The organism is Mesobacillus subterraneus, assembly GCF_020524355.2.
Classification (GTDB): domain Bacteria; phylum Bacillota; class Bacilli; order Bacillales; family Cytobacillaceae; genus Mesobacillus; species Mesobacillus subterraneus_C.
The window spans coordinates 4,321,034-4,378,704 of sequence record NZ_CP129019.1 but is presented as its reverse complement, the minus strand read 5'-3'; the positions used below and the strand labels follow the sequence as shown (position 1 = coordinate 4,378,704).

The 57,671-nt window shown below is 44.0% G+C and carries 50 protein-coding genes, 4 tRNA genes, 3 rRNA genes and 5 pseudogenes (2 of these 62 running past the window's edge); 56 read left to right on the top strand and 6 right to left on the bottom strand.

Annotation, left to right across the window (positions count from 1 at the left end):
• The 9 genes from recR to LC048_RS22845 form a co-directional block, all read left to right on the top strand.
• A protein-coding gene (gene recR / locus LC048_RS22885; RefSeq protein ID WP_215036270.1) for a recombination mediator RecR crosses the window boundary here: on the top strand, positions 1-180 show its 3' end. It extends 417 nt beyond the left edge of the window; only the last 180 of its 597 coding nucleotides appear in the window; its start codon lies beyond the left edge, outside the window; it ends in the stop codon at positions 178-180.
• A 38-nt stretch (positions 181-218) separates the two neighbouring features.
• Positions 219-440, top strand: a complete 222-nt coding sequence (locus LC048_RS22880; protein ID WP_306048868.1) for a YaaL family protein — start codon at positions 219-221, stop codon at positions 438-440.
• 80 nt (positions 441-520) lie between these two features.
• Positions 521-784 (top strand): pro-sigmaK processing inhibitor BofA family protein, encoded by a 264-nt coding sequence (locus tag LC048_RS22875; RefSeq protein WP_226607875.1) that lies wholly within the window; start codon positions 521-523, stop codon positions 782-784.
• A gap of 310 nt (positions 785-1,094) precedes the next feature.
• Positions 1,095-2,642 (top strand): 16S ribosomal RNA (locus LC048_RS22870).
• A 125-nt stretch (positions 2,643-2,767) separates the two neighbouring features.
• Positions 2,768-2,844, top strand: a tRNA-Ile gene (locus LC048_RS22865).
• A gap of 15 nt (positions 2,845-2,859) precedes the next feature.
• Positions 2,860-2,935, top strand: a tRNA-Ala gene (locus tag LC048_RS22860).
• Positions 2,936-3,044: 109 nt separating this feature from the next.
• Positions 3,045-5,974 (top strand): 23S ribosomal RNA (locus LC048_RS22855).
• A gap of 76 nt (positions 5,975-6,050) precedes the next feature.
• A 5S ribosomal RNA gene (gene rrf / locus LC048_RS22850) occupies positions 6,051-6,166 on the top strand.
• The 16S, 23S and 5S rRNA genes sit together here with 2 tRNA genes alongside, the layout of an rRNA operon.
• Positions 6,167-6,694: 528 nt before the next feature.
• Positions 6,695-6,907 carry a sigma factor G inhibitor Gin gene (locus tag LC048_RS22845; RefSeq protein WP_371931955.1) on the top strand — a complete coding sequence of 71 codons (213 nt, stop codon included), beginning with the start codon at positions 6,695-6,697 and terminating at the stop codon, positions 6,905-6,907.
• Positions 6,908-7,072: 165 nt separating this feature from the next.
• On the opposite strand, the gene LC048_RS22840 is transcribed toward LC048_RS22845, so the two are convergent.
• Positions 7,073-7,210 carry a hypothetical protein gene (locus tag LC048_RS22840; protein WP_226607350.1) on the bottom strand — a complete coding sequence of 46 codons (138 nt, stop codon included), beginning with the start codon at positions 7,208-7,210 and terminating at the stop codon, positions 7,073-7,075.
• A gap of 109 nt (positions 7,211-7,319) precedes the next feature.
• On the opposite strand from LC048_RS22840, the gene LC048_RS25210 reads away from it, so the two are divergent.
• The 10 genes from LC048_RS25210 (at position 7,320) to rsmI (ending at position 14,468) form a co-directional block, all read left to right on the top strand.
• On the top strand, positions 7,320-7,628 hold the full coding sequence (locus LC048_RS25210; RefSeq protein ID WP_371931954.1) for a hypothetical protein: 309 nt from the start codon (positions 7,320-7,322) through the stop codon (positions 7,626-7,628).
• Positions 7,606-8,751 carry an aminotransferase class I/II-fold pyridoxal phosphate-dependent enzyme gene (locus LC048_RS22835; protein ID WP_371931953.1) on the top strand — a complete coding sequence of 382 codons (1,146 nt, stop codon included), beginning with the start codon at positions 7,606-7,608 and terminating at the stop codon, positions 8,749-8,751. The genes LC048_RS25210 and LC048_RS22835 overlap by 23 nt, the downstream gene beginning before the upstream one ends.
• 2 nt (positions 8,752-8,753) lie before the next feature.
• Positions 8,754-9,386 carry a dTMP kinase gene (gene tmk / locus LC048_RS22830; RefSeq protein WP_226607346.1) on the top strand — a complete coding sequence of 211 codons (633 nt, stop codon included), beginning with the start codon at positions 8,754-8,756 and terminating at the stop codon, positions 9,384-9,386.
• 335 nt (positions 9,387-9,721) lie between these two features.
• Complete coding sequence (locus LC048_RS22825) at positions 9,722-10,051, top strand: cyclic-di-AMP receptor (RefSeq protein WP_226607344.1); 330 nt, start codon at positions 9,722-9,724, stop codon at positions 10,049-10,051.
• Positions 10,052-10,079: 28 nt separating this feature from the next.
• Positions 10,080-10,520 carry a YaaR family protein gene (locus tag LC048_RS22820; RefSeq protein WP_226607342.1) on the top strand — a complete coding sequence of 147 codons (441 nt, stop codon included), beginning with the start codon at positions 10,080-10,082 and terminating at the stop codon, positions 10,518-10,520.
• 13 nt (positions 10,521-10,533) lie between these two features.
• Positions 10,534-11,541, top strand: coding sequence for a DNA polymerase III subunit delta' (gene holB, locus LC048_RS22815; protein ID WP_226607339.1), 1,008 nt, complete (start codon positions 10,534-10,536; stop codon positions 11,539-11,541).
• Entirely contained in the window at positions 11,534-12,367 is an 834-nt protein-coding gene (locus LC048_RS22810; protein ID WP_306048866.1) for a PSP1 domain-containing protein, read from the top strand. The genes holB and LC048_RS22810 overlap by 8 nt, the downstream gene beginning before the upstream one ends.
• 13 nt (positions 12,368-12,380) lie before the next feature.
• Complete coding sequence (gene yabA, locus LC048_RS22805; protein ID WP_226607334.1) at positions 12,381-12,752, top strand: DNA replication initiation control protein YabA; 372 nt, start codon at positions 12,381-12,383, stop codon at positions 12,750-12,752.
• 67 nt (positions 12,753-12,819) lie between these two features.
• Positions 12,820-13,563, top strand: coding sequence for a tRNA1(Val) (adenine(37)-N6)-methyltransferase (locus LC048_RS22800; RefSeq protein WP_306048864.1), 744 nt, complete (start codon positions 12,820-12,822; stop codon positions 13,561-13,563).
• A gap of 23 nt (positions 13,564-13,586) precedes the next feature.
• On the top strand, positions 13,587-14,468 hold the full coding sequence (gene rsmI / locus LC048_RS22795; protein ID WP_226607313.1) for a 16S rRNA (cytidine(1402)-2'-O)-methyltransferase: 882 nt from the start codon (positions 13,587-13,589) through the stop codon (positions 14,466-14,468).
• A 59-nt stretch (positions 14,469-14,527) separates the two neighbouring features.
• Here the strand turns inward: rsmI and LC048_RS22790 are convergent.
• Positions 14,528-14,816: pseudogene (locus LC048_RS22790) on the bottom strand (AbrB/MazE/SpoVT family DNA-binding domain-containing protein).
• A gap of 728 nt (positions 14,817-15,544) precedes the next feature.
• On the opposite strand from LC048_RS22790, the gene metG reads away from it, so the two are divergent.
• The 8 genes and pseudogenes from metG to LC048_RS22750 all read left to right on the top strand — a co-directional run bounded on the left by metG (position 15,545) and on the right by LC048_RS22750 (position 23,969).
• Positions 15,545-17,497, top strand: coding sequence for a methionine--tRNA ligase (gene metG / locus LC048_RS22785; protein ID WP_306048862.1), 1,953 nt, complete (start codon positions 15,545-15,547; stop codon positions 17,495-17,497).
• A gap of 299 nt (positions 17,498-17,796) precedes the next feature.
• Entirely contained in the window at positions 17,797-18,564 is a 768-nt protein-coding gene (locus LC048_RS22780; RefSeq protein ID WP_226607307.1) for a TatD family hydrolase, read from the top strand.
• A gap of 237 nt (positions 18,565-18,801) precedes the next feature.
• Positions 18,802-19,986 carry a resuscitation-promoting factor gene (locus tag LC048_RS22775; protein WP_306050587.1) on the top strand — a complete coding sequence of 395 codons (1,185 nt, stop codon included), beginning with the start codon at positions 18,802-18,804 and terminating at the stop codon, positions 19,984-19,986.
• A gap of 359 nt (positions 19,987-20,345) precedes the next feature.
• A pseudogene (rnmV, locus tag LC048_RS22770) lies at positions 20,346-20,907 on the top strand (ribonuclease M5).
• Positions 20,900-21,778 carry a 16S rRNA (adenine(1518)-N(6)/adenine(1519)-N(6))-dimethyltransferase RsmA gene (rsmA, locus tag LC048_RS22765; protein ID WP_226607302.1) on the top strand — a complete coding sequence of 293 codons (879 nt, stop codon included), beginning with the start codon at positions 20,900-20,902 and terminating at the stop codon, positions 21,776-21,778. Before rnmV ends, rsmA begins: the two are co-directional and overlap by 8 nt.
• Before the next feature lie 334 nt (positions 21,779-22,112).
• Positions 22,113-22,991 (top strand): sporulation peptidase YabG, encoded by an 879-nt coding sequence (gene yabG, locus LC048_RS22760; RefSeq protein ID WP_226607299.1) that lies wholly within the window; start codon positions 22,113-22,115, stop codon positions 22,989-22,991.
• A gap of 197 nt (positions 22,992-23,188) precedes the next feature.
• The gene (gene veg, locus LC048_RS22755) at positions 23,189-23,452 is read left to right on the top strand and encodes a biofilm formation stimulator Veg (RefSeq protein ID WP_023613322.1); all 264 of its coding nucleotides are present in this window, start codon (positions 23,189-23,191) and stop codon (positions 23,450-23,452) included.
• 337 nt (positions 23,453-23,789) lie between these two features.
• Positions 23,790-23,969, top strand: coding sequence for a small, acid-soluble spore protein, alpha/beta type (locus LC048_RS22750; protein ID WP_023613321.1), 180 nt, complete (start codon positions 23,790-23,792; stop codon positions 23,967-23,969).
• A 319-nt stretch (positions 23,970-24,288) separates the two neighbouring features.
• On the opposite strand, the gene LC048_RS22745 is transcribed toward LC048_RS22750, so the two are convergent.
• Positions 24,289-24,462, bottom strand: coding sequence for a hypothetical protein (locus tag LC048_RS22745; RefSeq protein ID WP_226607296.1), 174 nt, complete (start codon positions 24,460-24,462; stop codon positions 24,289-24,291).
• Between the two features lie 123 nt (positions 24,463-24,585).
• Between LC048_RS22745 and ispE the strand changes: the two genes are divergently transcribed.
• The 6 genes from ispE to LC048_RS22715 all read left to right on the top strand — a co-directional run bounded on the left by ispE (position 24,586) and on the right by LC048_RS22715 (position 30,177).
• The gene (gene ispE, locus LC048_RS22740) at positions 24,586-25,455 is read left to right on the top strand and encodes a 4-(cytidine 5'-diphospho)-2-C-methyl-D-erythritol kinase (RefSeq protein WP_443137077.1); all 870 of its coding nucleotides are present in this window, start codon (positions 24,586-24,588) and stop codon (positions 25,453-25,455) included.
• Between the two features lie 55 nt (positions 25,456-25,510).
• Positions 25,511-26,335, top strand: coding sequence for a pur operon repressor (purR, locus tag LC048_RS22735; RefSeq protein ID WP_226607291.1), 825 nt, complete (start codon positions 25,511-25,513; stop codon positions 26,333-26,335).
• A gap of 32 nt (positions 26,336-26,367) precedes the next feature.
• Positions 26,368-26,742, top strand: coding sequence for a RidA family protein (locus tag LC048_RS22730; RefSeq protein ID WP_226607288.1), 375 nt, complete (start codon positions 26,368-26,370; stop codon positions 26,740-26,742).
• A gap of 508 nt (positions 26,743-27,250) precedes the next feature.
• Positions 27,251-27,541, top strand: coding sequence for a septation regulator SpoVG (gene spoVG, locus LC048_RS22725; RefSeq protein ID WP_023613316.1), 291 nt, complete (start codon positions 27,251-27,253; stop codon positions 27,539-27,541).
• A gap of 287 nt (positions 27,542-27,828) precedes the next feature.
• A complete protein-coding gene (glmU, locus tag LC048_RS22720) occupies positions 27,829-29,202 on the top strand; it encodes a bifunctional UDP-N-acetylglucosamine diphosphorylase/glucosamine-1-phosphate N-acetyltransferase GlmU (protein ID WP_226607287.1) in 1,374 nt (457 codons plus the stop codon).
• A gap of 18 nt (positions 29,203-29,220) precedes the next feature.
• On the top strand, positions 29,221-30,177 hold the full coding sequence (locus LC048_RS22715; protein WP_226607284.1) for a ribose-phosphate diphosphokinase: 957 nt from the start codon (positions 29,221-29,223) through the stop codon (positions 30,175-30,177).
• A 38-nt stretch (positions 30,178-30,215) separates the two neighbouring features.
• Here LC048_RS22715 and LC048_RS22710 read toward each other — a convergent pair whose 3' ends face one another.
• The gene (locus LC048_RS22710; RefSeq protein WP_226607282.1) at positions 30,216-30,353 is read right to left on the bottom strand and encodes a hypothetical protein; all 138 of its coding nucleotides are present in this window, start codon (positions 30,351-30,353) and stop codon (positions 30,216-30,218) included.
• Between the two features lie 711 nt (positions 30,354-31,064).
• Between LC048_RS22710 and LC048_RS22705 the strand changes: the two genes are divergently transcribed.
• From LC048_RS22705 to LC048_RS22650, 12 genes and pseudogenes are all read left to right on the top strand, one after another.
• Positions 31,065-31,694: a 50S ribosomal protein L25/general stress protein Ctc gene (locus LC048_RS22705; RefSeq protein WP_226607280.1), complete on the top strand. Its 630-nt coding sequence runs from the start codon at positions 31,065-31,067 to the stop codon at positions 31,692-31,694.
• Between the two features lie 148 nt (positions 31,695-31,842).
• Positions 31,843-32,407: pseudogene (gene pth, locus LC048_RS22700) on the top strand (aminoacyl-tRNA hydrolase).
• 148 nt (positions 32,408-32,555) lie between these two features.
• The gene (locus tag LC048_RS22695; protein ID WP_226607274.1) at positions 32,556-32,786 is read left to right on the top strand and encodes an anti-sigma-F factor Fin; all 231 of its coding nucleotides are present in this window, start codon (positions 32,556-32,558) and stop codon (positions 32,784-32,786) included.
• A gap of 293 nt (positions 32,787-33,079) precedes the next feature.
• Positions 33,080-36,617: pseudogene (gene mfd / locus LC048_RS22690) on the top strand (transcription-repair coupling factor).
• Positions 36,618-36,942: 325 nt separating this feature from the next.
• Positions 36,943-37,479 (top strand): stage V sporulation protein T, encoded by a 537-nt coding sequence (spoVT, locus tag LC048_RS22685; RefSeq protein ID WP_023613309.1) that lies wholly within the window; start codon positions 36,943-36,945, stop codon positions 37,477-37,479.
• A gap of 242 nt (positions 37,480-37,721) precedes the next feature.
• Complete coding sequence (locus tag LC048_RS22680; RefSeq protein ID WP_226607268.1) at positions 37,722-39,326, top strand: putative polysaccharide biosynthesis protein; 1,605 nt, start codon at positions 37,722-37,724, stop codon at positions 39,324-39,326.
• 24 nt (positions 39,327-39,350) lie between these two features.
• Positions 39,351-40,814: a bifunctional methyltransferase/pyrophosphohydrolase YabN gene (gene mazG / locus LC048_RS22675; RefSeq protein ID WP_306048853.1), complete on the top strand. Its 1,464-nt coding sequence runs from the start codon at positions 39,351-39,353 to the stop codon at positions 40,812-40,814.
• 194 nt (positions 40,815-41,008) lie between these two features.
• Complete coding sequence (locus LC048_RS22670; protein WP_226607263.1) at positions 41,009-41,281, top strand: RNA-binding S4 domain-containing protein; 273 nt, start codon at positions 41,009-41,011, stop codon at positions 41,279-41,281.
• A gap of 87 nt (positions 41,282-41,368) precedes the next feature.
• Positions 41,369-41,671 (top strand): sporulation protein YabP, encoded by a 303-nt coding sequence (gene yabP / locus LC048_RS22665; protein WP_214710346.1) that lies wholly within the window; start codon positions 41,369-41,371, stop codon positions 41,669-41,671.
• Positions 41,668-42,096: a spore cortex biosynthesis protein YabQ gene (gene yabQ, locus LC048_RS22660; protein ID WP_371931952.1), complete on the top strand. Its 429-nt coding sequence runs from the start codon at positions 41,668-41,670 to the stop codon at positions 42,094-42,096. The genes yabP and yabQ overlap by 4 nt, the downstream gene beginning before the upstream one ends.
• 231 nt (positions 42,097-42,327) lie before the next feature.
• Positions 42,328-42,726 (top strand): FtsB family cell division protein, encoded by a 399-nt coding sequence (locus LC048_RS22655; protein WP_226607259.1) that lies wholly within the window; start codon positions 42,328-42,330, stop codon positions 42,724-42,726.
• Positions 42,727-42,800: 74 nt separating this feature from the next.
• Positions 42,801-43,253: a S1 domain-containing RNA-binding protein gene (locus LC048_RS22650; RefSeq protein ID WP_082904662.1), complete on the top strand. Its 453-nt coding sequence runs from the start codon at positions 42,801-42,803 to the stop codon at positions 43,251-43,253.
• A gap of 606 nt (positions 43,254-43,859) precedes the next feature.
• On the opposite strand, the gene LC048_RS22645 is transcribed toward LC048_RS22650, so the two are convergent.
• Together LC048_RS22645 and LC048_RS22640 are read right to left on the bottom strand one after the other, a co-directional pair.
• Positions 43,860-43,931, bottom strand: a tRNA-Glu gene (locus LC048_RS22645).
• A 188-nt stretch (positions 43,932-44,119) separates the two neighbouring features.
• Positions 44,120-44,194, bottom strand: a tRNA-Met gene (locus tag LC048_RS22640).
• 276 nt (positions 44,195-44,470) lie between these two features.
• On the opposite strand from LC048_RS22640, the gene spoIIE reads away from it, so the two are divergent.
• The 11 genes and pseudogenes from spoIIE to LC048_RS22585 form a co-directional block, all read left to right on the top strand.
• Positions 44,471-46,945 carry a stage II sporulation protein E gene (gene spoIIE, locus LC048_RS22635; protein ID WP_226607256.1) on the top strand — a complete coding sequence of 825 codons (2,475 nt, stop codon included), beginning with the start codon at positions 44,471-44,473 and terminating at the stop codon, positions 46,943-46,945.
• 263 nt (positions 46,946-47,208) lie between these two features.
• A complete protein-coding gene (locus tag LC048_RS22630) occupies positions 47,209-47,946 on the top strand; it encodes a vWA domain-containing protein (protein WP_226607253.1) in 738 nt (245 codons plus the stop codon).
• Positions 47,915-48,943, top strand: coding sequence for a protein kinase domain-containing protein (locus LC048_RS22625; RefSeq protein WP_226607356.1), 1,029 nt, complete (start codon positions 47,915-47,917; stop codon positions 48,941-48,943). Before LC048_RS22630 ends, LC048_RS22625 begins: the two co-directional genes overlap by 32 nt.
• A gap of 174 nt (positions 48,944-49,117) precedes the next feature.
• Positions 49,118-50,500: a tRNA lysidine(34) synthetase TilS gene (gene tilS / locus LC048_RS22620; RefSeq protein WP_306048849.1), complete on the top strand. Its 1,383-nt coding sequence runs from the start codon at positions 49,118-49,120 to the stop codon at positions 50,498-50,500.
• A 28-nt stretch (positions 50,501-50,528) separates the two neighbouring features.
• A complete protein-coding gene (gene hpt / locus LC048_RS22615) occupies positions 50,529-51,068 on the top strand; it encodes a hypoxanthine phosphoribosyltransferase (protein ID WP_443137082.1) in 540 nt (179 codons plus the stop codon).
• A 135-nt stretch (positions 51,069-51,203) separates the two neighbouring features.
• Positions 51,204-53,178, top strand: a pseudogene (ftsH, locus tag LC048_RS22610) (ATP-dependent zinc metalloprotease FtsH).
• Between the two features lie 214 nt (positions 53,179-53,392).
• Positions 53,393-54,169, top strand: coding sequence for a type III pantothenate kinase (locus tag LC048_RS22605; RefSeq protein ID WP_226607246.1), 777 nt, complete (start codon positions 53,393-53,395; stop codon positions 54,167-54,169).
• A 53-nt stretch (positions 54,170-54,222) separates the two neighbouring features.
• Positions 54,223-55,101, top strand: a complete 879-nt coding sequence (gene hslO / locus LC048_RS22600) for an Hsp33 family molecular chaperone HslO (protein ID WP_226607244.1) — start codon at positions 54,223-54,225, stop codon at positions 55,099-55,101.
• 21 nt (positions 55,102-55,122) lie between these two features.
• Entirely contained in the window at positions 55,123-56,007 is an 885-nt protein-coding gene (locus LC048_RS22595; protein WP_226607242.1) for a peptidyl-prolyl cis-trans isomerase, read from the top strand.
• Positions 56,008-56,293: 286 nt separating this feature from the next.
• On the top strand, positions 56,294-57,220 hold the full coding sequence (gene cysK, locus LC048_RS22590; RefSeq protein ID WP_226607239.1) for a cysteine synthase A: 927 nt from the start codon (positions 56,294-56,296) through the stop codon (positions 57,218-57,220).
• A gap of 308 nt (positions 57,221-57,528) precedes the next feature.
• Positions 57,529-57,671: the beginning of an anthranilate synthase component I family protein gene (locus tag LC048_RS22585; protein ID WP_226607236.1), read on the top strand. Its footprint extends 1,255 nt past the window's final position; only the first 143 of its 1,398 coding nucleotides appear in the window; the start codon lies at positions 57,529-57,531; its stop codon lies beyond the right edge, outside the window.

The window sequence follows — 57,671 nt, the reverse complement described above, 5'->3', positions numbered from 1 at the left end:
ATACTAGCAACGAACCCGAATATCGAAGGGGAAGCAACTGCTATGTATATCTCAAGGCTGTTGAAGCCATCAGGAATTAAGGTTACAAGAATCGCCCACGGACTGCCGGTCGGCGGGGATCTTGAATATGCGGATGAAGTCACCCTTTCTAAAGCATTAGAAGGGCGCCGGGAAGTGTAACTCCATCTATTAAGAACAAACTCTACTGGAGGAGAGTCATGTTATTTCGTAAAAAGAAATGGCTTAGAAAAGAATTCGACCATAAACTATTGGGACAGCTGGACAGCATGAAGAGAAACTGGAACAATCAAAAGCTACTGGTTGAAAGAAGTTTCGATCCATCAGAAGAGTTTATCACTGAAGCGAAAATTGCTGAGTCCAAGTACTTCTTTCTTTTCAAAGAAGCAAAGCACAGAAAAATCACCATTAAGACGAAGTGAGGTTTTTTCCATACGACAAGGTCTTATTTTGATAACTTGTACATAAAAATGTACAAGACATTGAAGTAAGGGGGGAGAGTATGGATCCTGTAGTTGTCATATCGGTCCTAGGTGGATTGATCTTTTTGCTGCTCATTATAGGTGCACCGACAAAACCGCTCCGCTTTATTGGTCAGAATGCAGTGAAGATCTTAATTGGAGCCATCTTTTTATTTTTTCTTAATGCTTTTGGTACTAGCTTTGGTATTTATGTACCCATCAATATTGCGACCGCAGCAGTCTCGGGTCTGCTAGGAATACCTGGTGTGTTTGCGTTGGTAGCTATTCAGACTTGGATTATCTAAAGAAGGAACGCCGCTTTTTTAAGCGGCGTTTTATTATTTTAGGGATTTCTTGCGAAAGCTATTGACCAGGCAAGCAGAAGTTGTTATTATATTAAACGTTGCTGTTGAACAGCTGTTAACAACTTTTTTAAAAAGGTGTTGACGAAATATCGACAGCATGATATATTATTTAAGTCGCCTACGGGTGACGCCGAAAAATTGCTCTTTGAAAACTAAACAAACAAGCGTCAACAAACAATATTTATAGTGACTTCTATTATATAGTTGATCACTAGCCAACGTTTTAAATTATGAGCTAAACTCATACTCTTTCTTGGAGAGTTTGATCCTGGCTCAGGACGAACGCTGGCGGCGTGCCTAATACATGCAAGTCGAGCGGATCTTCATTAGCTTGCTTTTGAAGATCAGCGGCGGACGGGTGAGTAACACGTGGGCAACCTGCCTGTAAGACTGGGATAACTTCGGGAAACCGGAGCTAATACCGGATAATCCTTTCCCTCTCATGAGGGAAAGCTGAAAGACTACCGGCTGTCACTTACAGATGGTTTCGCGGCGCATTAGCTAGTTGGTGAGGTAACGGCTCACCAAGGCAACGATGCGTAGCCGACCTGAGAGGGTGATCGGCCACACTGGGACTGAGACACGGCCCAGACTCCTACGGGAGGCAGCAGTAGGGAATCTTCCGCAATGGACGAAAGTCTGACGGAGCAACGCCGCGTGAACGATGAAGGCTTTCGGGTCGTAAAGTTCTGTTGTCAGGGAAGAACAAGTATCGGAGTAACTGCCGGTACCTTGACGGTACCTGACCAGAAAGCCACGGCTAACTACGTGCCAGCAGCCGCGGTAATACGTAGGTGGCAAGCGTTGTCCGGAATTATTGGGCGTAAAGCGCGCGCAGGCGGTTCCTTAAGTCTGATGTGAAAGCCCCCGGCTCAACCGGGGAGGGTCATTGGAAACTGGGGAACTTGAGTGCAGAAGAGGAGAGCGGAATTCCACGTGTAGCGGTGAAATGCGTAGAGATGTGGAGGAACACCAGTGGCGAAGGCGGCTCTCTGGTCTGTAACTGACGCTGAGGCGCGAAAGCGTGGGGAGCGAACAGGATTAGATACCCTGGTAGTCCACGCCGTAAACGATGAGTGCTAAGTGTTAGAGGGTTTCCGCCCTTTAGTGCTGCAGCAAACGCATTAAGCACTCCGCCTGGGGAGTACGGTATGCAAGGCTGAAACTCAAAGGAATTGACGGGGTACACAAGCGGTGGAGCATGTGGTTTAATTCGAAGCAACGCGAAGAACCTTACCAGGTCTTGACATCCTCTTGATTTCCCTAGAGATAGGGCGTTCCCCTTCGGGGGACAGAGTGACAGGTGGTGCATGGTTGTCGTCAGCTCGTGTCGTGAGATGTTGGGTTAAGTCCCGCAACGAGCGCAACCCTTGATCTTAGTTGCCAGCATTCAGTTGGGCACTCTAAGGTGACTGCCGGTGACAAACCGGAGGAAGGTGGGGATGACGTCAAATCATCATGCCCCTTATGACCTGGGCTACACACGTGCTACAATGGATGGAACAAAGGGTCGCGAAGCCGCGAGGTCGAGCCAATCCCATAAATCCATTCTCAGTTCGGATTGCAGGCTGCAACTCGCCTGCATGAAGCCGGAATCGCTAGTAATCGCGGATCAGCATGCCGCGGTGAATACGTTCCCGGGCCTTGTACACACCGCCCGTCACACCACGAGAGTTTGTAACACCCGAAGTCGGTGGGGTAACCTTTATGGAGCCAGCCGCCTAAGGTGGGACAGATGATTGGGGTGAAGTCGTAACAAGGTAGCCGTATCGGAAGGTGCGGCTGGATCACCTCCTTTCTAAGGATATTGCCATAATGGCAATCGGAATGCGAACCTTCTGGTTCGTACTGTGGATGTAATCCACATAGTTGACCGCTTGTTTGTTTAGTTTTGAGGGAGTAATTCCTCTCTATATGATATATGGGACTATAGCTCAGCTGGTTAGAGCGCACGCCTGATAAGCGTGAGGTCGGTGGTTCGAGTCCACTTAGGCCCACCATATATCTTTCATAATGGGGCCTTAGCTCAGCTGGGAGAGCGCCTGCCTTGCACGCAGGAGGTCAGCGGTTCGATCCCGCTAGGCTCCACCAAGTATTTGTTCCTTGAAAACTAGATAATCGTAAGTAAGAAGAACCAAGAAAAAACCGAGTGATCGCCATTTTAGTTTTTCTCTCTATATAATAGAGAAATGACCTTTTAGGTTAAGTTAGAAAGGGCGCACGGTGGATGCCTTGGCACTAGGAGCCGATGAAGGACGGGACTAACACCGATATGCTTCGGGGAGCTGTAAGTAAGCTTTGATCCGGAGATTTCCGAATGGGGAAACCCACTGTTCGTAATGGAACAGTATCTTTACCTGAATACATAGGGTATTGAAGGCAGACCCGGGGAACTGAAACATCTAAGTACCCGGAGGAAGAGAAAGCAAACGCGATTCCCTGAGTAGCGGCGAGCGAAACGGGACATAGCCCAAACCAAGAGGCTTGCCTCTTGGGGTTGTAGGACACTCAACATGGAGTTACAAAGGAACGGGGTAGATGAAGTGGTCTGGAAAGGCCCGTCAGAGAAGGTAAAAACCCTGTAGTTGAAACTTCGTTCCCTCCTGAGTGGATCCTGAGTACGGCGGGACACGAGAAATCCCGTCGGAAGCTGGGAGGACCATCTCCCAAGGCTAAATACTCCCTAGTGACCGATAGTGAACCAGTACCGTGAGGGAAAGGTGAAAAGCACCCCGGAAGGGGAGTGAAATAGATCCTGAAACCGTGTGCCTACAAGTAGTCAGAGCCCGTTCATGGGTGATGGCGTGCCTTTTGTAGAATGAACCGGCGAGTTACGATCCCATGCAAGGTTAAGTTGAGAAGACGGAGCCGCAGCGAAAGCGAGTCTGAATAGGGCGAATTTAGTATGTGGTCGTAGACCCGAAACCAGGTGATCTACCCATGTCCAGGGTGAAGGTTGGGTAACACCAACTGGAGGCCCGAACCCACGCACGTTGAAAAGTGCGGGGATGAGGTGTGGGTAGCGGAGAAATTCCAATCGAACTTGGAGATAGCTGGTTCTCTCCGAAATAGCTTTAGGGCTAGCCTCACGTTGTAAGAGTCTTGGAGGTAGAGCACTGTTTGGACTAGGTACCTCATCGGGTTACCGAATTCAGACAAACTCCGAATGCCAAAGACTTATCCGTGGGAGTCAGACTGCGAGTGATAAGATCCGTAGTCAAAAGAAACAGCCCAGACCACCAGCTAAGGTCCCAAAGTATACGTTAAGTGGAAAAGGATGTGGAGTTGCTTAGACAACCAGGATGTTGGCTTAGAAGCAGCCACCATTTAAAGAGTGCGTAATAGCTCACTGGTCGAGTGACTCTGCGCCGAAAATGTACCGGGGCTAAACGTATCACCGAAGCTGTGGATTGACATCTTAGATGTCAGTGGTAGGAGAGCGTTCTAAGGGCGTTGAAGTCAGACCGTAAGGACTGGTGGAGCGCTTAGAAGTGAGAATGCCGGTATGAGTAGCGAAAGATGGGTGAGAATCCCATCCACCGAATGCCCAAGGTTTCCTGAGGAAGGCTCGTCCTCTCAGGGTTAGTCGGGACCTAAGCCGAGTACCGAAAGGCGTAGGCGATGGACAACAGGTTGATATTCCTGTACCACCTCTTTATCGTTTGAGCAATGGGGGGACGCAGTAGGATAGGGTAAGCGCGCTGTTGGATATGCGCGTCTAAGCAGTAAGGCTGCAAGTGAGGCAAATCCCGCTTGCGTGAAGGCTGAGCTGTGACAGCGAGGGAAATATAGTACCGAAGTTCCTGATTTCACACTGCCAAGAAAAGCCTCTAGCGAGATAAAAGGTGCCCGTACCGCAAACCGACACAGGTAGGCGAGGAGAGAATCCTAAGGTGAGCGAGAGAACTCTCGTTAAGGAACTCGGCAAAATGACCCCGTAACTTCGGGAGAAGGGGTGCTCATTTGGGTGAATAGCCTAGATGAGCCGCAGTGAATAGGCCCAGGCGACTGTTTAGCAAAAACACAGGTCTCTGCGAAGCCGTAAGGCGAAGTATAGGGGCTGACGCCTGCCCGGTGCTGGAAGGTTAAGAGGGGGTTAGCTCACGCGAAGCTCTGAATCGAAGCCCCAGTAAACGGCGGTAAACTATAACGGTCCTAAGGTAGCGAAATTCCTTGTCGGGTAAGTTCCGACCCGCACGAAAGGCGTAACGATCTGGGCACTGTCTCAACGAGAGACTCGGTGAAATTATAGTACCTGTGAAGATGCAGGTTACCCGCGACAGGACGGAAAGACCCCGTGGAGCTTTACTGTAGCCTGATATTGAATTTTGGTACAGCTTGTACAGGATAGGTAGGAGCCTGAGAAACCGGAGCGCCAGCTTCGGTGGAGGCGCTGGTGGGATACTACCCTGGCTGTATTGAAATTCTAACCCACGCCCCTGATCGGGGCGGGAGACAGTGTCAGGTGGGCAGTTTGACTGGGGCGGTCGCCTCCTAAAGAGTAACGGAGGCGCCCAAAGGTTCCCTCAGAATGGTTGGAAATCATTCGCAGAGTGTAAAGGCACAAGGGAGCTTGACTGCGAGAGACCTACAAGTCGAGCAGGGACGAAAGTCGGGCTTAGTGATCCGGTGGTTCCGCATGGAAGAGTATCGCTCAACGGATAAAAGCTACCCCGGGGATAACAGGCTTATCTCCCCCAAGAGTCCACATCGACGGGGAGGTTTGGCACCTCGATGTCGGCTCATCGCATCCTGGGGCTGTAGTCGGTCCCAAGGGTTGGGCTGTTCGCCCATTAAAGCGGTACGCGAGCTGGGTTCAGAACGTCGTGAGACAGTTCGGTCCCTATCCGTCGTGGGCGCAGGAAATTTGAGAGGAGCTGTCCTTAGTACGAGAGGACCGGGATGGACGCACCGCTGGTGTACCAGTTGTCTTGCCAAAGGCATCGCTGGGTAGCTATGTGCGGACGGGATAAGTGCTGAAAGCATCTAAGCATGAAGCCCCCTCAAGATGAGATTTCCCATAGCGCAAGCTAGTAAGAACCCTGAAAGATGATCAGGTTGATAGGTCAGAGGTGGAAGCGCGGTGACGTGTGGAGCTGACTGATACTAATCGTTCGAGGACTTAACCAAATTAGATGACTCGTTTTTCTTGAATTCTTCTTACACATTATCTAGTTTTGAGGGAATAAAACCTCAAACCAAATAGTCTGGTGGCGATAGCGAGAAGGTCACACCCGTTCCCATACCGAACACGGAAGTTAAGCTTCTCAGCGCCGATGGTAGTTGGGGGTTTCCCCCTGTGAGAGTAGGACGCCGCCGGGCACCAAAAAGAACAGCTGTAATGGCTGTTCTTTTTTTGTGTGCGGATTTATTAATGGGGCTGAATATATAGCAGCAATTGATAATATACGAATAGCTTCAGACAGGTTTGGAGGAATAGCAGGAAAAGCTGTCAGAAGAAGAGGCAACTTAAGATAGGCTTGACGGAAAAGCAGGAAAAGCTGTCAGAAGAAGAGGAAACTTAAGACAGGTTTGACGGGAAAGCAGGAAAAGCTGTCAAAAGAAGAGGCAACTTAAGACAGATTTAAGAGAAAACAAGGAAAAGCTGTCATAAGTAGGAGCAACTTTATAGGACCTTCAGAATGCCTTTATCATCCTATCCAACATGCTTAATGATCAATATTCGCTTCTTTTCAAAAGTATTTTATATAATAAACCAACCTAAATTGTTATAAGACATACAAGGAAACCGGATGTCAATCATAAAATATAAAACAACTAAACTTCCAAAAAAATTATTCGGAAAATTGTATACAAAAAAATACTCCTGGCAACAATAGGTGTACGGAGGTGGAGAATTTGGGTTCGCTTTTAGCTAAGAATCAAATCGGGGAAAACTGTGTGATTTGCGAACAGACGAAAAAGGCTGGCATACACCTGTATACTTCTTTTATATGCACAGACTGTGAGAGCATCATGATCAAGACAGATACGAGTGATCCTCAATATAAATATTACGTAGAAAAGCTAAGGAAGGTAACGAAGCCTGGCATTTACAGTTAAAAGCTCATTTTGGGCTTTTATTTTTTTTGTTTTGTAGGAATTTTTAAAATGGTTAGTGTGGGTAACTAATTGTAGTTTTCTTAATCCAGCTCCCGCGCCTATCCCTCGAGTCGCTTGTGTGGCTGCGGCTCCTAACTCCTCGAGACGCTTGTCTAGCTACGCCTCCTAGAAACTCCGAAACTTCAACTCCGCCGGCAGAAGCAAAACCGCTTCTTTGTCGGAGTCTCCAGTTTCTGCGTTTCTGGACAGTCTGCTATACATTTCGATTTCGGTCCTGCCAATGAAGTCAAAGAACGACTTCACTGGCAGGCCCTCCAGCGCTTATCGGGCCTGAACGAGTCGCTTGCGCTTTTTGTTCCAAAAAAACAGTGTTAGAATAGATAGGTGTGAATTTATATATACAGGTGAGATTATGAATCAATTCAAAACACCCTTGTACACTCAATTGGTTGAGCATATAAACGGAAGCCCTCTATCGTTTCATGTACCAGGGCACAAAAATGGGGCTATTTTCCCTAAAAATGGACAGGCCTACTTTAAGCAAATTTTAAAATTGGATGCAACAGAAATAACAGGATTGGATGACCTTCATTCACCAGAGGGAGTTATTTTTGAAGCTGAAGAATTACTTATGGATTTATATAAAACAGATAAAAGCTTTTTTTTTAATAAATGGATCAACTGTCGGGAATCTTGCGATGATCCTTTCTGCGATAAATGAGGATGATGTGGTGCTGGTCCAGCGCAATTCGCATAAATCGATCATGAATTCTTTAAGACTTGCAAAAGCAAAACCTGTATTCATAAGTCCGGAATACAACGAAGAATACGGTGTAGCTGCCGGGTTGAGTATTGATGGGGTCAGATCAGCACTCAGCCAGTATCCGAATGCAAAGGCACTTATCGTAACGTACCCCAATTATTATGGACTGACATATGACCTTAAAACGATTATAGATTTGGCTCATGACCACGGCATTCCTGTATTGGTTGATGAGGCACATGGAGTTCATTTTATTGCTGGGGATTATTTTCCGGCTTCTGCTGTTGTACTTGGAGCCGATATTGTCGTGCAGTCTGCGCATAAGACCTTGCCAGCCATGACAATGGGAGCCTTCCTTCATTATCAGACGAAACGTGTCTCTCTCAGCAAGCTGAGATTCTATTTGCAAGCTCTGCAGTCAAGCAGCCCTTCGTATCCATTGATGGCTTCCCTTGATTTGGCACGCCTGTATCTGGGTACTTATAGCAAGGACGATCTCTCATACCTCCAAGCTGAAATCGAGGAGTTCAAAAAAAGGCTGCAGAAGATAACCGGGATTTATGTATTGCAACCTGATGATCCGCTTAAATTAACTATACAATCAATGGGTTCCTGGTCTGGCTTTGAGCTGCAGTCAAGACTCGAATCGGAAGGGATCTTTACGGAACTGGCAGACCCATATAATGTTCTGCTCGTTCTTCCTTTATTGAAGAATGGCATGAAGCACTCCTTGGAAGAAGCGGCACAAAAGATTGCCAAGGTTGTAAGTGCTATGCCTGATGGAAAAAATAAACCTGAATCAAAGGTTGTTCATAAAACTATTTCATCTTTAAAAGTCAGTTATAAAGAGATGGAGCTGCAACTGACAGAGTATGTTCTGCTGAAGGACGCTGCAGGAAGGATTAGTGCTGAGCAGATCATTCCCTATCCGCCGGGAATTCCAATTTGTCTCCGTGGTGAAGTCCTGACAGAAGATGATATTAATACAATCTTATTTTTAAAAGAAAAAGAAGCGAAAATCCAGGGCGGAGACTATTTGAAGGCTGGTAAAATTAAAGTGTTTAAGAGTTGGGGGATATAAAATTGGAAAAAGGAATCTTTATTACAATAGAAGGTCCGGATGGTTCTGGCAAGACAACGATCCTTCAGATGCTGGCTGAAAATCTTCAAAAGGAAGGCCGCGAAGTGGTGGCCACACGTGAGCCTGGAGGGATTGAGATTGCTGAACAAATCAGGAAAGTCATCCTGGATCCGGAAAATACAGCGATGGACCCGCGTACAGAGGCACTTTTATATGCTGCGGCGAGGAGGCAGCATCTTATTGAAAAGGTGAAGCCTGCTCTAAACGCAGGGAAAATCGTCTTATGTGACCGTTTTGTTGATAGCTCTCTTGCCTACCAGGGACATGCTCGTGGTCTAGGCATTGATCAAGTGTACTCAATCAACGAGTTTGCGATTGAAAATATGATGCCGGCAATGACCCTGTACTTTGATGTTGCGCCTGAGATTGGGCTTGATAGGATTAATAAAAACAAGGGTCGCGAAGTCAATCGACTGGATATGGAGAAGCTGGAATTTCACCAAAAGGTTCGAGAAGGTTATATGATGATTGCCGATAGATTCCCTGACAGGATTGCCAGAATCGATGCTTCAAAGGAATTAGAGGCAGTTTATCAACAAGCCGAAGCGAAAATTAAAGAGCTATTGAATAGTTAATATCCAGCACAACAAGCCTTGGTTTCGACTAGGCTTGTTTTTTACATACTAATTATTCGAGTTTGTGAGATGTTTTGAAAATAAGAGGTTATTTCACGAAAAACGCACTCGAATACTCCAATGGAATCAATCGATAAACAGATAAGGGAATTTAGCTGGAAGGCAATGGTATTTTACGTTTATATCATGTCTTGTCACATGAATCCTGTTATAATAAATATACAAATGAAACGGAATGAAAAAACACTTTTTCGTCTGGATTGTTGCTTTCTACAACCAAATTGGATTTTGGTCTCGAAAGCGGCACGCCGCGAATTAACCTAGGGGGATAAGGAATGAAGTTAATTTTAGCTGTGGTCCAGGACCAGGATAGCAACCGACTATCCAATGCATTAGTAGATCATAATTTCCGTGCAACAAAGATGGCTAGTACCGGGGGATTCCTGAAGTCAGGAAACACTACTTTTATCATAGGAACTGAAGATATCAGGATAGAAAAGGCACTCGAGGTCATCAGGGATAACTGTAAGTCGCGTGACCAGCTTGTAGCACCTGTTTCGCCAATGGGAGGGAATGCGGATTCATATGTTCCTTATCCTGTGGAGGTCGAAGTTGGCGGAGCGACTGTATTCGTATTACCTGTTGAGCAGTTTCATCAATTTTAGCGGGGAGTACCCGGAGGTTTAGTAAGAGATGAAGATTAATCAGGATATGCGCCTTAATATAGATAAAGTTCGCCAGGATCAAAAACAACAGCCTGGGGGCGGAATCAAGTTCAATGAACTTGTGCAGAAGCAGGACCATAAATTGCAGCTTGGACAGCTTCAGCAACTAATGAAGGAAGTCGAGTCCGCGGGTGAGAGGCTTGCCCGGTCAAGAACGTTCAAGGACCTGGCCAAGTTCAAGACACTGGTTAAGCAATTCGTAAAAGAAACAGTCAACTTTGGAATGGAGATAAAGCACTCGCATAGCTGGAATCAGTATGGCGAAGGCAGATCATTGAAGCTTGTTGAAACGATCGACGAAAAGCTCGTGGAGTTGACAGAAGAGTTAATGGATAATAAGGATGAACAGATTGATATTCTCGGTAAGGTTGGGGAAATCAAGGGCCTGTTGATCAATTTATATACGTAAGTGAGTGATACCATTGGCAAAGACGTGGGACGAGCTGGAGAAACTACAGCCGAATGTTTTGAAAATGATTAAAAACAGCATCCTGAAAAATCGAATAGCCCATGCGTATTTATTTGAAGGAATGAGGGGAACTGGAAAAAAGGAGATTAGTATTCTCCTTGCTAAGAGCATCAATTGCCAGGGGCCGGTTGATGGCTATAAACCTTGTGAAAGCTGCTTGAACTGCAAAAGGATCAATCATGGCAACCACCCTGATATTCATCTTGTCGAGCCGGATGGCCTATCGATCAAGAAGGGACAAATTCAGCAGCTGCAGGAGGAGTTTTCGAAAACTGGTGTAGAGTCAAAGAATAAGCTTTACACGATTGTGCATGCCGATCGGATGACGACAAATGCGGCGAACAGTCTCCTCAAATTCCTAGAGGAGCCGCATGCCGGAACTGTTGCCGTATTGATCACTGAGCAGTCACAGCAAATGCTGCCGACAATTTTATCAAGATGCCAATTGATTAATTTTACACCATTATCTCCTAAAAATATGGCAGAACAACTGATAGCCATTGGGGTACAGCCGCAAACGGCACCGCTATTGGCACAGCTGACCAATAATTTGGAAGAAGCTTTAGAGATAAGTAATGATGATTGGTTTGCACAAGCACAAAAAATAGTGTTAAAATTATATGAAGTGCTGAAAAAGAATTCACTTGAAGCTATGGTCGCACTTCAAGAGAACTGGTTTATGCACTTTAAAGAGAAAGAACAAATCGATCGTGGTTTGGATTTATTACTTCTTATTTTTAAGGATTTATTATACATTCAGCTTGGCAAGAAAGACCAGGTTGTTTATCTAAACGAAAGCTCACGTTTAGAACAGTTTGCACTACAGACATCCGGACGGCGTCTTACCGAACAAATGGCAGCCATTCTGGAGGCGAAGAGGAAGCTGCATGCCAATATGAATCCCCAGCTGCTCATGGAAGAGCTGGTGTTAAAATTGCAGGAGGGATCTACACTTGTATGATGTAGTAGGTGTCCGCTTCAAGAAAGCGGGGAAGATTTATTATTTTGATCCCGGCGATCTCTCAATTCAAAAGGACGAATTCGTCATTGTCGAAACTGTAAGGGGTGTTGAGTACGGAAGAGTAGTAACTCCCCGTAAGCAGGTTGGCGAGAAGGATGTTGTCCTGCCTCTGAAAAAGGTAGTCAGAATTGCAGATCAGAAGGATCGTCTTATTGTCGAGGAGAATAAAACAGCTGCAAAGGAAGCGTACGATGTTTGCAGTGAAAAAGTGAATGAACATCAGCTTGATATGAAGCTTGTTGATGTTGAATATACATTTGACCGCAATAAAGTCATTTTCTACTTCACGGCTGATGGCCGCCGCGTCGATTTCCGGGAATTGGTCAAGGACTTGGCCTCGATTTTCCGGACAAGGATTGAACTGCGCCAAATTGGTGTCAGAGATGAAGCGAAAATGCTTGGCGGAATAGGACCATGCGGCAGAATGCTTTGCTGTTCAACGTTCCTAGGGGACTTTGATCCAGTTTCAATCAAGATGGCTAAGGATCAAAATCTTTCGCTTAACCCAACGAAAATTTCCGGCCTTTGCGGCAGGCTCATGTGCTGTTTGAAATATGAGAACGACGAATATGAATCAGCGAAAGAGCAGCTGCCTGACCTGGGTGAAATGATTGTTACACCCGATGGTACTGGTAAGGTTGTCGGGTTGAACATCCTGGAACGAGTCATGCAAGTCAATATACCTGGCCAGGAACGTGTGCTGGAATATACACTTGAGGAAATACAGGAAGCAGGAGCTGTATCGTTGCAATCATCCACAGATTAATGAGGTGGAACAGGTGGATAAAAAAGATATCTTTGACTCAGTAAGTAATATGGAATCGCAGATTGGTGATTTATACCGTCAGCTTGGTGAGTTAAAACAGCATTTGGCAGAAGTTCTGGAAGAGAATAATGCATTAAAACTGGAAAATGAGCATATAAGACGCCGTCTGGATCAAACCATAGGTAAAAAAGATCCAACCATTAAGAAAAACGATAAGGAAAACAGCAATCAGGCCCAGGGTGATAAAAACCTGGTCGACATCGGTGAAGGCTACGATAACCTTGCCCGTCTGTACCAGGAAGGCTTCCATATTTGCAACCTGCATTTCGGAAGCCCGCGCAAAGAAGATTGTCTGTTCTGTCTATCTTTTCTTAATAAAAAATAATTGGCAGCCTTCCTTAATTAGGGAAGGCTATTTTTATAAGCTTTTGTTTATGGAGGAATTAGCTATAATGGTAAACTTACGAGAAGATGAACGATTGGATTATTTATTGGCAGAGGATTTAAGGATTATCCAGAGTCCGAATGTTTTTTCATTTTCGCTTGATGCTGTGCTGCTAGCGAGATTCGTCTGGGTCCCCATCCAAAAGGGCAGAATTGTTGACCTTTGCAGCGGAAATGGAGTAATTCCGCTATTTTTAAGCGCAAGGACAAAGGGGACCATCACCGGGGTGGAGATTCAAGAGCGGTTATATGATATGGCTGTCCGAAGTATTGAATATAATAATCTTGAAGGACGATTAGATATGATTCATGGTGATCTTAAGGAAGCACCGAAAGAACTCGGCTACGAGAAGTATGATGTCGTAACATGCAATCCTCCATATTTCCTTACACCCTCAAAAGAAGAAATAAATTTGAATGAACATCTGGCGATTGCTCGCCATGAGATACTCTGCACACTTGAGGATGCGATTAAATCTTCGAGCCAGCTTGTAAAACAAGGCGGCAAGGTTGCCTTTGTCCACCGTCCAGGCAGGTTGATTGATATCATCGAACTTATGAGGCAATACCGGCTTGAGCCTAAGCGGATCCAGTTTGTTTATCCAAAGGACGGAAAGGAAGCGAATACGCTGTTGATAGAGGCAATCAAGGATGGAAGCCCTGACCTTAAAATCCTTGAGCCATTGACGGTTTATGATGAAAATAATGAGTATACCCCGGTTATTAAAGAAATGTTATATGGAAGTAAATAAGCATAGAGAAACGGGTGATTGACATGCAACAGCAGAAAAGCTTTGAACGGGAACATGAAAAGGGGATTCTTTACCTTGTGCCGACTCCTATCGGCAACCTTGAGGACATGACATTCAGGGCGATCAGGATCATGAAGGAAGCCGATTTGATTGCAGCGGAGGATACGAGGAACACGAAAAAGCTATGTAATTATTTTGAGATTGAAACGCCCGTTACCAGCTATCATGAACATAATAAGGAAAGCAGCGGACATAAATTGATTGAAAAAATCAAGGATGGAGCAAGAGTCGCGCTTGTCAGCGATGCGGGAATGCCAACGATTTCGGATCCAGGTACAGAACTTGTGGCAGAAGCAATCGCCGAAGGATTGACAGTCGTCCCGCTGCCAGGGGCGAATGCTGCTTTGACAGCTTTGATTGCTTCTGGCATTCTTCCTCAGCCATTCTATTATTATGGATTTCTCCAGAGAGGAAAAAAGGATAAGAAGAAGGAACTTGAGCTGCTGGCGAAACAAACTGCAACGATTGTCCTTTATGAATCTCCGCATCGTTTGAAGGAGACTCTCTCGGTGATGCTTGATGGTCTCGGTGACCGTAAAATTGTCCTTTGCCGTGAACTGACGAAGAAATATGAGGAGTTCCTGAGGGGAACGATATCGGAGGCATTGGCATGGGCAGGGGCAGAAGAAGTCCGCGGGGAGTTTGTCTTGATCATCGAAGGTGCTTCTCATGATGCCATTTCCGAAGAAGAGAACCAATGGTGGGAAACATTAAGCCTGGAAGACCATGTCGAACATTATATATCTAATGAACAAATGAACTCTAAGGAAGCCATCAAGCAAACAGCCAAAGATAGAGCTATGCAAAAGCGAGAGGTATACCAGGCATATCATATTAAAGAATAATGCGGAAACAGCATATATAAAAAAGGCCGTGGAATTGTCCACGGCCTTGTGTATTAGATTTAAGCTTTTGCAGGTTCGAAGCTTCCCTGGATTTCTTGAAGAAGCTGTTCAGCACCTTCACGGCTAAGGATCAGCTTGCCGCCTGCCAATGTGATGTTGTTGTCAGAAACTTCACCAGTGATATGGCAAGTCATGTTAGGCTTGTACTTCTTAAGGATGATGCGGTCATCATCCACATAAATTTCCCAATGCATCCTTTTCTGCGATGCCAAGAGTCCTTCTAAGTTCGATTGGAATTACCACGCGGCCAAGCTCATCAACTTTACGTACGATACCAGTAGATTTCATAATTATAATCCCCTCTCATTTTCCCTATATTAAGTTCGTCATTATTCGACATTTTTCTCTTATTGGTTTTATAATACCAGCGATTCCAATAACCGTCAATTATTTTATTTTTCTTCTATTAACAAATTTTAACACAGCGAGAAAACCTTTTCATATCAAGGGTTATAAATGAATATAGCGTGTGGGATCAAGGAATGATGCGGTGTTTTTAATTAGAGGATTTAAGGAAAATATTATTGTGGGGATAATATTCGGCGCATAATTCGACAAAATTCTACAAATTCCTTCGACAAGTTGTCACAAATTCGACAAACCCGAAATCGCCTATACATTATTTTTTAAGCAGGTATATTGTATTGACGAATTTGGTTATGATTTTATTATGCAGAATATCAAACTTTCACTTTATAATCGTAGCTCCTGCTGGAATTTGAGGCGGGGCTTTTTTAGTAAGGCTGTTCTTATAATGATAATATTCTATAAAGGACAAAGTCCACATTAAATCTCCACTGACAATATTCGTAAAATATATAGGGAGAATGTCCGTTGTGGAGGATTATTTTTTTTTATAAACCATTCTGTTATTCCCACTTGAGTAAAATGAGATTGTCGAAAGCAATAATCATGCGTCTTTGTTTTACATGAAAGTGTTATGAATCCTGGTGCATTAGCTGGTATAATAACTACTATTAGAATGAACTAGCAGTTTTAGTTTAAGGAGGATCTTCATGGAAGAGAAACTGAAAACCTTTTATCTTACAACCCCGATTTATTATCCAAGCGGCAATTTACATATTGGTCATGCTTATACAACAGTAGCTGGCGATGCAATGGCTCGCTATAAGAGACTGCGCGGCTATGATGTCATGTACTTGACAGGCACGGATGAGCACGGTCAAAAAATCCAGCGTAATGCTGAGGCGAAGGGCATCACTCCGCAGCAATATGTAGACGAAATTGTCGAAGGGATCCAGGAGCTTTGGGGCAAGCTGGATATTTCCTACAATGATTTTATCCGTACAACACAGGATCGTCACAAACAGATTGTCGAAAAGATTTTCGCTCAGCTGCTTGAGCAGGGGGATATTTATCTTGATCAATATGAAGGCTGGTACTGTACTCCATGTGAATCATTCTACACAGACAGACAGCTTGAAGATGGCAACTGCCCGGATTGCGGACGTCCTGTTGAAAAAGTTAAAGAAGAGTCATACTTCTTCAAAATGAGTAAATACGCAGACAGGCTGCTGAAATATTACGAAGAGAACCCTGACTTCATCCAGCCGGAATCTCGTAAAAATGAAATGATCAATAACTTTATCAAACCCGGCCTTGAGGACCTAGCAGTTTCACGGACAACGTTTGACTGGGGTGTGAAGGTTCCTGGAGATCCGAAGCACGTCATTTATGTATGGATCGATGCATTGTCGAACTATATCACGGCTCTTGGTTACGGAACGGATGACGATTCCAAGTACTTGAATTACTGGCCTGCGGATGTCCATCTTGTCGGTAAAGAAATCGTCCGCTTCCATACAATCTATTGGTCAATCATGCTGATGGCCCTTGACCTTCCGCTTCCTAAAAAGGTTTTCGCCCATGGCTGGCTTCTGATGAAGGATGGAAAAATGTCGAAATCCAAGGGGAACGTAGTCGACCCGGTTACATTAATTGACCGCTATGGCCTGGATGCGCTTCGTTACTACTTGCTGCGTGAAGTTCCATTTGGTTCAGATGGTGTGTTCACTCCAGAAGGATTTGTCGAAAGGATTAATTTTGACCTTGCGAATGACCTTGGAAACCTATTGAACAGAACGGTAGCGATGATCAATAAGTATTTTGAGGGTGATATTCCTGCTTACAAAGGTTCAGAAGGTGAATTTGAAAAGCAGCTCCTTGAAGTGAACAAAGAAACGGTGCAGAAATACGAAGAAGCAATGGAGAAAATGGAGTTCTCCGTTGCGCTTACTTCAGTGTGGCAATTGGTCAGCCGCTGCAATAAATTCATCGATGAAACACAGCCGTGGGTGCTTGCGAAGGATGATGAAAAGAAAGCGGTCCTGGGAGATGTGATGGTACACCTTGCTGAATCATTGAGAAGAGTCGCTGTCCTGCTGAAGCCATTCCTGACACGAACTCCGGATAAAATCTTTGCTCAACTGAATGTTGGTTCAGAAGCCCTCCAGTCATGGGAAAGCTTAGAGGAATTCGGCCAGATTCGTGCTGGAACAAAGGTTGTTCAGGGAGAGCCAATCTTCCCGCGCCTTGATTTGAAAGAAGAAGTTGAATTCATCAAGGAAAAAATGCAGGGAGCTGCACCGGCGGCACCTGTGGAGGAAGAAAAGCCTGAAGTTCAGGATGAAATTACAATTGATGACTTCATGAAGGTTGAGCTTCGTGTAGCGAAAGTCATCCATGCAGAACCAGTCAAGAAGGCTGATAAGCTTCTGAAGCTACAATTGGATCTTGGCTATGAAAAGCGCCAGGTTATCTCTGGCATCGCGAAGTACTATAAACCGGAAGACCTTGTCGGCAAAAAGGTGATTTGCGTGACAAACCTCAAGCCGGTTAAACTCCGCGGGGAGCTTTCCGAGGGAATGATCCTGGCAGGGGAAAAAGACGGCGTCATGTCACTTGCAACCGTTGACGATGCACTTGCTATCGGCGCTAAAGTAAAATAGATTCAAAAAGAAAACCTGGAAATGTTTCATGTGTAACATTTTCAGGTTTTTTGTGTTAAAAAAGCTTTCAGATCAAAAAAATAAATTATGATAGAGTAGTAAGTCAGTTAACAAGCAATCTGATACATATTCGGTTTCCCTGAAATCGGATTCAAAAATTTGACCTGGACAATGAAAAAAAGTTATGATATCGACACATCTTTATCACAATAATAAGAACATCGCAGTAAGTCTATTCTCCCTCTAGCTAAGGACGTATAGAATGAAGCTGCAGGGCAATGCTGCAAAGGAGTTTTGACATGCTTTTTGATACACACGTGCACTTAAACGCAGAACAATTCAACGAAGATCTCCAGGAGGTCATTGACCGCGCAATCGCTGAAGGTGTGACGAATATGGTAGTTGTCGGTTTCGATGAAATAACGATAAAAAAAGCAATAGAGCTCGCCGAAAGCTATGATTTTCTTTATGCGAGTGTAGGGTGGCATCCAGTTGATGCAATCGACATGACCCAGGAGCATCTGGACTGGCTAAAAGAATTGGCGAGCCATCCCAAAGTAGTCGCACTTGGAGAAATGGGACTGGATTATTATTGGGACAAGTCACCGAAGGAGATCCAGAAAGAGGTCTTCCGCAAACAAATCAGGCTGGCAAAAGAAGTGAATCTTCCTATCATCATACATAATCGTGACGCAACAGCAGACATAGTGGAAATTCTAAAGGAAGAAAATGCCGGAGAAGTTGGCGGGATCATGCATTGTTTCAGCGGCAGCGTGGAAACAGCACTTGAATGCGTTGAAATGAACTTCTATATTTCGCTTGGCGGTCCTGTTACTTTTAAAAATGCAAAAAAACCGAAGGAAGTAGCAGAGGCCATTCCGCTAGACCGTCTTTTGGTCGAGACTGACTGCCCATACTTGACGCCCCATCCTTATCGCGGAAAGAGAAATGAGCCTGCCTATGTAAAATTGGTAGCACAACAAGTTGCAGAACTGAAAGGTTTGACTTTTGAGGAAGTGGCAGACAAAACGGCTAAAAATGCAAAAAAATTATTCGGCATAAAGTGATAAGGAATGTTGTCGATTTTTCAATAAGGTTGTCCAAACTTTTTGTGTTTCTAAAAAGTTCTACATGTCTCACTTGCGACATAGGATAACCGTGTCGATAACTCTTGCTTTTCTTTTTATGGAGCATCTTGCATAATAGAGACTACGCTTGGCAAGGGTGTCTGGGTTGACAAGTCGGCAACAATATCTTTATAATCACTCCGAGAAGAGGAGGCGTTTTTCATCGTGATTAATAGTATGAAAAACCTGTTTTCCAAGACTTTGAGTAAGAAGAAACTGGTGATTTTTTCTGCTAGTTTCGTAGTTTTTGCCGCTGCACTTGGGTTCTTCATGTATGAAGGGACCAAAAATACAGTCGCATTGACACTGGATGGCGAAGAAAGAGTCATTAAAACACACGCAAATACTATCCAAGATATATTTAATGATCTCAATATTTCATTGCGCTCAGAGGATTATTTATCGCTGGAAGCAAACACACAGATAAAGGATAACTTATCGATTGTGTGGAAGCCGGCAAGACAGGTAGAGGTAATACAAGATCAGGAAAAGAAAACATATTGGACAGCAGCCAATACTGTAGAGGATTTCCTGAAAGAACAGAATATCGTCATAAATGAACACGACAAGTTAAACCAAAACCCAGACGCTAAATTAAAGCAAGATATGAAGATTGCCATTCAAAGAGCTTTCCCGCTCAAGCTTGTAGTAAGCGGAAAAGAGCAAGATGTTTGGTCGACTTCGACTACGGTCGCTGACTTTTTATCACAGCAAGGAATCGCACTGAACGAAATGGACCGTGTTGAGCCTGCATTAAAGCAGAACGTCACTAAAGATGCCGTGATTAATGTCATTCGAGTTGAAAAAGTCACCGATGTAGTGGAAGAACCAATTAGCTATGCCGTCATTACGAAAAATGACAGCAAACTGGAAAAAGGGAAACAGAAAGTCGTAACAGAAGGCCAGGAAGGCTTGCTATCCAAGGAGTATGAAGTAATCCTAGAAAACGGTAAGGAAGTATCAAGAAAACTGGTCAGTGAAAAGAAACTGAAAGAAAAACAGGATAAAGTCGTGGCAATGGGTACGAAGGTCATCGTAGCTCAAGTATCCCGTGGCTCAAGTGAACCGGCAGGGAAGGAATTCTATGTTTCATCCACAGCGTATACGGCTAACTGTAACGGCTGCTCTGGCTATACAGCAACTGGAATCAATCTAAGAGCAAATCCTAACATGAAGGTCATTGCGGTAGATCCTAGTGTGATTCCTTTAGGAACAAAAGTATATGTTGAAGGCTATGGCTATGCAATAGCAGCCGATAAAGGGTCAGCTATCAAAGGCAACAAGATCGATGTCTTTTTCGCATCAAAAGCGGATGCATACCGCTGGAGCCGCAAGAAAGTCAAAATCAAAATCCTAAATTAATTCATGGATGCAGGGGAACCTTTCCTCTGCATTTTTGTTTTTTCATTTTGCGTTTAAGGTATAATAAGAAAAGCGCAGGCGACTTGAGGGTCTAGGCGCTGGAGCTGGACACAAATCTACATACGAAAGTTATCATTTATTATAAGAAAGGCGTAATTGCTTAAAAACTTTACATCTATATAGACGATTATATTTCAGAAATGTTTCATTTATTTCAAAGAAAATTTAAATTATTTATTCATTTTTTCAAATGCGCTTTTGGTTAAAAAATGAATGTTACCCATAATACTTCGAGAAATGTCTAGCACCAGCACACATTGGGGCTGATCTAGGCGCTTTCGCTTTCAATTGGAGGAATCATGAAGTTAAAAGAAATCATTGTAGTAGAAGGTAAGGATGATACGACAGCCATCAGGCGTGCTGTTGACGCGGATACAATTGAAACCAACGGATCCGCGATCAATGCGGATACGATTGAACGAATCCGGAATGCCCATGAAAAGCGAGGAGTCATTGTTTTTACTGACCCCGACTTTCCTGGTGAAAAAATCCGTAAAACGATTTCAGAGCATGTTGCAGGGGTGCAAGCATGCTTTTATCCCAAAAGAGTTGGCCAAGCCTAAATCCGGGAGGGGCCTTGGTGTGGAACATGCATCCCCCGAGGTGATCCGGGAAGCGCTGAAGGATGCTCAGGTAATGGATGCAGAGGCAGTTGAGGAGATTACCCAGGAAGACTTGATTCTTGCGGGTCTGATCGGCGGCCCAGGATCCAGGGAGAGGCGTGAAAAGCTGGGCAGACTGCTGCGTATTGGTTATACAAATGGGAAACAGCTGCATAAGCGTCTGATGATGTTTCAGGTGAAAAGACAGGATTTCTCAGCAGTACTGGCAGAAATCCTTAAGGAGGAACAAAATGCATAAAGATATTGCTACCCCGATGAGAACGAAGGAAATCCTTGATAAATACGGCTTTTCTTTTAAAAAGAGCCTAGGACAGAACTTTTTGATTGATACCAATATCCTCAACCGCATCGTTGACCATGCAGAGTTAACCGGCCATAGCGGTGCGATCGAAATCGGTCCTGGAATTGGAGCGTTGACTGAGCAGCTGGCTAAAAGAGCGGAAAAGGTTGTCGCGTTTGAAATCGATCAGCGCTTGCTGCCGATACTGGAGGACACGCTATCTCCTTATTCAAACGTAAAAGTCATTCATAGTGATGTACTCAAAGCCGATGTTCAGGCTGTAGTGAAAGAGGAGTTTGGTGAACAAGAGGACGTTATGGTCGTTGCCAACCTGCCATATTACGTCACAACACCGATACTGATGAAGCTCCTTGAGGAAAGGCTGCCGATCAGAGGAATCGTTTGTATGCTTCAAAAGGAAGTAGGCGACAGGATCTCAGCCAAGCCAGGAACGAAGGAATATGGTTCGCTGTCAATTGCAATCCAGTATTACACAAAAGCTGAAACAGTGATGATTGTTCCTAAAACGGTGTTTATGCCTCAGCCGAACGTAGATTCAGCCGTGATCAGATTGACATTGCATGAGGAACCGCCGGTGAAAGTGAAAGATGAAGGCTTCTTCTTCCGTGTAACCAGATCAAGTTTTGCCCAGCGAAGGAAGACAATCTTGAATAACCTGACAAGCCAGCTTCCTGATGGAAAACAGAAGAAGGAAGAAATCCTGGCCGCATTGCACGAGGCAGGCATTGTGGAATCGCGAAGAGGAGAGACCTTGTCAATTGAAGAATTTGCGAACTTGAGCAACGCATTATATCCTTATTTCAACTAAGTCCGGAGCTTTCCGGGCTTTTTGTTATGTAGGGATAAAATCATTTTTTTCAGGACAAAAGTTCTGCTGCTCAGGAATAAATCAGCCAAACTCAGGAATATATCAGCCAAACTCAGGAATATATCGTTCAAACTCAGGAATATATCAGTCAAGCTCAGGAATATATCGTTCAAACTCAGGAATAAATCAGTTCAAACTCAGGAATATCCTTCTCAAATGGACGGAGGGGTCATACTCTGCGTCTCAGGAAAGCACATGTCTATGGGTATCTGCATATTTTATGTAAGAATACCACTTAGCGCAGCCTGTGTGCGGGGCAATTGGAGTGAGGATTGTGAATATTAACCTCATGGATATCGTCGGCAGGGTTTCGCATCAATGCGATATTATGTTCCGGGTTATCGATATCAGAGAGAAACATGGCAAAAAAATCGCGATATTATACGGTGAGGATTTCCGATTGATTGCGGATGCGCCCTATGAAGATTTAATTAAAATAGATCCGAATATGCGCATGAGGCTGACCAAGGAATTCCGTTCACTTGAAGAACAGTCATATAAGCTATTCAGGCAGGATGTAGATTTACTGCAGCAAAAACAGGAATATGAAACGACTGAGGGTTACAGCAAGTCATATAACTACTTTCAGATGCCTGGGAAGGTGCTCCATATTGATGGAGATCCAAACTATTTAAAAAAGTGCCTGACACTATATGAGAAAGTAGGAGTCCCTGTCTATGGATTCCATTGCAATGAAAAAGAAATGCCAGAAAAAGTCGGATCGTTGATTGATTACTACCGGCCCGATATATTGGTCATTACAGGACATGATGCTTATTCCAAGTCTAAGGGAACGATGGACGACCTGAATGCATATCGTCATTCTAAACATTTTGTCCAGACAGTTAGAGAGGCGAGGAAGAAAGTCCCCCATCTGGACCAACTGGTCATATTTGCTGGAGCATGCCAGTCTCATTTTGAGTCATTGATCCATGCTGGAGCCAATTTTGCCAGTTCCCCTTCAAGAGTCAATATCCATGCGCTTGACCCAGTCTATATTGTTGCTAAAATCAGCTTTACACCATTCATGGAGCGCATTAATGTATGGGATGTACTTCGAAATACTTTGACAGGAGACAAGGGCCTGGGCGGTATTGAAACAAAGGGAGTTTTAAGGACAGGAATGCCATATAATAAAAATTCGTCGGACTGAATAAAACACGGTCCGGCGTTTTTTATTATTTTGTTACATATTTTAACGCATTAAAGGCTACGCTAAAATTGTTGAAATTTAGAAGAAAAAGAAGTCCGAAATATATTGACTTTTAAATTTAAGTACTGTTATAATTTATGTTTTTGTTTGACTAAATAGTGTCAGCGTGTTATACTTTACACAGTGAGGTGGACCGAATGCCAAAAACATTATCGGATATCAAAAAAGCGCTTGATTCAAACTTAGGAAAAAGACTCATGCTAAAGGCCAACGGAGGACGGAGAAAGACGATTGAACGTTCTGGCGTGTTAGCGGAAACTTATCCTTCTGTTTTCGTCATCGAGCTTGACCAGGATGAAAATGCTTTTGAACGTGTTTCGTACAGCTACGCAGATGTTTTAACTGAAACAGTGGAAATTACCTTCTTTGAAGATACAACAGGATCAATAGCTTTGAGCTAATTTTTTTGGCTCAATGCAGTACAGGCAGTCAACTTTCGGGTTAGCTGCTTTTTATTTTGCCTTTTTTTCGCAAACTTTGTTGCTATTGACCGCACAATAGGATTGAATGAACTATGTTTCTTTACATTGTTGACTCTAATAAAGAGAAAAGAGCATGCCAAATTTAATAGCGACCTACTAATTAGCTTTATATTTCGTTAAAATCGGCTTTAGGATTTTAACCACAATTTTTACGAGAACAGACTAATAAAAAAAGACAGGATAAATAAGGTGCACATGAAAATCTCTTTTTTCAAAAATAATAAAGTAACCGCGGTGGTGAAAGGAGATGGTAGTAATGGGCAGAAGAAGAGGGATTATGTCTGAAAGGTTGAAGGAAGAGCTTGCGAAAGAGCTTGGATTCTATGATGTGGTCCAGAATGAAGGATGGGGCGGCATAAAAGCCAAGGACGCAGGTAACATGGTAAAGCGAGCCATCGAGCTGGCTGAACAGCAGCTTGTAAACCAGAACCGCTGACCCAGATGAGAATTTCTTTGTAAACTGCCACACAGCTGTTCTTCACAGCTGCCAATAAAATTCAGATCCATCGCGGTGCCGGGGCTATTGCTCCGGCTTTTTGCATGGATAAAACAGAGAGCAACCGCCAAGCATCGTTCTGTGATTCTAATTCTTTGTGAAATAACTGTATTCGTGATTCCGCAAATGATAAAATAAAGGAATGTTTCTTACAGAGGAGTCTTACTTGTTTTACTCAGAGAGCATTAGCTTAAATTAAAAAAATTGGCCAGCTCCAGCGCTTTTCGGGTCTGACCAAGGCGCTTGCGCTTTTCTTTGTCTAGCTCCAGCGCCTAGCCCCTCGAGACGTTTGTCTAGTGTCGCCTCCTAGAAACTCCGAAACTTCAACTCCGCCGGCAGAAGCAAAAAGCGCTTCTTTGTCGGAGTCTCCAGTTTCTGCGTTTCTGGACAGTCGGCTATACATTTCGATTTCGGTCCGCCCAGGTGAAGTCAAAGAGCGACTTCACTGGTCGGCCCTCCAGCGCTTGTCGGGTCTGACCAAGGCGCTTGCGCTTTTCTTTTCTTTTTGTGGTAAAATAGGACAAAATGTGGAATTCGTTTAAAGTAGGTGGAGGTTGTGAAGGTTTTAGTGAAGGCGCCAGCAAAAATCAATTTGTCACTTGATGTTTTGCACAAACGTCCGGACGGTTACCATGAGGTGGAAATGGTCATGACGACGATTGATTTGGCTGATCGCATTGAACTTAGTTTACTTGAAGAAGACAGGATCGTAATCCAATCCCATAATCGGTTTGTACCTGATGATCAGCGGAATCTTGCTTACCAGGCAGCACAGCTGTTAAAGGAAAGGTTCCAGGTTAGGCAAGGTGTTATCATCGGCATTGAAAAGACTATTCCGGTGGCAGCAGGGCTTGCTGGCGGCAGCAGTGATGCAGCGGCAACGTTAAGAGGCTTGAATAAGCTATGGAATCTTGGTCTGTCATTGGACGAGCTTGCTGTGCTCGGCGCTGAAATTGGTTCAGACGTTTCTTTCTGTGTTTATGGAGGAACTGCGCTTGCAACAGGCAGAGGGGAAATTATCGCACAGCTGCCGGCCCCTCCGACATGCTGGGTTGTATTGGCGAAGCCGTTTATCGGTGTATCGACGGCAGAAGTTTATCGCCGCCTTAATGTAGAGAAGGTACAGCATCCGCCTACAAAGCAAATGATATCTTCGATTGAAAATGGAGATTTCAATGAAGTCTGCAACAGTGTCGGAAATGTTTTGGAAGATGTGACGCTTTCGCTTTATCCTGAGGTAGCTCAAATCAAGGACCAAATGAAGAGATTCGGTGCTGACGCCGTTTTGATGAGCGGAAGCGGTCCAACAGTATTCAGCCTTGTGGCGCATGACTCGCGGATGCACCGCATTTATAACGGTTTACGGGGATTTTGTGACCAGGTATTCGCGGTAAGGATGCTTGGTGAGCGCCATACTCTTGATTAAATCCGTATAATGGTGGTATATTAACCTTAAATATTCGGATTTTGGAGGTTCTTGAATGAAATTTCGACGCAGCGAGCGTTTGATCGATATGACTACCTATTTACTGGAACATCCGCGCCAATTGGTCCCGTTAACCTATTTTGCCGAGAAGTATGGTTCAGCAAAGTCCTCGATCAGTGAAGATCTCGGAATCATCAAAGAAACATTTGAACAGCGGGGAATCGGTGTCCTTCAGACGGTGCCTGGCGCTGCCGGGGGAGTGAAGTTCCACGTCCATGTCAGTGAGGAAAAGGCCAGGAAGATAATCGACGAACTGTGTTCAGTAATGGCAAGCCCTGAAAGATTGCTGCCAGGTGGTTATCTATATATGAATGATATCCTCGGAAATCCAGCAATCGTGCAGGAGGTTGGTAGGCTGCTCGCATCTGCTTTTGCCGATAAGGATATTGAAGTTGTCATGACCGTTGCTACAAAGGGGATTCCAATTGCCTATGCAGTCGCTAGCCACTTGAATGTTCCAGTCGTGATTGTTAGAAGGGACAGCAAAGTGACAGAAGGGTCGACGGTAAGCATTAACTACGTTTCAGGTTCTTCAAAAAGAATCCAGACGATGGTGCTATCAAAGCGCAGCCTTGCAGAGGGTTCGAAGGTTCTGATTGTCGATGACTTCATGAAAGCTGGCGGTACCGTTAATGGCATGATCAATTTGCTTGAAGAATTTAATGCTGAGTTAGCGGGAATAGCGGTTCTGGTTGAATCGGAGAACATAGAAGAAAGACTTGTCGATGAGTATCTTTCACTCGTGCGCCTTTCAGATGTAGACATTAAAGAACGAAATATTACCGTGAGTGAAGGAAATTACTTCGCTCGCAGAGAATAGTTGTTCATATAACAAATAGACGAGGTGACAATATGAATATTGTACAAACTTCAAACGCGCCCGCCGCAATTGGTCCTTATTCGCAAGGTGTGGTTGTGAACAATCTTTTCTATAGCTCTGGTCAAATTCCTTTGACTCCAGAGGGTGTTATGGTCGAAGGCGATATCCAGGCGCAAACACATCAAGTATTCAAAAACTTGAAAGCTGTTCTAGAGGCTGCAGGTGCATCCCTTGAAACAGTTGTTAAAGCAACTGTATTCATCAAGAATATGGATGAATTCGTCCAATTGAATGAAGTATATGCAGAGTATTTCAATACACATAAACCAGCTCGCTCAACTGTAGAAGTGGCGAGATTGCCAAAGGATGCCCTGGTGGAAATCGAAGTAGTAGCGCTCGTTAAATAAACGGGCGTTTTTTTTATGCCAAAAGAAATGAGATATTATATGGCAAGAAAAAGGATTTGCAAAAATAAAAGGACTATATGTGCCTGAATTAAGAATGGAACCGTAGTTTCGGTCTTAAGAAGGAAGAACATGGGCCCCAAAAGGGAGCGTACTTGAGATTTCGGTCACAAATAAAAAGGCTCCAAGCAAAGCAAATCTAAATGAAACGAACTTCTAGAAAGACTCCTCTAATTTCTATTATTTTATACCTTCAAAAAAATTTTTCCTCTATAGAATTTTTAATCGAAATAAAAAATAATAACTTTTTAGGAAGTCTTTTTTCCATGCGTCAATAGCAAAAAAAGCCTATTTTATAGGTTTTTTTACACGTGTAAAGGCTTTCAAAATAGAAATGTTCATAAATCCGCCCTATTTTCCCGAAAAAATTTTCTTGTAAAAGAAGGAGATTTGATTTCAATGTGGAATTATTTAACTAGAATTTTATCTATTTGTAAAGGTGGTGAACAGAATGGAAGTAACTGACGTAAGATTACGCCGCGTTAATACAGATGGACGGATGAGAGCGATCGCTTCCATCACGCTTGACAACGAGTTTGTTGTCCATGATATCAGGGTGATTGATGGAAACAACGGCCTATTTGTTGCAATGCCAAGTAAACGCACTCCTGATGGCGAGTTCCGTGATATCGCGCATCCGATCAATTCGGGTACTCGCGGAAAGATCCAGGATGCCGTTTTGGCAGAGTACCACCGTTTAGGTGAATTGGAAGTGGAATTCGAAGAAGCTGGCGCTTCCTAGAATATATAAGCCTATAACATCAAGAGCCTGCTGCATAAGTAAGGCTCTTTTTTATTTGCCCGCTTTGTCCCCTGGGTAAACTTTTTTTTCTGAAAAAATTCACATTTATGATTGTCTAGCTCCAGCACCTAACCCCTCAGAACGCTTGTCCAGTATCACCTCCGCTTTTCGCTTAATACTTTCCCCACTAAACTGACAAATAATTGCACTTGTTCTTCTATTCTTGAAATGGACGGCTATTTAAGATATATTCGTAATGGATAAAAAGGTAAATTGGAGACCTGCTAATGTCTAATCGTTATGCAATCATTTTAGCAGCCGGTCAGGGAACAAGAATGAAGTCCAAGTTGTATAAGGTACTTCACCCTGTATGCGGCAAGCCAATGGTACAGCATGTAATTGACCAGGTGAAAAGTCTTAATATAAACGAAATCGTGACCATTGTCGGTCATGGTGCAGAAAAAGTGAAGGACCAGCTCGGAGAAGATAGCCAGTACGCCCTTCAGGCAGAACAGCTGGGAACATCTCATGCTGTGCAGCAGGCAGGAGAAATGCTTGCCGACAAAGAGGGAGTCACAATCGTTGTCTGCGGTGACACTCCGCTGATCAAGGGTGAAACAATGGAAGCCCTTTTCAAGCATCATGAAGAGACAAGCGCCAAAGCGACGATCCTGACAGCGAGAGCTGAGGATCCAACAGGCTATGGCAGGATTGTCAGGAATTCAGAAGGTTTTGTTGAAAAAATCGTAGAGCATAAGGATGCGAACGTGCAGGAAAGAAGCATCAACGAAATCAACACGGGTACATATTGCTTCGACAACAAAATGTTATTCGAGGCGATCCAAAATGTATCAAACGATAATGTCCAGGGAGAATACTATCTTCCGGATGTCATCGAGATCCTGAAAAATAAGGGTGAAATCGTTTCTGCATATGTGACCGATAGCTTTGCGGAGACACTTGGCGTCAATGACCGAGTCGCTCTTGCGGAAGCTGAACGCACGATGAAAAAGCGGATCAATGAGTATCATATGCGCAATGGCGTATCATTTATTGATCCTGATAACACGTATATTGGACCTGATGTGAAGGTTGGACAGGATACGGTTATTTTCCCTGGTACGACGCTTTCTGGCAGCACCGTCATCGGCTCTGAATGCCAGATTGGACCTAATACAGAAATCAGCAACTGCGAAATTGGTAACAATACAGTTATCCGCCAATCAGCTGCCTTTGACAGCAAAATTGGCTCCGAAGTGAATATCGGACCTTTCGCGCATATCAGGCCAGATTCTGATATTCATGATGAAGTGAAAATCGGCAATTTTGTCGAAATTAAAAAAGCGGTATTTGGCAAAGGAAGCAAAGCTTCCCACCTTAGCTATATCGGTGATGCAGAAGTCGGTGCTGATGTGAATATCGGCTGCGGTTCCATCACAGTGAATTATGATGGCAAAAACAAGTTCTTGACCAAGATTGAAGATGGCGTATTCATTGGCTGTAATTCCAATCTGGTAGCACCAGTGACAGTCGGGAAAGGCGCATATGTAGCAGCCGGTTCAACAATCACTGAAGATGTTCCAGGTGAAGCACTAGCGCTTGCTCGCGCTCGTCAAGTAAACAAAGAAGATTATGTAGGGAAAATGAACGTAAAGAAATAAGAGTCTTGGAGGTCCATAATGTCAAACCAGTATCTTGATCCGAATTTGAAGGTTTTTTCACTTAACTCAAATGTAGAACTTGCTCAGGAAATAGCGAAGGTAATCGGAGTAGAGTTAGGAAAATGCTCTGTTTCCCAGTTCAGCGATGGAGAAATCCAGATTAACATTGAAGAAAGTATCCGTGGCTGCGATGTGTATGTCATCCAGTCGACTAGCTCTCCAGTAAATGAGAACATTATGGAATTACTGATCATGATCGATGCGTTAAAGCGTGCATCAGCTAAAACAATCAATATTGTTATGCCTTATTACGGCTATGCGAGACAGGACCGTAAAGCGCGCGCGCGTGAGCCAATTACTGCTAAGCTTGTGGCTAACCTGCTCGAGACAGCGGGCGCAACTCGCGTGATCACGCTTGACCTTCACGCCCCGCAAATCCAGGGATTCTTCGACATTCCAATCGATCACTTGATGGGAGTGCCAATTCTTGCTGACCATTTTAACAGTAAAGAATTGAATGGAGATGTCGTCATCGTTTCTCCAGACCATGGCGGTGTGACTCGTGCAAGAAAGATGGCTGAAAGACTGAAAGCACCAATCGCAATCATAGATAAGCGCCGTCCGAAGCCGAATGTTGCTGAAGTCATGAATATCGTTGGTAATATCGAAGGCAAGATCGCAATATTGATTGACGATATCATTGATACAGCTGGAACAATTACACTAGCTGCAAATGCCTTGGTTGAAAATGGGGCACTTGAAGTTTACGCTTGCTGTACGCACCCAGTATTATCAGGTCCTGCAATTGAGCGTATCGAAAACTCGAAAATTAAAGAACTGGTTGTCACAAACTCAATCGCGCTTGCGGAAGAAAAGCGCGTAAACAAAATCCATCAACTGTCTGTTGCTCCATTGATTGGGGAAGCGATCATCCGCGTCCACGAAGAGCAGTCTGTCAGCACATTGTTTGATTGATTTTTTATATGGTTTATCAGGCTTGCCGTTAGGCAAGCCTACTCCTGTTTCTCTTTGCTTAAGTTGCCGCATAAGGTGTGTGACCAAGGCGCTTGCGCTTTTCTTAGTGTCCAGCTCCAGCGCCTAGCCCCTCGAGTCGCTTCGGTCCTGCCAATAAAGTCAAAGAACGACTTCACTGGCAGGCCCTCCAGCGCTTGTCGGGGCTGACCAAGGCGCTTGCGCTTTTCTTATGCCATACTGTAGAAGAGGCTGAGGCTGTCAAGAAAAGCCCGTTATTGTGACAGGTTTCATAGAAACAGGATCAAAGCTGTCAAGAAAAGCAGGTTATTGTGACAGGTTTCATAGAAACAGGATCAAAGCTGTCAAGAAAAGCCCGATATTGTGACAGGTTTCATAGAAACAGGATCAAAGCTGTCAAGAAAAGCAGGTTATTGTGACAGGTTTCAAGAAAACAGGGTCAAAGCTGTCAAGAAAAGCCCGTTATTGTGACAGGTTTCAAGAAAACGGGGTCAAAGCTGTCAAGAAAAGCAAGTTATTGTGACAGGTTTCAAGAAAACGGGGTCAAAGCTGTCAAGAAAAGCAGGTTATTGTGACAGGTTTCAAGGAAACAGGGTCAAAGCTGTCAAGAAAAGCAGGTTATTGTGACAGGTTTCAAGAAAACGGGGTCAAAGCTGTCAAGAAAAGCAGGTTATTGTGACAGGTTTCAAGGAAACGGGGTCAAAGCTGTCAAGAACCTGTGGCGATATCTCGCGGAGAGCGAAAGGCCTGGTACGGAACTCAACAGCCATGTTTAACAGAGTCTCTGAAAAGTAAAACGTTTAGACCTTCCTATTTTGGGGCATTTTTTATATAGACAAGTACTTACGAAATAGGAAGGGGACAAAATCATGAGTGCAGTATTGAAAGCAAATGAGCGCACAGGTACTCAACGTTCTGCCTTGAGGAAATTACGCCAGGAGGGCAATATTCCAGCAGTTGTCTATGGAAGGACTACTGATAGTAAGTCGATTTATGTAGACAGCATTGAGTTTGTGAAGACGATTCGCGAAAATGGCAGAAATGGGGTCATTTCACTTGATGTGGGTGGCAGCCAGCATAACGTCATGCTGACTGATTACCAGGAAGACCATATCAAAAATGAGATTCTCCATGCTGATTTCCTTGTTGTTGATAAAAGCTCCAAGGTGCACGCAAGCGTCCGAGTCAATCTCGTTGGCGACGCTGCAGGTGTCAAGGATGGCGGCGTTTTACAGCAGCCAATCCACGAAGTGAACATTACATCGACTCCAAGCAATATTCCTGAGTCAATTGATGTGGATATCACAAACCTGCAAGTGAATGAGAACCTGACACTTGCTGATATCAGAACAGGAAATTACGAAATTAATGATGACGAAAACACGGTAGTCGTTTCGATTCTTCCTCCTAAAGTGGAAGAAGAGATTAATTCTGGAGAAGAACAAGAACCAGGAGAGCCTGAAAATGAAGAAGGTAGAGAAACTGAAGCGAGCGAATAATAAAGAAGCATTGGACGTAGCCTGAAAAGGGTTACGTCTTTTGCGGTTTTCATGTACATTATAAATAGATGTTCTTTCTGGTTTCCTCCGAAACAAGGGGGAAAAACAACTAAAAGAGATGATATGCGTTTGGTTAGGGGTGTGGAAAGTGAAATTATTTGTTGGACTTGGGAATCCAGGAAGGCAATACGATAAAACAAGGCACAATATCGGCTTTGAAGTTATTGATGAGCTATCCAAACGGTGGAATATCCCATTGGATCAGGCAAAGCATAAAGGTTTATATGGAAAGGGATTTGTTGGTGGCGAAAAGGTTATCCTGCTTAAGCCATTAACTTATATGAACCTTTCTGGTGAATCGATCAGCGCCGTTATGGATTTATTTTTATGATATGGATCTGGAGGATCTGGTCGTGATCTATGATGACCTCGATATGCCGACTGGTAGGATCAGATTGCGCCAAAAAGGCAGCGCTGGCGGCCATAATGGAATTAAGTCGACGATTGCCCATACTGGAACACAGGAATTCAAGCGAATCAGGGTAGGTATCAGCCGTCCTACAAATGGAATGGCCATTACGGATTGGGTCCTGGGACGTTTTACAGCAGAAGAAAACGAGCAGATGGCTGAAGCTGTCATGAAGTCTGCCGATGCTTGTGAAGAATGGATGAAAAAACCTTTCTTAGAAGTGATGAATACATTTAATCAATAGCGGAATTTATCGAAGAAAAGCGAAATTAACATGCCGATCTTTTAATCAAGTAATATTATGCAAAAAAAAGAATCATACAATAGGCTAAGTGCATAAGTTCCTGCCAAAGGGTCAATAATGATAATGACTTAATTTGGGAGGGACGGGCATGGCTATACACTATCATTGCCGTCATTGCGGCACGAATATCGGCTCACTGGACAGTTTGTCTGTCCACAGTGAAAGTTTAGGGCTGCATAAGCTGACAGGGGAAGAGCGCCAGGAGATGGTTTCTTATACAGGAAATGGTGACATCAATATAAAATCGATCTGTGAAGACTGTCAAGAAGCCCTGGAACGCAACCCAGACTTCCATCAGCATGACTACCTAATTCACTGACAAGCTTTGGATTTCTCATCCAAAGCATTTTTCTGTTTGTATATTGGCCGTCATTATTAAAGGCTGTTTTCGTAAAGATTGTTGTTAACATCCTAAAGCCGATTTTAACGTGAAAAAATCGATTTTGTAGTTCGGTATTAAGTGTGCATGCTCTTTTCTCCTAATAATTTTTAATTTTGTGAAGAAACATAGGGCATTTAATCCTATCTTGTAGTCAATAGCAACAAAGTTTAAGAAATGAGCCTTTTTAAAAGTAAAGATTAGCATTTTTTTATAGAGAGGGAGAGGTTTGGATGCAGGGGCTGAAAGCTCTATTTAGTCATCAGGATGATGTCCAATCTGTTATTTCCGGAATGGATGCGGGGCTTAGGGAACAGCTCGTCGCAGGCCTGTCTGGTTCGGCGAGGACGGTCTTCTTGGCCGCGATTTATGAACAGACGAAGCGCCCCGTCCTGATTGTCACACATAATTTATTGCAGGCGCAAAAACTTTATGATGATCTTGTAAATTTAATAGGGGAAAATGATGTCTATCTTTACCCGGCAAATGAATTGATTGCCGCTGAGATAAGTATTTCAAGCCCTGAGCTTAAGGCACAGAGGATAGAAGCTCTGAATCATTGGAGCAAAAAGAAGACAGGCATTGTGATTGTCCCGATGGCTGGCCTGAGAAAGATGCTGCCGCCAAAGGATCTTTGGTCCAAATTCCAACTGACCTTCAAGCTCGGTGAAGAGATTGATCTCGAATCGATTCTTAATCGCTTTGTAAGCATGGGCTATGATAGGGCAGAAATGGTTTCCGCTCCTGGAGAATTTAGCCTCCGCGGCGGTATTATCGACATTTATCCGCTGACATCGGCAGATCCGATTAGGATTGAGCTGTTTGATGCTGAAGTTGATTCCATCCGGACATTCTCGCTTGAGGATCAGCGCTCGAAGGAAAAAATGAAAACGGTGGCGATCGGACCTGCTACAGAAAATCCAATCGAAAATGAACAGCTGGACCGTCTGATCACGGGGCTGGAAACTGGGCTCTCAGGCAGTATGAAGAAGCTTAAAGATGACAAAGCGAAGACGCTGATGGCGCAAAATATCGGCTATGAATTGGAACAGCTTCGTAATGGTCAAAAACCTGACCAGGTTTTTAAATATTTATCCATAGCTTACGAAAAGCCTCAAAGTTTAATAGATTACTTGCCGGCAAATGGTTTCCTGTTCGTCGATGAAATAAGCAGGGTACAAGAGATGAATGAGTCTCTTAGCAAGGAAGAAGCGGAATGGTATACAAGTCTTCTTGGTGAAGGGCAGATCATCCATGACGTGAAGATTTCACACCAGCTGCCTGACTTGATGGGTAAAGCCGGAAAGCCGATTGTGTATCTATCGTTATTTTTAAGGCATGTGCCAAATACGAGTCCGCAAAACATCATCAATATTTCATGCAAGCAGATGCAGAATTTCCACGGGCAGATGCATGTGCTTAAAGGGGAAGTCGATCGCTGGCGCAAAGGAAACTATGCGGTCATTTTCCTCGGGACGGACGCAGAAAGAGTAAAAAAGCTCGAGCGTGTTCTTGAAGACTATGAAATCGATGCAGTAAAAATGGGCAGCAAGCAGGAATTGCTTCCTGGGAAAGTCCAGATTATCCAGGGCAGTCTGAATACAGGCTTTGAATTTCCAATCCAGAAAATTGCCGTGATTACGGAAGAAGAACTTTTTAATAAAAAGACAAAGAAGCCTGCTAGAAGACAAAAGCTTTCTAATGCAGAGCGAATCAAGAGTTATTCTGAGCTGAAAATTGGCGATTATGTCGTCCATGTAAACCATGGTATCGGTAAATATCTTGGCATTGAAACGCTCGTGATCAATGGCGTCCATAAGGATTATCTTCATATTCGATACCAGGGAACGGATAAGCTTTATGTTCCGGTCGAACAGATTGACCTTGTCCAGAAATACGTCGGTTCAGAAGGTAAAGAACCTAAGGTGTATAAGCTTGGCGGAAGCGATTGGAAACGGGTCAAGAGCAAGGTCCAGTCCTCTGTCCAGGATATCGCAGACGATTTGATCAAGCTTTACGCAGAGCGTGAGGCTAGCGTCGGGCATGCGTTCTCTCCTGATGGCGAGATGCAGCGCGATTTTGAATCTTCGTTCCCGTATCAGGAAACAGAAGACCAGGTTCGTTCAATTCATGAAATCAAGCTTGATATGGAACGTGAACGCCCGATGGATCGCCTGCTGTGCGGAGATGTCGGCTATGGTAAAACAGAGGTGGTCATCAGGGCTGCCTTCAAGGCAATTGCTGATGGTAAACAGGTGGCTTTCCTTGTGCCAACGACCATCCTTGCGCAACAGCACTTTGAGACCCTCAGGGAAAGGTTCCAGGACTTCCCGATTAACATTGGTTTATTGAGCAGGTTCCGTACCCGCAAACAGCAGACAGAGACAATCAAGGGACTGAAGGCTGGAAGTGTTGATATTGTTGTGGGAACCCACAGGCTCTTATCAAAAGAAATCACCTACAGCGACCTTGGCCTGCTGATCATCGATGAAGAACAGCGCTTTGGGGTAACGCACAAGGAAAAAATCAAGCAGTTGAAAACGAATGTAGATGTCCTGACTTTGACGGCGACGCCGATTCCAAGGACGCTGCACATGTCGATGCTCGGTGTCAGGGATTTATCAGTCATCGAAACGCCGCCTGAAAACCGCTTTCCTGTCCAGACCTATGTCATGGAATATAACGGGGGGACTTGTCCGTGAGTCGATTGAGCGAGAGCTTGCCAGGAACGGACAAGTATACTTCCTTTATAACCGTGTTGAGGATATCGAACGGAAGGCTGAAGAGATTTCCATGCTTGTGCCTGATGCACGTGTCACTTTTGCACACGGCCGCATGACCGAAAATGAATTGGAATCCGTCATGCTTGGTTTCCTTGAAGGAGAATATGATGTTCTCGTCAGCACGACAATCATTGAGACAGGTGTGGATATCCCCAATGTAAATACATTGATTGTTTACGATGCGGATAAAATGGGTCTTTCCCAGCTTTATCAGCTAAGAGGTCGTGTTGGACGTTCAAACAGGGTGGCCTACGCCTACTTCACATACCGAAAAGATAAGATCCTGACTGAGGTTGCTGAAAAACGCCTCCAGGCAATCAAAGAATTCACCGAGCTGGGTTCTGGTTTTAAAATCGCAATGCGTGACCTGTCAATCCGTGGTGCCGGTAATCTGCTCGGTGCCCAGCAGCATGGTTTTATTGACTCAGTCGGTTTTGATCTGTATTCACAGATGCTCAAGGAAGCAATTGAGGAACGCAAGCCTGAGAAGGACCAAGTGCGCAAGCCTTCAATTGAAATTGATCTTGAACTTGATGCATATTTACCTGATAGCTACATCTCTGATGGGCATCAGAAAATCGAGATGTATAAGCGTTTCCGTGGAATAGAGACATTGAAGGATATCGATGAATTAAAAGAGGAAATTACCGACAGGTTCGGAGATTATCCTGCAGAGGTGGAAACTCTATTCAAGGTAGCGGAACTTAAGGTATATGCAATCACCGCAGGTGTAGAAACAATCAAGCAGGTTAAGCAGGATGTCACTATACTTTTATCAGAAGATGGAAGCAGCAGAATTGATGGACAGAAGGTGTTCAAGCTAAGCAGCCAATATAGGAATGCAGTCGGACTTGGAATGGAAGGCAAAAAACTAAAGATGGTCGTCCACACGAGAGGCATGAAAAACGACCGCTGGTTCGACATTACTTTCGAGATGATTAAAGGACTTCATGACTCCCAAAAAGAACAGGAAAATTCAGTATCGTAATCACATGGAAATAATTTGTAATACAACTGTAAAACGATAAGGTGTTTCAAAAAAGATAGACAAGGGTAATTTTTGTGTGTACGCAATTATTAGCTGGAAGGTTTATCCGTTTTTGGCACCTTTATCACTTCAATGAAAAAAATAATGAGAAGTGTATAGAACTTTCCATATGAAAGATACTAAGTTCAAATCTTGGTAAGGTTGATTAATAAAGGCATTTCTTCACCGGATGCTCTTTTCGTTAACTATGTTAGCCGAAAAGCAAAATCAATGCACAACCTTACCTCAAAAAAATAATCATCAGATGAAAGTGAGGCAACGTTGGATGAAAGCAACTGGTATTGTTCGTCGTATCGATGATTTAGGTCGTGTCGTCATTCCTAAAGAAATAAGAAGAACACTTCGTATTCGTGAAGGTGATCCACTCGAAATCTTTGTGGACCGTGATGGTGAAGTCATTTTAAAGAAGTATTCACCAATCAGTGAGCTGAGCGATTTTGCAAAGGAATATGCAGAAGCACTGTATGATAGCTTAGGCAACCCGGTATTGATTTGCGATAGAGATACTTATATCGCATTGGCTGGAGGTTCAAAGAAGGACTATCTGAACAAAAACATCAGTGAACTCGTTGAAAAGACGATGGAAGACCGTACTTCCTCCCTTGTGAACCAGCAGACGAATATTTCGCTTGTTGAAGGAAATGAAGAGCCTGCTTCTGCTTATACAATTGGGCCGATCATTGCAAACGGAGATCCAATCGGGGCAGTCATTATCTTCTCTAAAGAAGGATCATTGGGCGACGTGGAACAAAAAGCTGTTGAAACAGCAGCAGGCTTCCTGGCAAGACAGATGGAGCAATAATCAAGATTCCTGATTTTTACCGATTAATATCTTACCTAACAAGGCAGCTGACAAAGCTGCCTATTTTTTTCGTGTCTGAAAAGCTCCAACGTGCGAGTCTCGGAGCCGCTTATTAATTTGGTATGGATATCGCCTTTGTTACAGGCTTCTAACAAATAGATATTACAAATTTGCTTGCGGACGTAGCTTTCACCCTTATGATATAATTACGTTTGAAACCGAAAATTGGAAGGAGATGGGCGATGAAGCCCGTTGCAGATTCAAATGAATTGATGAAGGGAGCCATGATCCTGACGATGGCAGCCCTCATTACAAAAATCTTGAGCGCAGTTTACCGTGTCCCGTTTCAAAATATCGTCGGGGACATTGGCTTTTATATTTATCAGCAGGTTTATCCCTTTTTAGGGATAGTCATGGTTTTATCTACATATGGATTTCCAGTTGTAATATCCAAGCTTTATACAGAGCAGCAGGCTGCAGGTGATACTGGCAGGGCGGATCGGCTCTTGGCTATTTCACTAGTTTTCCTCAGCATGGTTGGGCTGCTGTTCTTTTTGTTTTTCTATTTTGGTTCGGGATGGATTGCCGAAAAAATCGGTGACCCTGACCTCAAGCCTTTATTCAAGGTCGTTTCCGTGCCATTTCTGATCTTCCCGTTCACCTCTGTGTTCAGGGGGTACTTCCAGGGAAAAGGAAACATGGTTCCGACTGCGATCTCCCAGGTTTCTGAACAATTCATCCGTGTTGCGACCATTCTGATCCTCTCAGCGGTTCTGGTACAACAAGGCTTTTCTCTTTATATCACTGGTGCCGGTGCTGTGTTTGGATCAATAACCGGTGGAGTCATTGCCGTTTTCATTCTCGGCTCTTTCTATCTCAAAAATGGAGGAACGAATCCCTTCACGCGCTTTTATGTTAGGGATATGATCAAGGACACAGCCTGGGTCGTAAAAGCACTGGTAATCCAGGGGTTTGCAATCAGCATTAGTGGGATGCTGTTAATATTGCTTCAGCTGGCAGATTCATTGAATATGTATGCCTCATTGCTGGAAACAGGACTGACGGCGGAGGAAGCAAAATCAGCAAAAGGGATTTTTGACCGGGGACAGCCGCTGATCCAGCTTGGGACAGTTGTCGCCACCTCGATGTCATTAAGCCTTGTACCGGCGATTTCTGGTGACAAATCAAGTAATCGGCGGGAAAAAGTCATTCCTAAAGTTAGGCTTGCGCTTCAGACAAGCCTAATATTTGGCGCTGCGGCGGCTGTTGGCTTATATAGCATCATCGTTCCAGCAAATATCATGCTGTTTGAAAATGCAAATGGATCGGATGTTCTTGGAGTGCTCAGCCTGATGATATTATTTGGCTCTGTCATCCTGACGATCATGAGCATTTTACAGGGTCTTGATAAGTCCATTTTTCCAGCTGCCGTCGTTCTTTCCGGGTTTGGATTTAAATACCTATTAAATCTTTTGCTCATCCCTATTGCTGGAACGATGGGGGCAGCTATTGCCACGTTGGGTGCGATGCTGGTTGTCATGTTTATCCTGATTTACAAACTAAGGCGTGAGCTGGGGCAGCCTGTTCTATCGCTTGTTTTTATAGCGAAAATATTGTTTTCCTCGGCAGTGATGGCTGTCGCACTGCGATTATTTTTACTTATAACGGATTTCGGATTTGGATATATTGAACCAGACAGGCTCGGAGCTGGATTTCAGGCATTGAGCTCAGTAGCAATTGGATCACTTATTTATCTTTTTATTTTGATAAAAACCAGAGCCTTGACTGAAGGTGAACTAGTAACTTTGCCGTTTGGCAGCAGAATTGTCCAGTTGTTCTTTAAATAGAGCATTGAAGGAGGAAGTGTGGATATGACAAACAAGATATTGATCATTGGACTGGGGGCGGGTGACCTTGACCAGCTTCCGCTTGGTGTATATAAAAAATTGAAGCAGGAAAAAAACCTGTACTTGCGGACAAAAGAGCATCCAGTCGTCGCAGAGCTTGAAAAGGAAGGATTACAGTTTGAATCCTTCGATGATGTATATGAAAAACATGATCAGTTTTCGGATGTATATGAAGAAATAACAGAGATTTTGCTTGCAGAAGCTGAAAAAGCCTCTGTAACCTATGCGGTCCCCGGACATCCTTTGATTGCAGAGCGGACCGTGCAGCTCCTGCTCGAACGAGGCCCGAAGCGGGATACGGAAATTGAAATCGGCGGCGGACAGAGTTTCCTTGACGCCATGTTCCAGGCCCTGGCGATTGACCCGATTGAAGGTTTTCAACTGCTTGACGGCACCGCGCTGTCAAAAGAAGATTTACTGCTAAAGAGCCACACAATTATCGGGCAGGTGTATGACGCATTCGTTGCATCTGACGTCAAGCTGACGCTTATGGAAAAATTGCCGGATGATTATGAGGTATACATCGTGACAGCTGCCGGAAGCAGTGAGGAAGTTATTAAAAAAGTTCCATTATATGAACTCGACAGGGAGATGGAACTTAGTAATTTGACATCTGTTTATGTTCCTCCTGTTGAAAATGAGCAAATTTTATACAAGGATTTTTTGAAGCTGCGTGGAATTATATCAGAATTGCGCGGTCCGAATGGCTGTCCTTGGGATAAGAAACAAACTCATCAGTCGCTCAAGAAATACTTGATTGAAGAATCGTATGAACTGCTTGAGGCGATTGATAACGATGATATCGATCATATGATTGAAGAGTTGGGGGATGTGCTGCTTCAAGTCATGCTGCATGCGCAGATTGGTGAGGATGAGGGCTATTTTACCATCGATGATGTCATTGAAGGTCTATCTGCAAAAATGGTCCGCAGGCATCCTCATGTGTTCGGGGACAAGACAGCTGAAAATGAAGCTGAGGTTTTGAAAAACTGGCAGGAGATTAAGGAGCAGGAAAAGGGCGGTGCTGTAAAATCAATGCTGGAGGGAGCCGGCAAAGGGCTTCCGAATCTGCTTAAAGCCTATGAGTTGCAAAAGGAAGCTGCTAAAGTAGGTTTCGACTGGAAGACGGCGGACTCGATTCTTGATAAGGTAAAGGAAGAAATCGACGAGCTTTCCGAAGAAATCTCCGCAAATGGCATCCAGGAAGATATCCAGTTGGAATACGGGGACCTATTGTTCGCGCTCGTCAACTTCGCAAGGCATTATGACATCAATCCTGAAGAGGCTCTGAACAAAGCCAACCGGAAGTTCATGCGCCGCTTTGCCTATATCGAGCAAAAAGCAGCAGAGAATGGACGAAGTGTTGATGAGTACACATTGGATGAATTGGATGCTTTCTGGGAGGAAGCAAAAACACAAGGGTTATAGAGAAAGGCTACTTTTTCATTGATGGTTGCTTAATACAGTATTCCGCATTCTTAGAGGTTTCAGGCTCTTATCGAAGAGCTGCCGAAATGAATATTCGTATTTAAGCGTAAAAACCCATAAGCCGGTTTTTACTTTGAGTGAATGAAAAGTGTATAGGTAAATCAAACCAATAATAAAAAAGGGGTTTAAATACGATGAGGTTGGATAAATTCTTAAAAGTATCAAGATTAATTAAAAGAAGAACATTGGCGAAGGAAGTATCTGACCAAGGCAGAATTTCTATCAACGGTGTGCCGGCGAAAGCGAGTTCGAATGTTAAAGCAGGAGATGAGTTGGCGATTCGTCTTGGACAAAAGGTTGTTTCTGTAAAAATTGAACGCATCCAGGAAAATTCACGCAAGGAAGAGGCTGCTGAAATGTATACCATCCTCGGCGAAGAGCGGATCCCTGGGGATGACGAAGAGTAAGACGAGCATCGTTTGAAGGCTTGTTCTATTCTCCCTTTTTCAATCATAAACATGTACAAAAGTGCATTATGATTGTGAGGGGTATTAATGAGCCAATATTACGAAACGAATCAAACGAAGAGCAATTTGCCAGACCATGATTTAGTGATGAGAGGCAGAAGGACACTGGAAATCACAGGAGTAAAGCAGGTTGAAAGCTTCGATAATGAAGAATTCTTATTAGAAACTGTCATGGGATTCCTGGCGATCAAGGGCCAGAACCTCCAGATGAAGAATCTGGATGTCGACAAAGGAATCGTGTCGATCAAAGGGAAAATCTTTGACCTGGTCTATCTTGATGACCAGCATGGGGAGAAGGCTAAAGGCTTCTTTAGCAAGTTATTCCGATGACGCTTTCGACTCAATTTTTGACCATGCTCGCCATGATATGGATGGGCACTCTATTCGGAGCTTCCCTAGATACACATAATCGATTTCTGAAAAGATCAAAACGAAAGTCGTGGATTGTCTTTATCAATGACATCTTATTTTGGGTGTTCCAAGGTCTGTCGATATTTTATGTCTTATTTTCAGTAAATATGGGAGAATTGCGTTTTTATATCTTCCTGGCATTGTTATGCGGATTTGCAGCGTACCAGAGTCTTTTTAAAAATATGTACCTTAAGGTGCTTGAGCGGGGCCATTGCCATCACGATCAACGTGTATGTTTTTATCGTGAAAGCAATCAGGATGCTTGTGGTAAGGCCGCTCCAGTTTCTTGCTGCCACCGCCTTATCACTGCTGCTTTTGACGGGGAAGGGGCCTTTACGCTCTAGGAAAATGGCTTCTTGCCGTTTTGCTATGGCTGTTAAATATTTTTATTTGGAAACCAGTTAAGACGATATTCTTACTTTTTTGGAAACTTTTGCCGAAAAAAGTTAAAAAAAGCGTCGAGAAGTTATATAATAAATTGGCAGGATTTCTAATTATAGTAAAGAATTATTCTATTAAGACGATAAAATGGATAAAGAAAGTAAAAAAATAAATTACAAGGAGGACTGCGAGGAATGGGTGTCATCAGGAAAAAGAACATAGCCAGGATTGAAAATCAATATGTACAGCAGCGTGAAAAAGCAGGGATTGCGGAATCTAGAAAGCGAAAACTGCTTTTCAGGCGCCTCGCAGTCTTTGCTCTCTTCGCATCGGTCATCTCTTATTTGATGATCTCAACGTACATCTCCCAGTCTGCCACGCTCGAAAAGAAGCAGGCGGATAAGGAACAGTTTGAACAAAAGTTAGCAAGCCTTCATAAGAAGCAGGAGATTCTGGATGAGGAAATCGTCAAATTAAACGATGATGAGTACATAGCAAAGCTTGCCCGCAAGGAGTATTTCCTGTCCGAAAAGAATGAAATCATCTTCAACCTTCCCAAAGAGAAAAAGGACTCCCAAGATTCGCCTTATTGACACTCTTTTTTGATATTCTGTATAATATAATGTAAGTTTGATTTTTTATATCTTTAAGGAGGCAAAACTTTTTTATGTCAATCGAAGTAGGCAGCAAGCTACAGGGAAAGGTAACAGGTATTACAAATTTCGGGGCGTTTGTGGAACTGCCGGGAGGCTCAACTGGACTGGTCCATATCAGTGAGGTTGCAGACAACTATGTAAAAGACATTAATGACCACCTCAAAGTGGGCGACCAGGTTGAAGTAAAGGTTATCAATGTTGAAAAAGACGGTAAAATCGGTTTATCTATCAAGAAGGCTGTTGATAGACCAGAACGACCTGCAAGACCAGAAAGATCTGAATCAAGACCTTACTCTCAACGTCCACCACGTGGCGGCGGAAGAGGACACGACAACCGCAATGCCCGTCCGGAAAATTTCGAATCAAAAATGGCGAAATTCTTGAAGGACAGTGAAGACCGCTTATCCACTCTAAAACGTGCTACCGAATCTAAGCGCGGCGGAAGAGGAGCTAGAAGAGGGTAACTTGCTGCTAAGTGAATATATATAATAGCAGGAATCATGCTATACCAAGACAAGTCTTTTAAAGGGCTTGTCTTTTTGTTTTGTTATTGTGCTGGATTTCTCTAAATTAGAGATCAATGGCAAATTTGTTGCTGTTTTTCCGCTAATTGATGTTTTTTTTCGATAAGAACCGATTCTAGATGTAACGGAGTAGTATTAGCTAACGCGATAGGGAGAATGAGACATAAAAGAAGGTAGATCAGAGGGGAACATATAAAAAATAGTCAAAAAAACACCCGATTATGATGATTAATAGTAATTGGAAAAATTATTCTATTAATGAGCGCTAATAATTGCGTAAACATCCTGCATAATCGCTCAATCAAACGGAATATTCTCACGAAAACCGACCGGAATTGCACAAACATACGCCATAATTGCACATTTATCCAATATATGTAAACAAGATAAGTGGATATAGGAAAAGCAGAGCATCTGCATTGCCAGACGAACGATGCGGAAGTGAATTGGGGTAAATGGAGTTGGAGTTACGCTGGCTTTCCCACAACCAGCAATACAAATAAAAAACCTCGCTCCTGTAAAAGGAACGAGGTTTTCGTACGTGGATGACCCCTACGGGATTCGAACCCGTGTTACCGCCGTGAAAGGGCGGTGTCTTAACCGCTTGACCAAGGGGCCATATTATTAATGTTGTCCAGCTTCAGCGCTTGTCGGAGCTAAGCAGTCGCCTACGCTTTTCTAATTGTCCAGCTGCGGCTCCTAGCTCCTCGAGTCGCTTCGGTCCGGCCGATGAAGTCAAAGAACGACTTCACCTGCCGGCCTTCCAGCGCTTGTCGGAGCTAAGCAGTCGCCTACGCTTTTCTAAGTAGCGGCGGAGGGGATCGAACCCCCCGACCTTACGGGTATGAACCGTACGCTCTAGCCAGCTGAGCTACACCGCCATATTGGTAATGTGTTTTGAGGCACAAGAAATATAATACATAGATATTAAAATAGTGTCAATGGATTTTTAAAAGAAAAGAAGAAAATATTAATAGGTAAATTTTAGCGGTGTTTGTAGCGGTGGTAAAAATATTCCGTGTTATTTCGAGTATTTGCTTTATTTTCGGGGAAATGCGTCGAACGAAACTTTTATGCTTGTCCTTATTTTTGACAAACTTCTGGATTGCTCCCTTTTATAATAATCAGCAACGATAAAAAAACGGGGAGTGTGTTTAATGCAAAAGGTAGAAAGGAACATGATGGAACCGATCGGTGAAGTTCATCTCGAGGAATCACGATTCAGGTTTGCTAAAGGCATGTCGAAGCTGCAATCCAAAATTGAGAACCTTTTCCTAAAAAAAGGCTATATCTTTCTGATCATTGGATTCTTGCTTGGCCGTGCCTTGATCCTGGCTCAGTTGACCCCTTTTAGCCTTCCATTTTTTGCAGCCGTGTATCTTATCCGGAAAGACCGCGCCCCTATCGCGCTGTTTGGGTTGGTTGCCGGGGCTGCGACATTGTCATTTACTGACGCCATCTTTACGTTTGGATCTGTATTCTTATTTTTAATGTTATACAAGCTGACGAAAAAATGGATTCAGAACTCTATGAAAGTCCTGCCGTTTTATATATTTTTTACTATTTTAATAGGCAAAATGTTGAAAGTTCTAATTTTGTCTGGAAATATCACTTTGTATGAAGGAATGATGACGGCAGTCGAAGCGGGTCTTGGTCTTGTGTTGACTTTCATTTTCATGCAAAGCATTCCGTTGATGACAGCCAGCAAACGCAAGCAGTCTTTGAAAACGGAGGAAATCGTCTGTTTGATCATCATGCTAGCTTCAGTGATGACGGGAACCATTGGTTGGACAATCTATGATTTGTCGGTAGAGCACGTAATGTCACGGTACCTTGTCCTCGTATTTTCATTTGTCGCCGGTGCCACAGTGGGTTCCACAGTCGGTGTTGTAACAGGGTTGATTTTCAGTCTCGCGAACGTTTCGAGTTTTTACCATATGAGCCTGCTGGCCTTCGCTGGTTTGCTTGGCGGCTTGCTAAAAGAGGGAAGGAAACCAGGGGTAGCACTTGGATTGTTAATTGCCACGCTGTTAATTGGTATGTATGGTGAAGGCGGAGGTGCGCTCGGCCAGACGCTGACTGAATCAGCGGCTGCAGTCTTGCTATTCTTTCTTACTCCTCAATCACTTACGTCAAAAATCGCTAAACATATTCCAGGTACACCTGAGTATTCAGCCGAGCAGCAGCAATATATGAGAAAAATGAGAGATGTGACAGCACAGCGTGTCGTCCAGTTCTCAAATGTATTTGAAGCATTGTCGAAAAGCTTTTCGACTTTGCAGGTCCAGGATGAAACGGTTGAAACGGATCGCGATATGGATTATTTCTTAAGCAATGTAACAGAGAAAACGTGCCAAACATGCTTTAAAAAAGACCATTGCTGGACAAGGAACTTTAATACAACCTATGACTATATGAGTGAGATTATGCAGGAGATGGATCAAAATTCCGGTGCCGTGCCGCAAAAACTTACCCGCGAATGGGACAAACATTGCACAAGATCTAAAAAGGTCATGGAAATCATGCAGCAGCAGCTGACCTATTATCAAGCGAACAAGAAACTAAAGAAACAGGTTCAGGAAAGCAGGCGTCTTGTGGCTGACCAATTGCTCGGTGTTTCGGAGGTAATGGGAGATTTCGCAAAAGAAATCCAGCGCGAACGCGAAAACCACTCGAAACAAGAAGAACAAATACTCGAAGCCCTTCAGGAGTTTGGCATCCATATCGAGCATGTGGAGATCTATAGTCTTGAACAGGGGAATGTGGATATTGACATGACGATTCCGTATTGCCAGGGACATGGTGAATGTGAAAAGTTAATCGCACCAATGCTTTCCGATATCCTGAAAGAAAACATCGTTGTCAATTCCGAAGAATGTTCGACATTCCCGAATGGTTTTTGCCATGTGACATTCCGGTCTGCTAAAGCCTATGCAGTGTCTACAGGAGTGGCACATGCGGCTAAGGATGGGGACCTTATTTCAGGAGACAGTTATTCTACTATTGAGCTGAGCGGCGGAAAGTACGCAATTGCCATCAGTGACGGAATGGGCAATGGTGTAAGGGCTCATTCCGAAAGCAGGGATACGTTATTGCTGCTGCAGCAAATCCTGCAATCCGGAATCGAGGAAAAAGTAGCCATCAAGTCGGTGAACTCGATTCTTTCGTTAAGGACAACCGATGAAATTTTCTCCACCCTCGATTTAGTCATGATCGACCTGCAAAACGCGTCTGCACGTTTCTTGAAAATCGGTTCGACGCCAAGCTTCATCAAACGTGGCGGAAAAGTAATGAAGGTGCAGGCGAGCAACTTGCCGATGGGAATATTGCAGGAATTCGAAGTAGATGTTGTCGGCGAACAACTGAAAGCAGGGGACCTGCTGGTAATGATGAGCGATGGCGTATTCGAAGGCCCTAAGCATGTCGAAAACTATGATTTATGGATGAAACGAAAAATCAATGAACTTCAAACAGAAGATCCGCAGGCAATCGCAGACTTGATCATGGAGGAAGTGATCCGTTCCCGCGATGGCTCCATTGAGGATGACATGACAGTGGTTGTCGCAAAAATCGATCACAATATCCCGAAATGGGCTTCGATTCCAGCGACCAATTATCAAAAGCGGGCTTAACGGCTTAATTTGGACGATTCGGTATCGATTTTGAGAAATGTCTAGCTCCAACCCCTAGCCCGTCGAGATGCTTCGGTCCGCCCAATGAAGTTAAAGTACGACTTCACAGGTCGGCCCTCCAGCGCTTGTCGAGGCTGACCATGGCGCTTCAGCTTTTCTAATGTATAAAACCCCTCAGTTTCGTCGAAAATGGTAACAAATTTATCATAGGCTTTTTTCTTTTACTAGTTTGTGAAAGTTGAGCCTGGAAGTGAGGGGATTGCATGAAAACAGGTACAATCAGGCAAATATTACTCATAACAGATGGCTGCTCTAACCAGGGTGAAGATCCGATTGCGATGGCTGCACTGGCTAAGGAGCAGGGGATTACAGTCAATGTCATTGGTGTGATGGAACAGGATGTTATAGATGAACAGGGCATGACAGAAATTGAAGGGATTGCCATGTCAGGCGGAGGAGTCAGCCAGATTGTCTACTCTCAGCAGCTTTCCCAGACAGTCCAGATGGTCACAAGGAAGGCGATGACCCAGACTCTTCAGGGAGTAGTGAATAAAGAACTTCAGCAAATCCTAGGCGGCGGCCGGACAGTGGAAGATCTTCCGCCGGAGCAGAGAGGCGAAGTAATGGAGGTCGTGGACGAGCTCGGAGAAACGGTAGAGCTGGATGTGTTGATTCTTGTCGATACAAGCGCAAGCATGAAGCACAAGCTTCCTACAGTAAAGGAGGCCTTGCTGGACTTGAGTTTAAGCCTGAATGCAAGGTCAGGGGATAATCGTTTTGCCGTATTTGTATTTCCCGGGAAAAGAAATGATGTCGAAAAATTGCTGGATTGGACCCCGAAACTTGAGTCGCTCACAAGCATTTTCGCCAAGCTGACGACCGGAGGAATTACGCCAACAGGTCCTGCCCTTCGCGAAGCACTTTCTCACTTCAATAAAAAACGATCTTTAAGGAGCCTATTATCCGGTGATGATGAATCCTTCTTTGAAGAATCTGTGTAAGGTCATTCCTGGTACGATCATTGAAGGGAAATGGCACCACAATCGTTATACAATCATAAAAGAGCTTGGTTTTGGAGCGAACGGGATTGTTTATCTGGCAAGGTCCAATAATACACAAGTAGCATTGAAAATGAGTGACAATGGAATGTCAATCACTTCTGAGGTCAATGTGTTGAAGTCATTTGCCAAGGTCCAGGGATCTGCCCTAGGACCTTCTTTGCTAGATGTGGATGATTGGGAACGTCCCGGCAAAAAAGTAAGCTTTTATGCAATGGAATTCATTAAAGGACCAGATTTCCTTGCGTTTTTGCAGCAAAAAGGACCGGACTGGACAAGCGTGATGATCCTCCAGCTGCTTGCGGATTTGCAGCTGCTCCATGAAAATGGCTGGGTATTTGGAGATTTGAAGCCGGATAACTTGATTGTGACTGGCCCCCCGGCAAGGATACGATGCATAGATGTAGGCGGTACGACGATGCAAGGCAGGTCGATTAAAGAATTCACCGAATTCTTCGACCGCGGCTACTGGGGACTTGGCAGCAGGAAAGCAGAACCAGGATATGACTTGTTCGCTGTCGGTATGATCATGGTAAACACGGCCTATCCCAAAAGGTTTACGAAAAGATCAGGCGGAATAAACGAAATCCTGGATAAAGTAAAACATAGCCGGGAATTGAAGGTTTTTGAAAAGGTCATTTATAACGCGCTTTCAGGTAACTACCAATCAGCGATGGAGATGAGGTCTGATCTGCTGCAGGTCCATCAGCCAGGTTCATCATCGAAGAAAAGTACCGTACAGCATAAGGCAGTGCTGCAAAAGCAAACGCAGCAAAATATAAATCCAAGCACATCCAGGGCAAAAACATGTTCAGCTGGCCGACAAACAAGGAAGGGCTATAATAAGAAAAAGAAAAAATCGTCTGCCATTGAAACAGTCACCATCATTCTGATTATCTCTTTATTATATTTTTTCTATATTTATAGCCAGATTACCTGATTTATTGAAACCTTTTGCCGCTTCATCCGTACATAAGGGATACAGCTCTGTTTTTTGAGAAAAGAAGGGCAAAAGTGTTATGCTGAAAAATAATAAATCTGTTGATTTAGAAGATTAATGGGTTGCCGGCTTGGGTATAGTCATAAACCGGCAATATCAGTAAGGAAGAACAAGATGATTGAACAAAAGGTGAATGCCTTTCTTGAAAGGCATGATTTTCAGCTGAATAACATGTCCATTGCAGTTGGGGTTTCTGGAGGACCGGACTCGCTCGCACTGCTCCACTTTTTATCTTCGCTGCGGGAACGGAATTCCCTGAAGATTGTGGCTGTCCATGTGGACCATATGTTCCGTGGGGAGGAGTCTTATCAGGACGCGCTGTTTGTGAAAGATTTTTGTGGACAACGGGATATCCCTTTTGAGATGAAGAGGACGGATGTGCCGGCCTATATGCGCGAGACAGGGCTAAGCTCCCAGCAGGCTGCCCGTGAATGCCGATACAGCTTTTTCGAGCAAATGATGGAAAAGCATCAGCTTCAGTACCTTGCATTGGGTCATCATGGTGATGACCAGGTTGAAACGGTATTGATGAGGCTGACGAGGGGCAGTTCTGGGAAAGCAAGGGCAGGTATGCCTTTTTCAAGGGGAATTGGTCCGTTTACGATTTTTAGGCCATTTTTATGCCTTTCAAAAGAGGAATTGAAAGAATACTGCTCCGTGAAATCTTTGAAACCAAGAATTGACCCCAGCAATGAGAAGACATACTATAGCAGGAATCGTTTCAGGAAGTCTGTACTCCCTTTTTTAAAAGAAGAGAATCCAGCGGTACATGAGCACTTCCAGCGTTTTAGCGAGGAGCTGCAGATGGATGAAGAATATCTTATTGAATTAACAAGCGAAGAATTGAATAAAGTAATGAAGAAAGAGGACAAAAGAATAACGATTAGTATTAGTTCCTTTCAGGAAATGCCAATGCCTTTACAAAGAAGAGGGATTAAACTAATATTAAATTATCTTTACAATGATCGACCTGCTTCTCTTTCCGCTATACATATTGAAAAGATTTTTTCAATAATTCGCAATCCCCATCCATCTGGAACTCTTGATTTCCCCAGCGGTTTAAGAATCATACGATCGTATGGAAATTGCCACTTCGAATTGAATCCACCAGAAAGGCAAAGCTATCACTTCGAATTATCGGAGCCAGATCAGCTTAGGTTGCCCAACGGTGGGGTCATTGATGCTCAATTGCTCAATGGTGCTCATGAGAGGAAAGTTTCTAATGATTGTTTTATCGTTGACCTAGAGCAAACAGGAACTCCGTTGATCATCCGGACAAGACGAAATGGCGACCGGATATCATTGAAGGGGATGACGGGTTCAAAAAAGGTAAAGGATATTTTCATCGATATGAAAATACCATTAGCCCAAAGAAATGAATGGCCGATTGTCACAGACATGGAAGGCAGGATTCTTTGGCTTCCAGGCATGAAAAAGTCGAACCATGAATCAACAGAAGGAAACAGGTTATTACTATTAACTTATATAAAGTATTGATATTCTTCCAGGGGGCACAAGGATCATGATGAAAAATGATATTGAAAAGGTATTGTTTACAGAAGAGGAAATCCAGGAAAAGACCAGGCAGTTGGCGGCTCAATTAACTGATGAGTACCAGGACCGCTTTCCGCTGGCAATTGGTGTTTTAAAAGGTGCAATGCCATTCATGGGCGACTTGCTAAAGCGCATGGATGCGTATCTTGAAATGGACTTCATGGATGTTTCCAGCTATGGAAATGCCATGGTATCTTCAGGAGAGGTGAAAATCCTAAAGGACCTCGATACTTCAGTAGAAGGTAGAGACATCCTAATCATCGAGGACATCATCGACAGCGGTTTGACTCTCAGCTATCTAGTTGAGCTTTTCAAATACCGTAAGGCAAAATCAATCAAAATCGTCACTCTTCTTGATAAACCAACAGGAAGGAAAGCGGATATTACAGCCGACTATGTTGGATTCATCGTTCCTGATGAGTTTGTTGTCGGATATAGCCTTGATTATGCGGAAAAATACCGCAACCTGCCATATATCGGTGTTCTGAAGCCAGAAGTATACTCAAATTAATACGGTTACAATTTAGTGAATGAAATTTCACATTTCGAATAAGAAGCAAATATTCTGAATGTTAATTTCTTGTATTAGCATAATTTGCTATGATACTATTTAGTATAGTTTGTCTACCGTGGGAGGAGGTAAGGGATGAATCGGATCTTCCGTAATACCATCTTTTATTTATTGATATTTTTAGTCATTATCGGAGTTGTGAGTTTCTTTAATGGCAATAACCAGCCAACAGAACCAATCTCTTACGATAAATTCATGCAGGAACTTGAGGCAGGCAATGTTGAAGGTGATTTGACGCTGCAGCCTGAACGTGGAGTGTATGAGGTAAGAGGCCAGATGGAAGGCCAGGAAGAAGGAAAAGGCTTCATCACATATGTCTGGAACAATCCAGAGACTCTTAACAGAATCGAACAAGCAGCTGAAGCTGCAGATGTAGAAATTTTGCCTGCTAAGGAAACAAGTGGCTGGGTGACGTTCTTTACATCCATCATTCCGTTTATCATTATTTTCATTCTGTTCTTCTTCTTGCTGAACCAGGCTCAAGGCGGCGGAAGCCGTGTCATGAACTTTGGTAAGAGTAAAGCAAAGCTTTATAACGAAGAAAAGAAGAAAGTCCGCTTTAAAGACGTGGCGGGTGCAGATGAAGAAAAGCAAGAGCTTGTCGAGGTTGTTGAATTCCTGAAAGACCCTCGCAAGTTTGCTGAGCTTGGGGGCGCGTATTCCAAAAGGGATCCTTTTGGTAGGGCCTCCGGGTACAGGTAAGACTTTGCTTGCCCGTGCTGTTGCAGGGGAAGCTGGCGTGCCATTCTTCTCAATCAGTGGTTCCGACTTCGTGGAAATGTTTGTCGGTGTCGGTGCTTCACGTGTACGTGATCTATTCGAAACAGCTAAAAAGAATGCTCCATGTATCATCTTCATTGATGAAATTGATGCAGTCGGCCGCCAGCGTGGCGCTGGTCTTGGCGGAGGGCATGATGAGCGTGAACAGACGCTTAACCAGTTGCTTGTAGAAATGGATGGATTCGGTGCCAACGAAGGGATCATTATCGTTGCCGCTACGAACCGCCCTGATATCCTAGACCCAGCATTGCTGCGTCCTGGTCGTTTTGACCGCCAGATTACAGTTGACCGCCCTGATGTAACAGGCCGTGAAGCTGTTCTGAAGGTACACGCTAGAAATAAGCCGCTGGATGAAACGGTTAACTTAAAGAGTATTGCTTCCCGTACCCCAGGTTTCTCTGGAGCGGATCTTGAAAACTTATTGAACGAAGCTGCGCTTGTTGCAGCCAGACGAGATAAGAAGAAGATTGACATGGAAGATCTGGATGAGGCAACTGACCGCATCATAGCCGGTCCTGCCAAGAAAACTCGTGTCATCTCCAAGAAGGAAAGAAATATTGTGGCCTTCCATGAAGCTGGCCATACTGTCATCGGGGTTGTCCTTGATGAAGCTGAAATGGTCCACAAGGTAACGATTGTCCCTCGCGGACAGGCCGGCGGATATGCTGTAATGCTTCCAAAGGAAGACCGTTACTTCATGACCAAACCGGAACTTCTTGATAAAATCACTGGCCTCCTTGGCGGCCGTGTAGCTGAAGAAATTGTCTTTGGTGAAGTAAGCACAGGTGCCCACAATGACTTCCAGCGTGCGACAGGCATTGCGAGAAGAATGGTTACTGAATTCGGTATGAGTGACAAGCTGGGACCAATGCAGTTTGGCCAGGCGCAGGGCCAGGTATTCTTAGGCCGTGACCTGAACAATGAGCAAAACTATTCTGACAAGATCGCATATGAAATCGACCTTGAAATTCAGACCATCATTAAGGAAAGTTATGCAAGAGCGAAAAAACTGCTAACAGAGAATCGTGATAAGCTTGATATCATTGCGAACACATTGTTAGAGGTGGAAACACTTGATGCAGAACAAATCAAGCATTTGATCGATCATGGCCGTCTTCCTGAACGTAAAGTAGTCAGTGTTGACAGTGACGACATGAAAGTAACGATCAATAAGAAAAAAGATGAGATGCCTGCAATCGAAGAGACTGATAAGAAAGTTGACTCAGTCATTGAAGACCCAAAAGCTATCGATGAAAATCCAAAAGAATAGATTTCAGAAGCAGGTGCTCTTAGCGGGGCACCTGTTTTTTGCCTCTTTGGCTTCTTTTATCGTTTTCCTTCCTGTTCAGTATATTGATTGTTGGCTGGGTTGAACCTTTAAAATACAAAGTGAAACGGTTTACTTTACTTAGTGAATTCCTGATGATTATGATATGATATTTTCAGTATTGATCCAGAAAACTATTAATAAGTTGGTGAATAGCTTGATTTTTGTTTTTGATGTCGGGAATACAAATATCGTGTTAGGTGTTTATGATAAAGAAGAGTTGAAGCACCATTGGAGAATAGAAACGAACCGCCATAGAACGGAAGATGAATTTGGCATGATCGTCAAAACTCTTTTTGACCATGTTGATCTTTCTTTTTCAGATATTGATGGAATCATCATCTCGTCTGTCGTTCCGCCAATCATGTTCTCGCTTGAGAGAATGTGCCAGAAGTACTTTCACCGCAAGCCATTAGTCGTCGGTCCTGGAATTAAGACAGGACTGGACATTAAATATGAAAATCCAAGAGAGGTCGGAGCGGACCGGATCGTCAATGCGGTTGCGGCGATACATGAATATGGAAGCCCTCTGGTCATTGTCGATTTTGGTACAGCTACCACTTACTGCTATATCAATGAGCATAATCAATATATGGGCGGAGCGATTGCGCCGGGGATCGGCATCTCTACTGAAGCCCTATATTCAAGGGCTGCCAAGCTCCCGCGGATAGAAATCAGCAGACCGGATGATGTGGTTGGAAAGAATACGGTTTCGGCCATGCAAGCTGGCATTCTGTATGGATATGTTGGACAAGTAGAGGGAATAGTTAAACGGATGAAAGATAAGAGTGCAGTCCCTCCTAAAGTGATTGCGACAGGCGGCCTGGCAAATTTGATTGCCCAGGAATCAAATATCATCGATGCCGTGGATCCTTTTTTAACGTTAAAGGGATTGCAACTTATCTATAAGCGCAATATCGAAAAACACAATTAAGCTTCCTTAAAGAGAGGATGCATATAATTTTACAGCATGAAGGGAGTAGAAAAATGAGCGATTATTTAGTAAGGGCACTAGCTTTTGACGGACAAATCAGAGCATATGCAGCAAAAACGACGGAAACAGTCGGGGAAGCTCAGCGCCGGCATTATACATGGCCTGTAGCATCTGCTGCACTTGGCCGGACTATGACAGCTGGTGTGATGATGGGTGCCATGCTCAAGGGCGAAGATAAGATGACAATCAAGGTTGAAGGTGGAGGGCCGCTTGGGCTCATTCTTGTGGATGCGAATGCAAAAGGACAGGTCAGAGGGTATGTATCAAACCCTCATGTTCACTTTGATTTGAACGAGCACGGCAAGCTGGATGTAAGAAAAGGTGTTGGCACGGACGGTACACTCACTGTCGTAAAGGATATAGGACTGCGTGACTATTTTACAGGACAGGTTCCGATTGTATCGGGTGAGCTTGGAGAAGACTTTACCTATTACTTCGCGACTTCTGAGCAGGTCAACTCTTCCGTTGGTGTCGGAGTACTGGTTAATCCTGACAACTCGATCAAAGCAGCAGGGGGATTCATCATTCAGCTGATTCCAGGGACTACAGAAGAAACGATTACAGCAATCGAACAACGATTGCAGACGATCCCTCCAGTATCAAAGCTGATTGAAAAGGGCTTATCTCCTGAAGAATTGCTGGAGGAATTGCTTGGAAAAGAGAATGTTAAAGTTCTTGATACAATGCCTGTGAATTTTGAGTGTAATTGCTCGAAGGACCGATTCAGCAATGCCTTGATCAGCCTGGGGTCAGATGAAATCCGTGATATGATCGAGACAGAGGGACAGGCAGAAGCACACTGCCATTTCTGCAACGAAAAGTACATGTTCTCCAAAGAAGAACTGGAAGAGATAGAGAGAGAAGCGAAATAAGTGATATCTGGGGGAAGAGAATTGGAAAAAAAGCAGCTTTGGTACATTATTGCCGGGTTAGCCATATTGAACGCGATAACTCTTGTGATGCTGATAGCCAAGCCTGCTATCCTCGAGGGGAATAAGGAAACCGTTGCGGAGATTGGCAAGGAGTCCATCTCCCGCCAAGAATGGCTCACTGAGCTTGAAGAAAGATACGGACAGGATACGCTCAGAGATCTGATTGACCAGAAAGTAGTCAAACAAATGGCGGAGGAGTATAACATCAAAGTGTCTGACGAGGCTGTTGAGCGTGAACTGACAATCTATAAAGCGATGTACTCTTCAGCTGGCAACGAGCCGAGGACAGAAGATAAATGGAAGCAGCAAATAAAATATAGTTTGCTGCTTGAAGAAATTTTAACGAAGGATGTTAATGTTTCAGAGGAGGATATGAAGTCCTTTTATGAACAGAATAATAGCCTTTTTGACCTCCCTGCATCCTATCATTTGTCACAAATAGTCGTCGAAACGAAAAAAGAAGCTGAATCAGCGGTGAAAGAGCTGAAAGATGGTTCTAGCTTCACTGCGCTAGCGATGGAGCGGTCGATTGATGAGTTTTCTGCGAATGAAGGTGGAGACATCGGCTTTGTTACAGAAGAAGATGAGCTCGTTGCCCCGGAGGTAATCGATGCAGCAAAGACGCTGAAACCCGAAGAATGGACAGGTCCTGTAAAAGTGGAGAATGGTTATGCGATTGTTTATCTTCATGAAAAACTCGAAGGAAAGAAATATGCCTACAGCGAAGTCAAGAACCAGATTCGCAGGCAGATTGCCCTCGAGCAAATGGACATTCCTGTGTCGGCACGGGCGTTCTGGAATGATGCGGAAGTAAGCTGGTTTTATGGAGATAAAGAGAAGAAATAACGAACGAAGCACTGGTGAACTCGACCGGTGCTTTTTCTTTGTTTAGATAAAAGAAAATAGGATAGTTTAAAGAAGATAGGGCTCATATTGATCGCGCTTTTGAATCGGGTAGTGAAACCATCCGTAAAAAAACAGCGCTGATTGTGAAATCACCAAAATGGACGAAAAGAACCTAGGCAAAAGACTTATATTTACTATTGTCGAAGCATACAGATTGACATAGACTGAAAGTACTGGTAAATTTTAATAAAACCAATTAAAATAGTCGGAATAAGGAGTGGGTAATATGGTACGCATTGCAAATTCCATTACTGAGCTGATCGGGCAGACACCAATCGTTAAGTTGAACGGACTTGTTGATGAGCAAAGTGCGGATGTATATTTAAAGCTTGAATACATGAACCCGGGCAGCAGCGTCAAGGATCGTATCGCTTTGGCGATGATTGAGGATGCAGAGACAAAAGGGTCTCTAAAACAAGGGGATACAATCATCGAGCCAACGAGTGGAAATACCGGAATCGGTCTGGCGATGGTAGCAGCAGCCAAAGGCTACAAAGCGATTCTCGTCATGCCAGAAACGATGAGCATGGAGCGCAGGAATCTGCTTCGTGCCTATGGGGCGGAACTTGTGTTGACTCCTGGTCCAGAAGGAATGGGCGGTGCAATCCGCAAAGCGGAGGAACTGGCAAAGGAAAACGGTTATTTCATGCCTCAGCAGTTTGAGAATGAATCAAATCCTTCTGTGCACGAGCGAACGACTGGACCGGAAATCGTCAAGCAGATGGGTGACCAGCTGGATGCCTTCATCGCTGGTATTGGTACGGGCGGAACAATCACAGGAGCAGGCAAAGTTCTTCGTGAAAAATACAAAAATATCAAGATTATCGCTGTTGAGCCGACAGACTCCCCGGTATTGTCCGGCGGAAAACCAGGACCTCACAAGATCCAGGGAATCGGTGCAGGATTCGTTCCAGGTGTACTTGATACAAACGTGTACGATGAAATCTTCAAGGTTGAAAATGAGCAGGCATTCGACTATGCCCGCCGCGCAGCAAAAGAAGCAGGAATCCTTGGCGGAATCTCTTCAGGCGCAGCCATCTACGCAGCTCTGGAAACAGCGAAAAAGCTAGGCAAAGGCAAAAAGGTGCTGGCAGTGATCCCGAGTAACGGAGAACGCTACCTGAGCACACCACTTTACCAATTTGAAGAATAGATAGATGAAGAGGCAGGCTGAGATAGCTTGTCTCTTTTTTGTCTAAAAACAAGGCTTGAAGACTCCCCCGAAAATGCTAAAGCATTCGTGCGTGTGCCTGTTCGGGGCAGCCAATCAATGTCCTGCCGAATTGGCTGGACAGATGTCCCCCCGTGTAAAGCGAGGATAATGGAGCGGAAATCAACAGCCTAATTTTACAGTGCCATTCAAAAAAGCTGGATTTTCTTGAAAAAACCATTATTTTAAAAATGAAAGCGCGCCCTTCATCATGTATGATGGATTAAGAGAAAAAAATAGGGGTGAAAAGCTTGCCGCACTATAGCATTCAGTCAAAAACGATTCATTATTCAGCTTCACGCTTTTTTCATCAATATGATCATATTGCACAACAATATAAAGAGCATGTCATCCTCGAAAGCGGGAGAGGCGGGCGCTACAGTATCGCCGCATT

Excerpts from the sequence above, each read along its gene's own strand:
- mazG (WP_306048853.1), top strand. The coding sequence starts at position 39,351 with ATGACAAACAAGATATTGATCATTGGACTGGGGGCGGGTGACCTTGAC.
- spoIIE (WP_226607256.1), top strand. The coding sequence starts at position 44,471 with ATGCAAAAGGTAGAAAGGAACATGATGGAACCGATCGGTGAAGTTCAT.
- spoVT (WP_023613309.1), top strand. The coding sequence starts at position 36,943 with ATGAAAGCAACTGGTATTGTTCGTCGTATCGATGATTTAGGTCGTGTC.
- LC048_RS22650 (WP_082904662.1), top strand. The coding sequence starts at position 42,801 with ATGTCAATCGAAGTAGGCAGCAAGCTACAGGGAAAGGTAACAGGTATT.
- purR (WP_226607291.1), top strand. The coding sequence starts at position 25,511 with ATGAAATTTCGACGCAGCGAGCGTTTGATCGATATGACTACCTATTTA.
- spoVG (WP_023613316.1), top strand. The coding sequence starts at position 27,251 with ATGGAAGTAACTGACGTAAGATTACGCCGCGTTAATACAGATGGACGG.
- LC048_RS22775 (WP_306050587.1), top strand. The coding sequence starts at position 18,802 with ATGAAAAACCTGTTTTCCAAGACTTTGAGTAAGAAGAAACTGGTGATT.
- LC048_RS22630 (WP_226607253.1), top strand. The coding sequence starts at position 47,209 with ATGAAAACAGGTACAATCAGGCAAATATTACTCATAACAGATGGCTGC.
- LC048_RS22715 (WP_226607284.1), top strand. The coding sequence starts at position 29,221 with ATGTCAAACCAGTATCTTGATCCGAATTTGAAGGTTTTTTCACTTAAC.
- LC048_RS25210 (WP_371931954.1), top strand. The coding sequence starts at position 7,320 with ATGAATCAATTCAAAACACCCTTGTACACTCAATTGGTTGAGCATATA.
- veg (WP_023613322.1), top strand. The coding sequence starts at position 23,189 with ATGCCAAAAACATTATCGGATATCAAAAAAGCGCTTGATTCAAACTTA.
- LC048_RS22705 (WP_226607280.1), top strand. The coding sequence starts at position 31,065 with ATGAGTGCAGTATTGAAAGCAAATGAGCGCACAGGTACTCAACGTTCT.
- yabP (WP_214710346.1), top strand. The coding sequence starts at position 41,369 with ATGAGCCAATATTACGAAACGAATCAAACGAAGAGCAATTTGCCAGAC.
- metG (WP_306048862.1), top strand. The coding sequence starts at position 15,545 with ATGGAAGAGAAACTGAAAACCTTTTATCTTACAACCCCGATTTATTAT.
- hslO (WP_226607244.1), top strand. The coding sequence starts at position 54,223 with ATGAGCGATTATTTAGTAAGGGCACTAGCTTTTGACGGACAAATCAGA.
- glmU (WP_226607287.1), top strand. The coding sequence starts at position 27,829 with ATGTCTAATCGTTATGCAATCATTTTAGCAGCCGGTCAGGGAACAAGA.
- rsmA (WP_226607302.1), top strand. The coding sequence starts at position 20,900 with ATGCATAAAGATATTGCTACCCCGATGAGAACGAAGGAAATCCTTGAT.
- LC048_RS22820 (WP_226607342.1), top strand. The coding sequence starts at position 10,080 with ATGAAGATTAATCAGGATATGCGCCTTAATATAGATAAAGTTCGCCAG.
- tilS (WP_306048849.1), top strand. The coding sequence starts at position 49,118 with ATGATTGAACAAAAGGTGAATGCCTTTCTTGAAAGGCATGATTTTCAG.
- LC048_RS22875 (WP_226607875.1), top strand. The coding sequence starts at position 521 with ATGGATCCTGTAGTTGTCATATCGGTCCTAGGTGGATTGATCTTTTTG.
- LC048_RS22695 (WP_226607274.1), top strand. The coding sequence starts at position 32,556 with ATGGCTATACACTATCATTGCCGTCATTGCGGCACGAATATCGGCTCA.
- LC048_RS22730 (WP_226607288.1), top strand. The coding sequence starts at position 26,368 with ATGAATATTGTACAAACTTCAAACGCGCCCGCCGCAATTGGTCCTTAT.
- LC048_RS22880 (WP_306048868.1), top strand. The coding sequence starts at position 219 with ATGTTATTTCGTAAAAAGAAATGGCTTAGAAAAGAATTCGACCATAAA.
- cysK (WP_226607239.1), top strand. The coding sequence starts at position 56,294 with ATGGTACGCATTGCAAATTCCATTACTGAGCTGATCGGGCAGACACCA.
- LC048_RS22780 (WP_226607307.1), top strand. The coding sequence starts at position 17,797 with ATGCTTTTTGATACACACGTGCACTTAAACGCAGAACAATTCAACGAA.
- LC048_RS22680 (WP_226607268.1), top strand. The coding sequence starts at position 37,722 with ATGAAGCCCGTTGCAGATTCAAATGAATTGATGAAGGGAGCCATGATC.
- LC048_RS22800 (WP_306048864.1), top strand. The coding sequence starts at position 12,820 with ATGGTAAACTTACGAGAAGATGAACGATTGGATTATTTATTGGCAGAG.
- LC048_RS22655 (WP_226607259.1), top strand. The coding sequence starts at position 42,328 with ATGGGTGTCATCAGGAAAAAGAACATAGCCAGGATTGAAAATCAATAT.
- LC048_RS22750 (WP_023613321.1), top strand. The coding sequence starts at position 23,790 with ATGGGCAGAAGAAGAGGGATTATGTCTGAAAGGTTGAAGGAAGAGCTT.
- LC048_RS22625 (WP_226607356.1), top strand. The coding sequence starts at position 47,915 with ATGATGAATCCTTCTTTGAAGAATCTGTGTAAGGTCATTCCTGGTACG.
- LC048_RS22825 (WP_226607344.1), top strand. The coding sequence starts at position 9,722 with ATGAAGTTAATTTTAGCTGTGGTCCAGGACCAGGATAGCAACCGACTA.
- LC048_RS22670 (WP_226607263.1), top strand. The coding sequence starts at position 41,009 with ATGAGGTTGGATAAATTCTTAAAAGTATCAAGATTAATTAAAAGAAGA.
- hpt (WP_443137082.1), top strand. The coding sequence starts at position 50,529 with ATGAAAAATGATATTGAAAAGGTATTGTTTACAGAAGAGGAAATCCAG.
- rsmI (WP_226607313.1), top strand. The coding sequence starts at position 13,587 with ATGCAACAGCAGAAAAGCTTTGAACGGGAACATGAAAAGGGGATTCTT.
- yabQ (WP_371931952.1), top strand. The coding sequence starts at position 41,668 with ATGACGCTTTCGACTCAATTTTTGACCATGCTCGCCATGATATGGATG.
- LC048_RS22835 (WP_371931953.1), top strand. The coding sequence starts at position 7,606 with ATGATCCTTTCTGCGATAAATGAGGATGATGTGGTGCTGGTCCAGCGC.